Source organism: Massilia norwichensis (assembly GCF_024753245.1).
Taxonomy (GTDB): Bacteria; Pseudomonadota; Gammaproteobacteria; order Burkholderiales; family Burkholderiaceae_D; genus Telluria; species Telluria norwichensis.
In genome coordinates this window covers 1-56,293 of the sequence record NZ_JANUGX010000021.1, presented here as the reverse complement: position 1 = coordinate 56,293, position 56,293 = coordinate 1, and the positions used below count along the sequence as shown (strand labels likewise).

55 protein-coding genes (1 of these 55 cut by a window edge) are annotated in these 56,293 nt (G+C 67.7%); 26 read left to right on the top strand and 29 right to left on the bottom strand.

Annotated features, from left to right (window positions below; all coding sequences use genetic code 11):
• From NX782_RS17150 to cqsA, 14 genes are all read right to left on the bottom strand, one after another.
• Positions 1-2,095, bottom strand: partial view of a DNA polymerase II gene (locus tag NX782_RS17150; RefSeq protein WP_258846691.1) — the 5' portion only. The gene continues 296 nt to the left of window position 1, outside the view; the window shows 2,095 of its 2,391 coding nt (coding positions 1-2,095); it begins with the start codon at positions 2,093-2,095; the stop codon falls past the left edge of the window.
• A 7-nt stretch (positions 2,096-2,102) separates the two neighbouring features.
• Complete coding sequence (locus NX782_RS17145; protein WP_258846690.1) at positions 2,103-2,927, bottom strand: ferritin-like domain-containing protein; 825 nt, start codon at positions 2,925-2,927, stop codon at positions 2,103-2,105.
• 75 nt (positions 2,928-3,002) lie between these two features.
• A complete protein-coding gene (locus NX782_RS17140; RefSeq protein ID WP_258846689.1) occupies positions 3,003-3,491 on the bottom strand; it encodes an HPP family protein in 489 nt (162 codons plus the stop codon).
• A gap of 2 nt (positions 3,492-3,493) precedes the next feature.
• Positions 3,494-3,880 carry a DUF1622 domain-containing protein gene (locus tag NX782_RS17135; protein ID WP_258846688.1) on the bottom strand — a complete coding sequence of 129 codons (387 nt, stop codon included), beginning with the start codon at positions 3,878-3,880 and terminating at the stop codon, positions 3,494-3,496.
• 9 nt (positions 3,881-3,889) lie between these two features.
• Positions 3,890-4,255 (bottom strand): c-type cytochrome, encoded by a 366-nt coding sequence (locus tag NX782_RS17130; protein WP_258846687.1) that lies wholly within the window; start codon positions 4,253-4,255, stop codon positions 3,890-3,892.
• Positions 4,252-5,175: a cytochrome c oxidase assembly protein gene (locus NX782_RS17125; protein WP_258846686.1), complete on the bottom strand. Its 924-nt coding sequence runs from the start codon at positions 5,173-5,175 to the stop codon at positions 4,252-4,254. The genes NX782_RS17130 and NX782_RS17125 overlap by 4 nt, the downstream gene beginning before the upstream one ends.
• The gene (locus NX782_RS17120) at positions 5,148-5,489 is read right to left on the bottom strand and encodes a hypothetical protein (RefSeq protein WP_258846685.1); all 342 of its coding nucleotides are present in this window, start codon (positions 5,487-5,489) and stop codon (positions 5,148-5,150) included. The genes NX782_RS17125 and NX782_RS17120 overlap by 28 nt, the downstream gene beginning before the upstream one ends.
• 134 nt (positions 5,490-5,623) lie before the next feature.
• Complete coding sequence (locus tag NX782_RS17115) at positions 5,624-6,124, bottom strand: cytochrome c oxidase subunit 3 (RefSeq protein ID WP_258846684.1); 501 nt, start codon at positions 6,122-6,124, stop codon at positions 5,624-5,626.
• Positions 6,121-8,022, bottom strand: a complete 1,902-nt coding sequence (gene ctaD, locus NX782_RS17110; RefSeq protein ID WP_258846683.1) for a cytochrome c oxidase subunit I — start codon at positions 8,020-8,022, stop codon at positions 6,121-6,123. The genes NX782_RS17115 and ctaD overlap by 4 nt, the downstream gene beginning before the upstream one ends.
• Positions 8,019-8,987, bottom strand: coding sequence for a cytochrome c oxidase subunit II (locus NX782_RS17105; protein ID WP_258846682.1), 969 nt, complete (start codon positions 8,985-8,987; stop codon positions 8,019-8,021). Before NX782_RS17105 ends, ctaD begins: the two co-directional genes overlap by 4 nt.
• 90 nt (positions 8,988-9,077) lie before the next feature.
• Positions 9,078-10,631, bottom strand: coding sequence for a fatty acyl-CoA reductase (locus NX782_RS17100; RefSeq protein ID WP_258846681.1), 1,554 nt, complete (start codon positions 10,629-10,631; stop codon positions 9,078-9,080).
• A 3-nt stretch (positions 10,632-10,634) separates the two neighbouring features.
• Positions 10,635-11,651: a DUF2156 domain-containing protein gene (locus NX782_RS17095; protein WP_258846680.1), complete on the bottom strand. Its 1,017-nt coding sequence runs from the start codon at positions 11,649-11,651 to the stop codon at positions 10,635-10,637.
• Positions 11,652-11,736: 85 nt separating this feature from the next.
• Entirely contained in the window at positions 11,737-12,384 is a 648-nt protein-coding gene (locus NX782_RS17090; RefSeq protein WP_258846679.1) for a class I SAM-dependent methyltransferase, read from the bottom strand.
• Positions 12,385-12,491: 107 nt separating this feature from the next.
• Positions 12,492-13,733 carry an alpha-hydroxyketone-type quorum-sensing autoinducer synthase gene (gene cqsA, locus NX782_RS17085; protein ID WP_308632995.1) on the bottom strand — a complete coding sequence of 414 codons (1,242 nt, stop codon included), beginning with the start codon at positions 13,731-13,733 and terminating at the stop codon, positions 12,492-12,494.
• 184 nt (positions 13,734-13,917) lie between these two features.
• Here cqsA and NX782_RS17080 point away from each other — a divergent pair, with 184 nt between their 5' ends.
• On the top strand, positions 13,918-15,291 hold the full coding sequence (locus NX782_RS17080) for a sensor histidine kinase (RefSeq protein ID WP_258846678.1): 1,374 nt from the start codon (positions 13,918-13,920) through the stop codon (positions 15,289-15,291).
• A complete protein-coding gene (locus NX782_RS17075; protein ID WP_258846677.1) occupies positions 15,288-16,289 on the top strand; it encodes a response regulator in 1,002 nt (333 codons plus the stop codon). Before NX782_RS17080 ends, NX782_RS17075 begins: the two co-directional genes overlap by 4 nt.
• Before the next feature lie 103 nt (positions 16,290-16,392).
• On the opposite strand, the gene NX782_RS17070 is transcribed toward NX782_RS17075, so the two are convergent.
• A complete protein-coding gene (locus NX782_RS17070; RefSeq protein ID WP_258846676.1) occupies positions 16,393-17,250 on the bottom strand; it encodes a DMT family transporter in 858 nt (285 codons plus the stop codon).
• 172 nt (positions 17,251-17,422) lie between these two features.
• On the opposite strand from NX782_RS17070, the gene zwf reads away from it, so the two are divergent.
• The gene (gene zwf / locus NX782_RS17065) at positions 17,423-18,889 is read left to right on the top strand and encodes a glucose-6-phosphate dehydrogenase (protein WP_258846675.1); all 1,467 of its coding nucleotides are present in this window, start codon (positions 17,423-17,425) and stop codon (positions 18,887-18,889) included.
• A gap of 64 nt (positions 18,890-18,953) precedes the next feature.
• Here the strand turns inward: zwf and NX782_RS17060 are convergent, their stop codons facing one another.
• Positions 18,954-21,188, bottom strand: a complete 2,235-nt coding sequence (locus NX782_RS17060; RefSeq protein WP_258846674.1) for an NADP-dependent malic enzyme — start codon at positions 21,186-21,188, stop codon at positions 18,954-18,956.
• 89 nt (positions 21,189-21,277) lie between these two features.
• The gene (locus NX782_RS17055; protein ID WP_258846673.1) at positions 21,278-21,577 is read right to left on the bottom strand and encodes an antibiotic biosynthesis monooxygenase family protein; all 300 of its coding nucleotides are present in this window, start codon (positions 21,575-21,577) and stop codon (positions 21,278-21,280) included.
• Between the two features lie 78 nt (positions 21,578-21,655).
• Between NX782_RS17055 and NX782_RS17050 the strand changes: the two genes are divergently transcribed.
• On the top strand, positions 21,656-22,279 hold the full coding sequence (locus tag NX782_RS17050; protein ID WP_258846672.1) for a flavin reductase family protein: 624 nt from the start codon (positions 21,656-21,658) through the stop codon (positions 22,277-22,279).
• A 58-nt stretch (positions 22,280-22,337) separates the two neighbouring features.
• Positions 22,338-23,177 (top strand): universal stress protein, encoded by an 840-nt coding sequence (locus tag NX782_RS17045; protein ID WP_258846671.1) that lies wholly within the window; start codon positions 22,338-22,340, stop codon positions 23,175-23,177.
• 9 nt (positions 23,178-23,186) lie between these two features.
• On the opposite strand, the gene NX782_RS17040 is transcribed toward NX782_RS17045, so the two are convergent.
• On the bottom strand, positions 23,187-23,555 hold the full coding sequence (locus NX782_RS17040) for a DUF2784 domain-containing protein (protein ID WP_258846670.1): 369 nt from the start codon (positions 23,553-23,555) through the stop codon (positions 23,187-23,189).
• 141 nt (positions 23,556-23,696) lie between these two features.
• On the opposite strand from NX782_RS17040, the gene NX782_RS17035 reads away from it, so the two are divergent.
• Positions 23,697-24,791: a polyhydroxyalkanoate synthase family protein gene (locus NX782_RS17035; RefSeq protein ID WP_258846669.1), complete on the top strand. Its 1,095-nt coding sequence runs from the start codon at positions 23,697-23,699 to the stop codon at positions 24,789-24,791.
• A 4-nt stretch (positions 24,792-24,795) separates the two neighbouring features.
• On the opposite strand, the gene NX782_RS17030 is transcribed toward NX782_RS17035, so the two are convergent.
• Positions 24,796-25,536 carry a sulfite exporter TauE/SafE family protein gene (locus tag NX782_RS17030; protein ID WP_258846740.1) on the bottom strand — a complete coding sequence of 247 codons (741 nt, stop codon included), beginning with the start codon at positions 25,534-25,536 and terminating at the stop codon, positions 24,796-24,798.
• A 30-nt stretch (positions 25,537-25,566) separates the two neighbouring features.
• Complete coding sequence (gene lldD, locus NX782_RS17025; RefSeq protein ID WP_258846668.1) at positions 25,567-26,700, bottom strand: FMN-dependent L-lactate dehydrogenase LldD; 1,134 nt, start codon at positions 26,698-26,700, stop codon at positions 25,567-25,569.
• Positions 26,701-26,830: 130 nt separating this feature from the next.
• Between lldD and NX782_RS17020 the strand changes: the two genes are divergently transcribed.
• The 6 genes from NX782_RS17020 (at position 26,831) to NX782_RS16995 (ending at position 31,446) form a co-directional block, all read left to right on the top strand.
• On the top strand, positions 26,831-27,511 hold the full coding sequence (locus NX782_RS17020; protein WP_258846667.1) for a trimeric intracellular cation channel family protein: 681 nt from the start codon (positions 26,831-26,833) through the stop codon (positions 27,509-27,511).
• Positions 27,512-27,623: 112 nt separating this feature from the next.
• The gene (locus tag NX782_RS17015; protein ID WP_258846666.1) at positions 27,624-28,169 is read left to right on the top strand and encodes a hypothetical protein; all 546 of its coding nucleotides are present in this window, start codon (positions 27,624-27,626) and stop codon (positions 28,167-28,169) included.
• Between the two features lie 52 nt (positions 28,170-28,221).
• Positions 28,222-29,610, top strand: coding sequence for a nucleobase:cation symporter-2 family protein (locus NX782_RS17010; protein WP_258846665.1), 1,389 nt, complete (start codon positions 28,222-28,224; stop codon positions 29,608-29,610).
• A gap of 118 nt (positions 29,611-29,728) precedes the next feature.
• Positions 29,729-29,989, top strand: a complete 261-nt coding sequence (locus NX782_RS17005) for a hypothetical protein (RefSeq protein ID WP_258846664.1) — start codon at positions 29,729-29,731, stop codon at positions 29,987-29,989.
• Positions 29,990-30,040: 51 nt separating this feature from the next.
• Positions 30,041-30,658, top strand: a complete 618-nt coding sequence (locus NX782_RS17000; RefSeq protein ID WP_258846663.1) for an ABC transporter ATP-binding protein — start codon at positions 30,041-30,043, stop codon at positions 30,656-30,658.
• Positions 30,655-31,446 (top strand): ABC transporter permease, encoded by a 792-nt coding sequence (locus NX782_RS16995; protein WP_258846662.1) that lies wholly within the window; start codon positions 30,655-30,657, stop codon positions 31,444-31,446. The genes NX782_RS17000 and NX782_RS16995 overlap by 4 nt, the downstream gene beginning before the upstream one ends.
• Before the next feature lies 1 nt (position 31,447).
• Here NX782_RS16995 and NX782_RS16990 read toward each other — a convergent pair whose 3' ends face one another.
• The gene (locus NX782_RS16990) at positions 31,448-33,052 is read right to left on the bottom strand and encodes a phytoene desaturase family protein (RefSeq protein ID WP_258846661.1); all 1,605 of its coding nucleotides are present in this window, start codon (positions 33,050-33,052) and stop codon (positions 31,448-31,450) included.
• A 280-nt stretch (positions 33,053-33,332) separates the two neighbouring features.
• Here NX782_RS16990 and NX782_RS16985 point away from each other — a divergent pair, with 280 nt between their 5' ends.
• Entirely contained in the window at positions 33,333-33,512 is a 180-nt protein-coding gene (locus NX782_RS16985) for a hypothetical protein (protein WP_258846660.1), read from the top strand.
• 16 nt (positions 33,513-33,528) lie between these two features.
• A complete protein-coding gene (rnk, locus tag NX782_RS16980) occupies positions 33,529-33,936 on the top strand; it encodes a nucleoside diphosphate kinase regulator (RefSeq protein ID WP_258846659.1) in 408 nt (135 codons plus the stop codon).
• 18 nt (positions 33,937-33,954) lie between these two features.
• Here the strand turns inward: rnk and NX782_RS16975 are convergent, their stop codons facing one another.
• Complete coding sequence (locus tag NX782_RS16975) at positions 33,955-34,875, bottom strand: LysR family transcriptional regulator (RefSeq protein WP_258846658.1); 921 nt, start codon at positions 34,873-34,875, stop codon at positions 33,955-33,957.
• Positions 34,876-34,991: 116 nt separating this feature from the next.
• On the opposite strand from NX782_RS16975, the gene mdcA reads away from it, so the two are divergent.
• The 9 genes from mdcA (at position 34,992) to mdcH (ending at position 42,410) form a co-directional block, all read left to right on the top strand.
• Positions 34,992-36,653, top strand: a complete 1,662-nt coding sequence (gene mdcA, locus NX782_RS16970) for a malonate decarboxylase subunit alpha (protein ID WP_258846657.1) — start codon at positions 34,992-34,994, stop codon at positions 36,651-36,653.
• Complete coding sequence (locus tag NX782_RS16965; protein ID WP_258846656.1) at positions 36,653-37,549, top strand: triphosphoribosyl-dephospho-CoA synthase; 897 nt, start codon at positions 36,653-36,655, stop codon at positions 37,547-37,549. The genes mdcA and NX782_RS16965 overlap by 1 nt, the downstream gene beginning before the upstream one ends.
• 16 nt (positions 37,550-37,565) lie before the next feature.
• Positions 37,566-37,889, top strand: a complete 324-nt coding sequence (locus NX782_RS16960) for a malonate decarboxylase subunit delta (protein WP_258846655.1) — start codon at positions 37,566-37,568, stop codon at positions 37,887-37,889.
• Positions 37,886-38,740, top strand: a complete 855-nt coding sequence (locus tag NX782_RS16955; protein WP_258846654.1) for a biotin-independent malonate decarboxylase subunit beta — start codon at positions 37,886-37,888, stop codon at positions 38,738-38,740. The genes NX782_RS16960 and NX782_RS16955 overlap by 4 nt, the downstream gene beginning before the upstream one ends.
• Positions 38,737-39,558 (top strand): biotin-independent malonate decarboxylase subunit gamma, encoded by an 822-nt coding sequence (gene mdcE, locus NX782_RS16950; RefSeq protein WP_258846653.1) that lies wholly within the window; start codon positions 38,737-38,739, stop codon positions 39,556-39,558. The genes NX782_RS16955 and mdcE overlap by 4 nt, the downstream gene beginning before the upstream one ends.
• A gap of 88 nt (positions 39,559-39,646) precedes the next feature.
• Complete coding sequence (gene madL, locus NX782_RS16945) at positions 39,647-40,060, top strand: malonate transporter subunit MadL (RefSeq protein WP_258846652.1); 414 nt, start codon at positions 39,647-39,649, stop codon at positions 40,058-40,060.
• A gap of 10 nt (positions 40,061-40,070) precedes the next feature.
• Complete coding sequence (gene madM, locus NX782_RS16940; protein ID WP_258846651.1) at positions 40,071-40,835, top strand: malonate transporter subunit MadM; 765 nt, start codon at positions 40,071-40,073, stop codon at positions 40,833-40,835.
• Position 40,836: 1 nt separating this feature from the next.
• Positions 40,837-41,487, top strand: a complete 651-nt coding sequence (locus NX782_RS16935; RefSeq protein ID WP_258846650.1) for a malonate decarboxylase holo-ACP synthase — start codon at positions 40,837-40,839, stop codon at positions 41,485-41,487.
• Entirely contained in the window at positions 41,484-42,410 is a 927-nt protein-coding gene (mdcH, locus tag NX782_RS16930) for a malonate decarboxylase subunit epsilon (RefSeq protein WP_258846649.1), read from the top strand. Before NX782_RS16935 ends, mdcH begins: the two co-directional genes overlap by 4 nt.
• 12 nt (positions 42,411-42,422) lie before the next feature.
• On the opposite strand, the gene NX782_RS16925 is transcribed toward mdcH, so the two are convergent.
• Entirely contained in the window at positions 42,423-43,739 is a 1,317-nt protein-coding gene (locus NX782_RS16925; RefSeq protein WP_258846648.1) for an MFS transporter, read from the bottom strand.
• A 192-nt stretch (positions 43,740-43,931) separates the two neighbouring features.
• Here NX782_RS16925 and NX782_RS16920 point away from each other — a divergent pair, with 192 nt between their 5' ends.
• Positions 43,932-44,618: a hypothetical protein gene (locus NX782_RS16920; protein WP_258846647.1), complete on the top strand. Its 687-nt coding sequence runs from the start codon at positions 43,932-43,934 to the stop codon at positions 44,616-44,618.
• 12 nt (positions 44,619-44,630) lie between these two features.
• Positions 44,631-45,008 carry a hypothetical protein gene (locus tag NX782_RS16915; protein WP_258846646.1) on the top strand — a complete coding sequence of 126 codons (378 nt, stop codon included), beginning with the start codon at positions 44,631-44,633 and terminating at the stop codon, positions 45,006-45,008.
• Between the two features lie 102 nt (positions 45,009-45,110).
• Here the strand turns inward: NX782_RS16915 and NX782_RS16910 are convergent, their stop codons facing one another.
• The 3 genes from NX782_RS16910 to NX782_RS16900 form a co-directional block, all read right to left on the bottom strand.
• Positions 45,111-47,666: a S9 family peptidase gene (locus NX782_RS16910; protein WP_258846645.1), complete on the bottom strand. Its 2,556-nt coding sequence runs from the start codon at positions 47,664-47,666 to the stop codon at positions 45,111-45,113.
• A 61-nt stretch (positions 47,667-47,727) separates the two neighbouring features.
• Positions 47,728-49,443, bottom strand: coding sequence for a carboxylesterase/lipase family protein (locus NX782_RS16905; protein ID WP_258846644.1), 1,716 nt, complete (start codon positions 49,441-49,443; stop codon positions 47,728-47,730).
• 77 nt (positions 49,444-49,520) lie between these two features.
• Positions 49,521-50,822, bottom strand: coding sequence for an MFS transporter (locus tag NX782_RS16900; protein ID WP_258846643.1), 1,302 nt, complete (start codon positions 50,820-50,822; stop codon positions 49,521-49,523).
• Between the two features lie 113 nt (positions 50,823-50,935).
• Here NX782_RS16900 and NX782_RS16895 point away from each other — a divergent pair, with 113 nt between their 5' ends.
• Positions 50,936-51,841: a LysR family transcriptional regulator gene (locus NX782_RS16895; protein WP_258846642.1), complete on the top strand. Its 906-nt coding sequence runs from the start codon at positions 50,936-50,938 to the stop codon at positions 51,839-51,841.
• 1 nt (position 51,842) lies between these two features.
• Here NX782_RS16895 and NX782_RS16890 read toward each other — a convergent pair whose 3' ends face one another.
• The 3 genes from NX782_RS16890 to NX782_RS16880 all read right to left on the bottom strand — a co-directional run bounded on the left by NX782_RS16890 (position 51,843) and on the right by NX782_RS16880 (position 56,194).
• On the bottom strand, positions 51,843-52,838 hold the full coding sequence (locus NX782_RS16890; protein WP_258846641.1) for a glycoside hydrolase family 43 protein: 996 nt from the start codon (positions 52,836-52,838) through the stop codon (positions 51,843-51,845).
• 127 nt (positions 52,839-52,965) lie between these two features.
• Positions 52,966-55,173 (bottom strand): OsmC domain/YcaO domain-containing protein, encoded by a 2,208-nt coding sequence (locus NX782_RS16885; protein ID WP_258846640.1) that lies wholly within the window; start codon positions 55,171-55,173, stop codon positions 52,966-52,968.
• Positions 55,174-55,261: 88 nt separating this feature from the next.
• Positions 55,262-56,194 (bottom strand): bile acid:sodium symporter family protein, encoded by a 933-nt coding sequence (locus tag NX782_RS16880; RefSeq protein WP_258846639.1) that lies wholly within the window; start codon positions 56,192-56,194, stop codon positions 55,262-55,264.
• Between the last annotated feature and the right edge of the window lie 99 nt (positions 56,195-56,293).

The following is a 56,293-nucleotide window of genomic DNA, read 5'->3' as shown; positions in this document are numbered from 1 at the left end:
GGCGCAGGCGCTTGCGGTAGACCAGCTGCTCGTCCAGCTTCCCGGCCAGCGTGCGCGCCACATAGTCGCGCACGTAGTCCTCGTAGGGCTGTTCCTTGAAGATGCGTTCGTACAGGCCCTGCTGGAAGGCCTGCGCCAGCGGGGTCCAGTCGGTGCGCACCGTTTCCAGGCCCTTGTAGACCATCTCGTCGCCACCGTCGGCGCCGGTCGCCATGCCGGCGTAGCGCTTCTTGCTGCCCTCGTCCGAGCCGCGCACGTTCGGCATCAGGAAGCGCCGGAAGTGCACGTCGTATTCCAGTTCCAGCGCGCTCTCGAGCTTGAGCTCATCGCGCAGCGTGTCGCGCCACCAGCCGTTGACGTGGTCGACCAGTTCGCGGCCGATGCGCTGCGCCTCTGCATCCGGGTGCGGCTTGCCCAGCCAGACGAAGGTCGAGTCGGTGTCGCCGTAGATCACCTGGTAGCCACGTTCCTCGATCAGCTCGCGCGTGCGGTGCATGATGCGGTGGCCGCGCATCGTGATCGAGGACGCCAGGCGCGGATCGAAGAAGCGGCAGGCCGGCGTCCCGAGTACGCCGTAGAAGGCGTTCATGATGATCTTCAGCGCCTGCGACAGCGGCGCATTCTTCTCGCGCTTGGCCGCCTCCCTGCCCGCCCACACGCGCGTGACGATGCCCGGCAGGCAGTGCCGGGTGCGCGAGAAGCGCCCGCCGCGAAAGCCCGGCACGGTGGCCTCTTCCGGCTCGGCCAGGCCCTCGACCAGGCCGACCGGATCGATCAGGAAGGTGCGGATGATGGATGGGTACAGGCTTTTGTAGTCGAGCACCAGCACCGAGTCGTACAGGCCGGACTTCGAATCCATCACGAAGCCGCCGGGGCTGTCCTCGGCCGGCACGTCGCCGATGTTGGGTGCGACGAAGCCCTGGCGGTGCATCAGCGGGATGTACGAGTGCTCGAACGCCGCCACCGAGCCGCCGCTGCGGTCGGCCGCCAGACCCGTCACGCTGGCGCGCTCCAGCAGGAAGGCCATCAGGTTGGTCTTCTCGAAGATGCGCGTGACCAGCTCGCAATCCTTCAGGTTGTAGCGCGCCAGCGCCGGCTTGTCCTGGTAGAACATGCGGTCGATCTCGGCCATCCGGTCGTAGGGATTGCCGATCTCCTTGCCTTCGCCGAGCAGGGTCTGCGCCACCGACTCCAGGCTGAATGAGGGGAAGCTCCAGGTCGCCGAGCGCAGCGCCTCGATACCGTCGATGACCAGGCGCCCGGCGATGCCGCCAAAGTAGAACTCGCCGCCGCTGCGCTCGCGCCATTCCATCGGACTGCCGTCGCGCCCCAGGCGCAGCGGCCGCGCCATCGCCTCGGCGTGCTTTTGCAGCACGCGCAGGTCGAAGCCGATCACGCTCCAGCCGATGATGGCGTCGGGGTCGTGGCGCACGAACCATGCCTCGAGGCGGTCGAGCAGCGCCAGGCGGCTGTCGCAGATCTCGTAGTCGAAATCGAGGCTGCCGGCATCGCCGTTCGGCGGACCGAGCATGTAGACCTGGCGCTGGCCGCAGCCTTCCAGCGCGATCGAACGCAGCTCGCCCTGGAAGGTGGTTTCGATGTCCAGCGACACCGTGCGGATGGCCGGGCGGTAGTCGCCGTCGGGCTTTAATTGGCCGTCCAGCAGCAGTTGCGGGTCCTTCTCGTCCGGGGTACCGGGAGGCCGGACCCCCGCAAACAGCACGGAGGCTGTGATGAAGCGCTCCATCAGGTAGCGCTCCGGCGGGCGCACGTCGGCCTCGTAGACGTTCACGCCGTGCTGGCGCAGCTTCTTTTCCAGCGCCAGCAGCTTGCGGTACTGGCGGCAGTACAGGCCCGCTACCGGGCGGTGGCTGAAATCCTTCAGCGCCAGTTCGCGCAATTCGCAGCCCTTCTCGCCGCGCAGCACGAACTCGGCCGCCTCGCGCTGCTCGAGCGGAATAAAGGCGACCGCATGCTGCCCGCCCACGCGCACGCGGCGCGGCCCATGCTCGGTGGCGAGCCAGAATTCCAGCTCGACACCGGACTCGGTGTCTTTCCAGTGCCGGGTCAGCAGGAAGCCGCGCGGGTGGTCCATGCCGGGCCTAGGATGCGAAGGAGACGCTGTCGCCGCGATAGCGCGCCAGCTCGGCCTCGCTGAAGCCGGCGCGGCGGCGCGCCTCCAGGTTGAAGGGGCCCTTCAGCACCGGCGCCTTGTAGCGGATCGCCAGTTCCTCGTAGGTCGACACCGGCTCCAGGCCGCGCTCGGCGCACAGGCTCAGATACCAGCGGTTGCCGATCTCGACGTGGCCGACCTCGTCGCGCAGGATGATGTCGAGGATTTCCGCCGCGGCGTGGTCGCCGGCCTGGGCCAGCTTGGCGCGCAGCGGCGGGATCGCATCCAGCCCGCGCGCCTCCAGCGTGCGCGGCACCAGGGCCATGCGCGCGAGGATGTCGCCGCGGGTCTTCTCGACCATCTCCCACAGGCTGTCGTGGCCGGGAAAATCGCCGTAGCCATGGCCGAGCGCGCCCAGGTGGGCGTCCAGCAGCGAGAAGTGGTAAGCCTCTTCCTTCGCCACGCGCAGCCAATCCAGGTAGTAATCGGGCGGCATGCCGGGGAAGCGCCAGATCGCGTCCAGCGCCAGGTTGATCGCGTTGAATTCGATATGCGCAAGCGCGTGGACCAGCATCGCGCGGCCTTCCGGCGTGACCATCGAACGGCGGCCGACCAGGCGCGGCGGCACCAGTTCCGGCTTGGCGGGACGGCCAGGGATGGTGCCGGCGGGTTCGAACAGCGCGGCGGTATCGACGGCCAGGCTGGCATCGACTTGGGCGCGGGCCAGGGCCGCGACGCCTTCGCATTTACGGCGCGGGTCCGTTTCAAGCAGGTGGATCAGTGCGCCTGCGCGCAGCTCGGACGGAGCGGACATCGTGTGTGAGATGGTGCGTAAAGCACGAAGTGTACCAAAACCGGAGGGCCCCGGCGCCCGCGCGGCAGCCCGCAGTCAGCGCATCCAGCGCGCGATCAGCCACATGCTCAGCTTCTGCAGGCCGATCAGCGCGACGGTGATGCCGAGCGCCAGACCGAACAGCAGCAGGTTGTCGGCATCGCCCGCCTTCAGGCCGAAGCTGAGCGCGGTCGAAACCGAGGGCGGGTGCACGGCGTCGAACACCACCATGCCGAGGATGGCGACGACCATCGCCACCCCGGCCGAGGCATAGCCGGGGCCGAGCGCGGCAAAGGCCAGCATGCCGACGACGGCGGCGCCCATCTGGGCCAGGATCAGGGTGCGGGTCTGGTTGACGGCATGCGAAGGGTCGAGGTAGACCAGGAAGGCGCTCGAGGCCAGCGATGCGAACAGCAGGCGCTGGCTGCTGATGGCTTCGACCAGGGCCAGCACCAGCAGCACGGTGACGGTCGGCGCCAGTACCAGCAACAGTTCGCGGCGCAGGCCGATGCGGCTGCGGCGCGACGGCTTTGCCTGGGCCGCCATGCTCACGCCCGCCCGGCCTGGCCAGGCTCGCGCTTGAGCGCCGGCGCCTCGCTCGCCTGCTCGTCCTTCAGCTCCTTGCCGAGGAAGTAATTGAGCGCGGTCCGGATCACCGCGATGGCGGCCAGCTTGCCGATCCGCTCCCAGGTCGGCGCCACCGAGGTCGAGAGGATGTCGGCGGCCAACTGTAACTCCAGCGCCAGCGTCAGGTAGCGCGCGAAGGCCAGGCGGATCGGCACGAAGCTGCTGTCGCGCCGGGTCAGCAGCTGGCGCAGCAGCGCGACGACCACCACCACCACGCCGGCCGCGATCACCAGGGCGCCGAGCGCCTCCACCAGCAGTCGCAGCCATTCTACGCTGGACCGGACCTGCCCTTCGACCTGATCGAACACGCTTCTCTCCTATTGGTTGTAGAGGTAGGCCGCCATGTCGCGCGCTTCGCGCTCGCTGACGCCCAGCTCGGGCATCGCGGTCTGCGGGTCGACCGCGCGCGGATGCTGGATCCAGCGGATCAGGTTGGGCGCCGTATTCGGCAGCACGCCGGCGACGTAGCTCTGCTCGCGCATCGCAGTCAGCGACGGTCCGACCTTGCTGTCCGCATGGGCGACGCCCTTGATCTCGTGGCAGGCGGCGCAGCCGTAGCGCGCCACCAGCTCGCGCCCCACGCGTGGATTGCCGCCGGTGAGCGGGTCGTCTTCCGGCGGCTGCTTGGCGCAGCCGGCCAGCAGCGCCGCCGCCAGGAGCAGGCATGATGACAGCGTCTTCATCGTCCGGCTCCCGCCGCCGCGTCGGCGGGCGTGCGTCCCAGCCAGCGCGCGCACAGCACCAGGCCGGCCACGACATAGGCCAGGCCGCCCGGAATCCACATGATCAGGCCGCCGAGCTGCTGGTCTTCCAGCGCCGTCGAGCCGAAGGCCTGGGCCTTGCTGCCGTAGTACGGATACCAGATCTGCTCGGACATGGTGAACATCGCCCCCAGCGCGCCGGTGTGCATCATGGTGGTGAACAGGTAGACGATGGCGGCGCCCCGGCCCTGGGTGCCGCCCTCGCGCGCCAGTACCGCCCACCAGAACAGCAGTGCCGAGAACAGGAAGCTGGCGTGCTGCAGCGCGTGCACGCCGTTGCTGGCCAGGCCGGCCTGGAAGGTGGGCGGCACATGCCACATCCACAGCGCGGCAAAGTGCAGCAGCCAGGCGTTCAGGGGCCGCGTCAGCGCGTGCCAGGCCGCGCTCACCGCCGGGTTGCGGGTCGCGGCCCCGGTACGGCGGCGCCAAACCGCAGGCAGGCCCCAGACCCAGATCCCGAGCGGCCGTCCCAGCACCAGCATCGGCGCCGCCACGATCATCAGGAACTCGTGCTGCACCATGTGGGCGGCGAAGGAAAAGCTGCCGCTCGAATCCAGCGGCGAGGCCAGCGCCAGCGCCAGCGCGATCCAGCCGGCGCCGAACCAGGCGGCCTGGCGCACCAGCGACGGGCGCGCATGGCGCGAACGCGGCCATAGCCGGCGCAGGCCCAGCACGTAGAGCAGCAGCGACAGCGCCAGCAGCGCCAGCACCCAGGGCTCGGCGCCCCAGGACAGCGCGTCCGCCGCCGTGTACTGCCCTTCGACGTCGTGGGCATGGGCAGCGCCGGCTGCGGCCAGCGCGACGATGAGCGGGATCAGCTTGCGCATGGCGACAGTACCCATTGCGGAAACCACTGCGCCAGCACGACCAGCGAGGACAGCGCCCCGACCAGCAGCGCCACCAGCGCCAGGAAAGGCGGCCGGGCCGGTGCGGTATCGCTGTCCCCGGCCGCCGGGCCATCGTCGGCGCGGCTGGCGCGCCAGTTGCGCCAGGCGCCCCAGCTCATCCAGAGGCAAAGCGCCAGCGACAGCGCGCTGACCAGGTTCGGCGCCAGCATGCTCTGGCGCGCGCAGGACGGCGTCACCATCGCGTAAGTGATACTCAGATTGGTCAGCGCCAGCGTGGGCTCCGCCAGCAATGCAGGCCAGTTTCCCATCTAGATCCTCGCTCCCCAATACACGACGGCATAGATCGGCAGCCAGCTGAGCACCACGAAGTACCAGTAGGCGGCATTTTCGCTGACGTCGACATAGCGTTTCCCCTCCATCAGGCCGGTGAAGGTCAGCGCCGTCAGGACCCCGGAATCGAAGGCTCCGTGATCAGGTGGGTGGTGTGCAGGGCCATCAGCATCCACACCACCGAGCCGTAGGCATCGGTGTCCCAGCGCGTGTTGAGGGCGCCGAATTCGAGCACGCGCACGGCCAGGAAAGCCACCGAGACCAGCATGCACACGACCATCCAGAACTGCGTCTTCTTCAGGTCGAGCCGCTCGGCGGCCTTTTTCGCATAGTGGTTGGGGATGATGCTGCCTAACATGATCGCGGTGTTCAGGTTGCCCCAGATGAGCTCCGGCGGAAAGCCCGACATCGGCCAGGCACTGGCATGGCTGCGCAGGTAGAAATAGGCCATGATGGTCAGCGCGAACACCGTGCCTTCGATCGCCATCAGGCCCATCGTGCCCCACCACATCGGGCTGCGGTTGCCGAAAGCGAAGGTGGGCAGCGTCGAGATGTCCAGCACCCTGCCCTCGTCCAGCAGGCGGCCGTCGCGCTTCGGGTCCGGCGCGCTCATGGCAGCAGCTCCGAATCGACGCGGCTCTTGATGATCTCGGGCTCGGGCCAGAACCAGAGGGTGGCGGCAATCGCCACCGGCACCGCGCCCCACACCACGGCCCAGGGCGTGAAGATCGAACCGACGAACAGCACGGTGGTCGCCAGTGCTGCCAGGAAGGGCCAGGGCGTCGAGCTGGGCAGCCACAGACGGTGATCCGGTTCGGCGTCGGCCACGGAGGTGACCAGGATCTCGCGGTAATCGTTGGCCAGGCCGGTCACCTGCTGCGGCATGCCAGGCGCCTCCCACAGCGGATAGCGGCCATGCACGACCGGTACCAGGTGGAAGTTGGCCATCGGCGGCGGCGAATTCACGCTCCACTCCAGCGTGCCGGCACCCCAGGGGTCGCAGCCGGCCAGTTCGCCGCGGCGGCGGCTGCGCAGCACGTTGACCACGAACAGCAGCACGCTCACGGCGATCATCGACGCGCCGATGGTGGCGGTCAAGTTCAGCTTGTCCCAGCCCATTTCGTCGGGATAGGTGTACACCCGGCGCGGCATGCCCTGCAGCCCGAGCACGTGCATGGGGAAGAAGGCGATGTTGAAGCCGATGAAGAACAGCCAGAAGTTCCAGCGGCCCAGGCGTTCGGACAGCATGCGCCCGGTGAACTTGGGGAACCAGTAATAGAAGGCGCCGAACAGCGGGAACACGGCGCCGCCCAGCAGCACGTAATGCAGGTGGGCGACCACGAAGTAACTGTCGTGCAGCTGGTAGTCGAGCGGCACCGAGGCCAGCATCAGGCCGGTGAGCCCGCCCGCCACCAGGATCACGAAGAAGGCCAGCACGAACAGCAGCGGCGTCTTGAAGTGGATGCGGCCGGTCCACAGCGTCGCGATCCAGCAGAAGATCTGCACCGAGGTGGGAATCGCGATCATCAGGCTGGCCGCCGTGAAGAAGCTCTTGCCCAGCTCCGGCAGGTTGGTGGCGAACATGTGGTGCACCCACAGGCCGAAGGCGAAGAAGGCGGTGGCGATCAGCGACAGCACCATGGCCGCATAGCCGACCACCGGGCGCCGCGAGAAGGTGGCGATGATGCTGGACATGAAGCCGAGCGGCGGGATGAAGATCATGTAGACCTCGGGGTGGCCGAAGAACCAGAACAGGTGCTGCCACAGCAAGGCGTCGCCGCCCTTCGCCGGGTCGTAGAAGTGGGTATCGACCAGGCGGTCGGTGATCAGGGCGGTACTGGCCAGCATCACCGCCGGCATCGCGAACAGCACCATGAAGGAGGTCACCAGCATGGTCCAGACGAACAGCGGCATGCGGTTCAGCGTCATGCCCGGCGCGCGCATCTTGAGGATCGTGGTGATCAGGATGATCGCCTCCATCAGGCCGGACAATTCGGTGAAGGTGATCATCTGGGCCCAGAAGTCGACCCGCTTGCCCGGCGAGTACTCGGGACCGGACAGCGGCGCGTAGGCGAACCAGCCGGCGTCGGGGCCGATGTCGAGGAAGAAGGCGATGTACAGCATGATGCCGCCCAGCGTGAATATCCAGTAGGCGAAGGCGTTCATGCGCGGGAAGGCCACGCTGCGCGCGCCGATCATCAGCGGGATCAGGTAGCTCGCCACGGCCTGCATCACCGGCACCGCGAACAGGAACATCATGGTCGAGCCGTGCATGGTGAAGACCTGGTTGTACAGGTCGGGGCCGAGCACCCGGCCGTTGGGCAGCGCCAGCTGCAGCCGGATCGCCAGCGCCAGCAGCCCGCCCAGCAGGAAGAAGATGAAGGTGGTGACCATGAAGCGCTTGGCGATGGTCTTGTGGTTGATGGCCGAGAACCAGCCGATGAGGCCGGGCGGGTCGCTCCAGGTCTGCTCCAGCAGGTCGGCGTCGCCGGTGGGCAGGCGGTCGTTCATTTCAAAGTCTCCAGATAGGCAAGCAGGGCCTGCAGGTCGGCCGGCGGCAGGCTGTTGGGCGGCATGTAGACGCCCGGCTTGAGCGCCTGCGGGTCGGCGATCCAGCCGCCCAGGTGGCCGCGGTTATTCGGGAACATGCCGGCGCCGATGGTGCGGCGGCTGGCCAGGTGGCTGAGGTCCGGGCCCCTGCTGCCGCGCGCGGCGGTGCCGGCCACGGTGTGGCAGCTGGCGCAGTTACCGTTCAGGAAAACTTCGCGTCCGCGCAGGGCCAGGGCATCGACCGGCGCGGGCGCGGCGCTGCGCTGGGCGGCGGCCCAGGCCTCGTAGTCCGCGTTCGGCTCGGCTTCCACCAGCAGCGCCATCAGCGCGTGCTGGACGCCGCAGAATTCGGCGCACTGGCCGCGGTAGGTGCCGGGACGGTCGGCGCGCAGGCTGAGGGTCGCGGTGCGGCCCGGGATCATGTCCTTCTTGCCCTGCAGGTTGGGGATCCACAGGGTGTGGATGACGTCGTCGGCGCGCAGGGTGACCAGCACCGGCCGGCCGACCGGGATGTGCAGCTCGTTGGCGGTGGTGAATGCGCGCGCCGGATCGGCGTCGAGGTAGCGCGCCTCCCACCACCACTGGTGGCCGGTCAGCTCGATGTTGACGGCGTCCGCCAGCGGCAGGCGTGCCAGCGCGCGGCTGGTCCAGGCATCGGCCACCAGCAGCGCCACCAGCCCCAGCGCGGATGCCGCGGTGGCCCAGCCGATGATGCGCCAGACGCGCCGTTCGGGCCGCGCCAGCGAGCCCAGGTCCGGCGCCGTGCCGGCATCCGCGCGCGGCGCGATCCAGAGCGCGGTCACGCAAGCCGCCACCACCAGCAGGAACACCAGCGCGCACAGGCCGAGCGTGAAGTTCCACAGGCTGCCGATGTGCTCGGCCTGGATTCCGGCCGGACGTAGCGCATCCTGCAGCGGCCCTTCCACACTCCCATATCTGCTCCAATGCAAAAACGTTAATACATTGGCAGATATATATCGTATTTCACGGCGGAACGCCGCACGGGAGGCCCGCGCTCAGCGCGCGCCTTCGGCTTGCGGCAGGTCGGGCTGGGCGCTTTCCTCGAGCGGCTGCGTGGCGCGCGCCTCCTTGCGTTTCAGCGCATAGCGGTTCAGGCCCGCCATGTGCACCCGGCACAGGTAGTCTTCCCAGTCGATCAGGCGCGCGTCCACCGGATAGGTTTGCTGCTCGGCCGCGTCGAAACGCCGGGCCAGCGCCAGCAGGCCATGATTGTGGAAGCGGTAGCGCGGCTGCGCGTAAAAGGAAAAGGTGATGGCCAGCAGGCGCGTGGTGCGCAGCTTTTCCATCGCCGGCGTCTCGCCCGGCTGTCCGGCCAGGCGGCGCAGGCCGCTCCAGGCCATCGCACCCAGCGCCACGCCGGCCATCGCCAGCCGGAAGCGAAGGTTGCCGACCACCCGGAAGGCGTGCTTGGGCGCCTTGTGGAACAGCTTGTCGTACTGCTGCCAGTTGCGCTGCGACTCGCCCTGCAGCAGGCGGATCAGGTCCCCGACCAGGATCGGGTTGCCGCTGCCGCTGCAGCTCTGGTAGATGCGGTGCGCGGCGGGCGCCTGCAGCGCTTCGGCGGCCGCCATCAGGATGCCGTTGGCGACCAGGTCGGCCGGGATCACGTCGATGATGCCTTCCGGCCGCGCCGGGAAGAAGCTGGTGTGGCCGCGCGCATAGGCCAGGATCACGGCGTCGGCCACCTTGACGCCTTCCAGCCAGCCCGGCACCGGCGCCTGCAGCGTGCTTTCGATGATCGAGGGCCGCACGATGGTCAGCGGGCGCCCCTGCATGCCCTGCAGCGCCAGCTGCTCGCCCATCCACTTGGTGAAGGTATAGGTGTCGTTCCAGCCGTGGCGGTTGGCTTCGCGGATGCCGAGCGCGGTCAGGGCCTGCGTCAGCTGCTCGGCATCGCCGCCCTGGGCTTGCACGCGGGCGCGCAGGCGCGCGATCCTGCCCTGCAGCCGCGCGGCCAGCGCATCGACGGCGTAATGGCCGTCCCTGCCGCGCCTGAGCGCGCGGCGCGCCGGCGGCGCGAGGTTTTCCTCGAGCATGTCGCCGCGCCGATAGCCGTTCACATAGCAGGTCGAGACCTGCACCAGTGGGCAGTTGGCCGCACGGGCCAGCGCCGTCAGGTGGTGCAGGCTGAGGGTGTTGATGGCCAGCGCCTGGTCGAGCGGTTCGCGGAAGTTGACGCTGGCCGCGGCATTGATCACCAGGTCGGTGCGCAGCGCCAGCGCCAGAAAGCGCTCGGCGCCGAGCCCGAAATGCGGCTCGGTGACCTCGCCGGTCACGCATTCGACCTGCTCGTCGAAGAAGCGGTCCAGCCAGGGCCCGCGCTCGGCGCGCAGGCTATCGAAGATCGACGAGCTGGCCACCTGGCGGGTAAAACGCTCGCGCGCATTGCCGTCCTTGCCGCCGCGGATCAGGAGGATCACGCCGGCCAGGTCGGGCACCGTGCGGATCAGTTTTTCGAGGACGACCTTGGCCAGGAAGCCGGTGGCCCCGGTCAGCAGGACCCGCTTGCCGGACAGGGCGGCCGGCACGCTCAATTGAGTATTCGTCATTGCTCAGATGATTCGTGTAAGGCGGAACATGGCCGTCATCGCCAGCGCCGGCATGGCGTTGCGGTGGCAGCAGTAGGTCTTGGCGATGCGGCCCTGGAAGCGCGACTTGGCGAATTCCAGGCCCTTGAAGTTGTACAGGAAGTCCATGCGCTCGCGGATCACCGACATGGTCGCGCGCAGCAGGCGCGACTCCTGCGGCTCGATCTGTCGGTCGACCTGCAGCGGCACCAGGCCCAGGTCGACGCAGGGCACGCCCTCTTCCTTGAACACCGCCAGCGCGTGCGCCATCAGCGCATACCACAGGCCCTGGCGGAAATTGGCGGACGAGCGCGAGATGTTCGGCACGTAGCCGGCCAGGTGGCCGTCGCGGTAGATCGGATCGAAGAAGATGAAGCCGACCGCCTCGCCATCGAGCATCGCATAGAAGTAGCGCGTGCCTTCGCGGTAGTCGATCAGCATCGGCCGGATCAGGAAGCGGATTTCGTTGTTCTTGCAGCGCCGGGTGCGGATCCAGGCTTCGGAGATGCGCTTGACGTCGTGGTCGAAGCCGCCCTCGCGGATCTCGATGCCCTGGGCACGGGCGCCGTTGACGGCGGTGCGGATGATCTGCTTGCGCGCGCCGCGCAGGCTCCACTCGGCCAGCTCGATCTTCGACTCGCTGCCGAACTGGGTGCCGTAGTAGCCGTGCCTGCCGTGCAGGTGGTCGACGGTGGCTTTGCTGACCTGGACGAAGACGGCGCGCGGGTAGCGCTCCAGGAAGCGGTCCAGCATCAAGGCGCGCTGCTGCGGTGCGCAGACCGGATCGGCCAGCGCGAACTGCATGCCCCAGTAATGGGCGTAGGCGATGTAGCCGACGCCGGGCAGCTCGAAATACGCCATGTCCGGCTGCATGGTCGAGAAGGACATCGGGTGGCTGCCGTACTGCTTCAGCCAGGCGACGCGGCGTGCGAGGTCGGCATGGATGGCAGCGTCGGGCTGGGCCGCGGACGGCCGGGTGAGCGCGAGAGCGGAATCGGTCATGGAGGCTCCGGTTGGATGTCGGGCAGCCGCTGCCCGCCGCGGCGAGCGGCAGGGCTTTACGGCGCGGGAATGCGCAGACGCGGCATCAAGCCGGTTTCTCGCCCAGCACGGACCAGTAACAGTTCAGCAGCAGCAGCTTGTAGTGCTTCTGCTCGTGGATGCGCAGCCCGAGCTGCTTCATCCGCTCCGGATAATTGTAGATATTGTGGAAGGCGTTCCCGGCGAACAGCCAGAAGAAGCCGACCGCGCCATACCAGTACAGGGTCTTCACCAGGCGGCTCAGGACGTTCCCGGTCGGGAAGGCGAAGTCGCCGACCACCACCCGTGCGCCCGGCTTGCCGAGCTTGATCAGGTGCTGCAGCACCTTGACCATCATGTCTTCGTGGAAGACATTGAGGAAGAAGTTGGCCACGACCATGTCGTAGCGCTCGACTTCCTCGACCTTCATGATGTCGCTGTGGACCTGGCGGATCCGGACGGTGACGCCCTCCTTCACCAGGTTGACCTGGAACTTCTTGAGCATCGTCTCCGACAGGTCGACCACGGTGACCTCGGCGCCGCGCTGGGCGGCGTACACCGCGTCCCGGCCATGCCCGACGCCGGCAAACAAGACCTTGTCGCCGGGCTGCAGCTTGTCCAGCATCGCGATCTTGCACTTGTGGATGGACTTGCCGCTGTAGAAGGCGCTGAGCCAGTCGTAGATCGGCCCTACCAGCCTGTATTTGTCTCCCATGCCTGTCTCCCTTATATTTTTTATAAGGGTAAGCGAAAGCGTCAAACGGCCACGTTTTAGTCGCTGGCTTTAGGAGCCAAGATTCTGGCTTTGTGAGTCAGGCGCAATCAATGCACGCGCCGATGGCGCAGCGTCGAGGTCCAGTTTTCGAGGTCGACCTCCTCGCGCATGTCGGCGCAGGCGTCCAGCAGTTTGGCGATCTCGCGCTTGCTCAAACCGGCGTTCAGCGTCAGCCGCACCAGGGCGCGGTTCTTCGGCGTGGCCGGGGCGCAGAACACGGCGCCCTGGATGCCGCGGTTCTCCAGCGCCTTGCGCAGCACCAGGGTTTTCGGTTCGGTGCCGACTTCGAGGGCGACGATCTGCTCGCTGCCCTCGTCGACGCAGTAACCGAGCCGTCCGAGGCCGGCGCGCACCTCCTGGGTAATGCGGCGCAGCGCGGCGCGGCGGGCATCGGCTGCCTCGACGAAATCGATGGCGGCGTCGAACCAGGCCAGTTCGTGGTTCAACAGGCAGGAGCTGAAGATGGCCGGCCGCGACTCCGACAGGAAGTAACCCTTGAAGCGGCTCGAACAGGTGATGATGCCGGCGCGGCCCGCAAACGCCTTGGCCAGCGAGGCGGTGCGGAAGTGCACGCGCTCTTCCAGGCCGGCTTCGATGACCAGGCCGGCGCCGCGCGGGCCGTGGGTGCCCAGCGAGTGCGATTCGTCGACCACCAGCACGCTGCCGGTCCGCTCGGCCAGCGCCACCACCTCGTGCAGCGGCGCCAGGCTGCCGTCGGTGCTGTACAGGGCGTCGACCACGATCACGCCGGCGCCGTGCTTGTTCAGCTGGCGCTGCAGGTGATCCATGTTGTTATGCAGGAAGGGCACGACCTTGCCACCCCCAAGCTGCACCCCGTCCCACAGCGAGGCGTGGGCCATGATGTCGAGGTAGACCGGGACGCCCGGCCCGGCGATGCTCTGCAGCAGCCCGACGTTGGCAGCCCAGCCGGACTGCGCCAGCACCGTCTCCTGGGCGCCCATGAAGTCGGCGAATTTGTCTTCGAGCCGGTGCTGGCGGCTCCCCGCCTGCAGGTAGACCGCCGACATCAGCGACTGGCTGTCGGTGCCTTGCAGCGCCCGGACCTGGGCGTCGAGCAGGCTGGGCTCGTTCGCCAGGCACAGGTAATCGTTCCCGGCCAGCATCACCGCACCCGGCCCCTGCCGTTTCCATACATGCACGTGCTCGCCGCCCATCAGCTGTTCGATGCGGTCGACATGATGGGCATCCATGCGCTTCGTGACGAAGGCCGGCATGTGCAGGGTCGTGGAACGGACATGGGTTTGGGTCGTGGTGTTGATCATGGACATGTTTTCCTCCAGAAAAGAATTCATTGTGTCTCCGCACAAGGCGTCAGCTCGCCAGATCGACACACCATTGACCGATATCAACCTGGAATGAGCGATTTCCTTCAAGCTCAATCAGTAATTGAGTGAGATCAATTTCGATTTGACAAGATTCAAAAACAAACGGTCGATGACCGGGAGCTACCGAGTGAAGAGTCTGCTGTACAGGAGTGTCGCGAGCATCAGCGCGCCGATCAGGGCGCGTTATCGCCTGAGCCGGCCAGCCTTGCTGGCGTGGCTGCTGCGCCAGGAGCAGCAGCAGGAATATGCCGTCATGCGTCTGCACTTCCTCGCCTGGCTCGGCTGCATCGGCATGCCCTTGTACTACCTGATCTGGACCACTTGGTTCCCCCAAAAGTTCGAGACCCTGGACCTCCGTGTGATCGGTTTTGTGCTGTGTCTGCCTGCCCTGTTGGTGCCGCACAAAATTAAGGGAAATTGGCTGCGCGTCTACGAGTTCATCAGCGTGACCTACGTCATGCCCTTCTTCTTCAGCTTCATGTTCCTGATGAACCACGGCTCGGCGGTGTGGGGCGAATCGCTGCTGGTGGCGCTGATCGCGCTGTTTCACTTCGACTGGCTGTTCGCGCTCGCCTCCTGCGCGGTCGGCGCCTTGGCCGCCTGCCTGCTGTACGTGACCGCCGGCGACCCGGACGCGCTGCGCTCGGGCCTGAGCGCCTTCCCGCTGGCGCTGGAGCAGATGCCGATCTACATCTTCACGATCGTGATCGTGTCGGTGACCAAGGTCGGGCGCCGGGTGCTGGCGCGCGAGAAGCTGTCCGGCATGGCCTCGGCGCTGGCGATGGTCTCGCACGAGTTGCGCACGCCGCTGATCAGCATCGCCGCCAATGTGCGCGGCATCGCGCGCGCGCAGGCCGGCGAGGACCGCGGCGTCGAGGAAGCGCTGGCGCGCATCCAGTTCGAGGTACGCCACATGAACCAGATGATCGACCTGTTCCTGCTGTCGTCCTCGGCGATGAACCGGCAGCTGGCGCCGACCGAGCGGGTGGCGATGGCGGCCGTGGTGGCGGCGGTGATCGAGCGCTATCCCTTCATCGACGCCGCCCAGCGCCGCCAGGTGGACGTGGTGGTGCGCCAGGACTTCGCCTTCCTCGGGCGCGAGGAACTGGCCGCGGTGGTGCTGCTCAACCTGCTGCGCAACGCCCTGAAGGCGGTGGCGCGCGCCGGCAGGGGCAAGGTGCGCATCATCGTCGACGGTGCCCGCAGGCGTCCGCGCCTGCTGCTGATGGACAGCGGCTGCGGCATCGGCGCCAAACAGCTGCCCTACATCTTCGAGCGCTTCTATTCGTACCCGCCGCATACCGGCGCCGGCATCGGCCTGGCGCTGTGCAAGGATATCGTGCACGCCTGGCACGGCAAGATCCGCTGCCGCTCGCGCGAGCAGGTCTACACCGTGTTCGCGCTGGAATTCCCGCGCGAGCGCCGCGCCACCGTGCGCGGCGGCGCGACACCGGCCGCACAGCTTTCACACCGCGCCCTTGAAGACCGAGGCAAACCATGACTCTCCCGATCTACCAGCACCCGACCATGACCGTCCTGGTCGACGACAGCCCGAGCTTCCTGCACAGCCTGCGCTACCAGCTCGGCCCGGGCTTCCCCAGCATCGGCTTTTCCGATGCCGGCGCCGCGATCGCCTGGCTGCGCGAACATGGCGCCGCCCCCGCGGCCCTGGCCAGCCTGCTCTCGCCCAGCGTCGACACCTACACGCTCGCGCCCCAGCCCTACAACATCGCGCTGCACGTCGAGCAGGTCTGCGGCATCCGCACCCGGCCGCAGCGCTTCATGACGCCCTCGGTGCTGGTGGTCGACTACTCGATGCCGGGCATGAACGGGATCGAATTCTGCGAGGCGGTGCACGATCTGCCCTGCCGCAAGATCCTGCTGACCGGCGTGGCCGACGAGCGGGTCGCGATCGACGCCTTCAACCGCGGCCTGATCGACCGCTACGTGCGCAAGAGCGACGCCCATGCGCTGGACCGGCTGGAGGCCGAGCTGACCCAGCTCCAGGAGGGCTACTTCCTGGCGCAGTCGGAATCGCTGCGCCTGCTGCTCGCGCTGCACGACTTCAGCTTCGTCAACGACCCCGCCATCTGGGGCCTGGTGCGCGAACTCGGTGCGCGCCACAAGATCGTCGAACACTACCTGTACAAGGCGCCGCCCGGCTTCCTGATGTACGACCGCGATGCCCGCCCCTGGCTGCTGGCCGTCGAAACCGAGCAAAGCATGCAGGCGCACTTCGAGATCGCGCTCGACGGCGGCGCCCCGGCCTCGCTGCTGGAAGCGCTCGAGCAGCGCCGCGTGGTGCCCAACTTCAGCGACGGCGACGGCATGTATTCGAAGGTAGCGCACAAGGAGTGGCACCGCTTCACTTCGCCTACCCTGACCTGCCATGGCCGCGAGCTGTATTACTGGGCCATGTTCGCGCTCGATCCGGATGCGCTGGAGGGGCGGGTCGATTCGTTTGCGGAGTTTCTGCGGCGGTATGCGGGAACTGCCTGAGTGACCGGCCACCGGGCGGCCTTGCCGCTGGTGGCCGGCTTTCGTTTTTCCAGCCCACTCTCGTCGGTTAGTTGCATATAATTGCAAGACCGACGGCCCGGCATCAGCGCGGCTTGCCTGCTGCCCGGCTCCCGAGCACCAGCCCGATCCCGCCCAGAATCGCCAGCGCCGACAGACCCAGGCGCAGGCTGAACGCCTCGCCCAGCAGCAGCACCCCGCCGAGCGCCGCGATCAGCGGCACCGACAGTTGCACCACCGCGGCCCGCAACGCGTTCAAATGGCGCAAGGCCGCGTACCAGACGACATAACCGAGCCCCGAGGTGACGGCGCCGGAGGCGATCGCCAGCCCCACCCCGACCGCGTCCGCATGCGAACGCAGCACGAACACCAGCGCCAGCAGCACCCCGAGCGGCGCCGCGCGCACGAAACTGGCGGCGGTGGCGCCCAGCGGATCGCCCGCCCCGCGCCCGCGCAGCGAATAGCCGCCCCAGGCCACGCCGGCGCCCGCCATCAGCAGCGCGCCGAACAGCGAAGGCGCGGCGGCACCGGGCAACAGCAGCACCGCCAAGCCGCCGGCCGCCAGCACCAGGCCGAGCCAGCCGCCGGGCGCGAAGCGTTCGCCGGCCAGCAGCCCCGCCCCCAGCATGGTCAGCTGCACGGCGCCGAACAGGATCAGCGCGCCGGTCCCGGCGGGCAGCGACACGTAGGCAAACGAGAACAGGGCGACATAGGCGAACAGCAGCGCGGCGGAGCGCCAGTCGCCGCCTTGCCATACCGGCTGGCGCCGCGCGCGCATCACGACGGCCAGCACCAGCGCCCCGGCGAGCAGGCGCACGGCGCCGAAGCTGGCCGGGTCGATGCGGTCCTGCTGCAGCGCGAGGCGGCACAGCAGCGAATTGGCGGCGAAGGCCAGCATCGCCACCGCGGTCAGGGCGGCTGTCCTTCCAATCGATTGGGGCATGAGGATTCCCTAAATGGCGTCCAGATTGTAAGCTATGCAACCACCAACGCAAACGCTAACCGATGCGCTGCCGGCCAAAAGCCTTCCCTGTGCGAGCGCATCCGCTGTCCTTCTGCTACCGTATCGGGGTTGCCGGCCCAGCGCCTTCTTCAACTATTGGAATGAACACGACATGACCCTCTCGACAGAATCGGATAACGCCCTTCCCCTCGACATGACCATCTTCGGTGGCATGGGCGACCTGGCGATGCGTAAACTCCTGCCGGCCCTGTACATGGCCTACCTGCACGGCAACCTGCCGGGCTCGACCCGCATCATCTCGACCGGCCGCCAGGACTACGACCGCAACGCCTACCTGGCCCACGTGGAAGCGCATTCGCGTTCCTTCATCGCTGCCGAGAACTTCAACGACAAGACCTGGGACGGCTTCCTGCAGCTGCTCGAATACGTCCGCCTCGACGTCCAGCAGGCGCCCGACTTCGGCGCCCTCGCCGCCGCTTCGCGCGAGGGCGCGCAGCGCGTGTTCTACCTGTCGACGGCGCCTTCGCTGTTTACCACCATCTGCGAAAAGCTGGCCAGCGCCGGCCTGGTCGACAAGAACGCCCGCGTGGTGCTGGAAAAGCCGCTCGGCACCGACCTCGCCTCGGCGATCGAAATCAACGAGGCCGTCGGCAAGCATTTCGAGGAATCCCAGATCTACCGCATCGACCACTACCTGGGCAAGGAGACCGTGCAGAACCTGATGGTGCTGCGCTTCGGGAACTCGATCCTGGAACCGCTGTGGCGCGCGCCGAACATCTCCAGCGTGCAGATCACGGTGGCCGAGGAAGTCGGCGTCGGCAGCCGCGCCGGCTTCTACGATGGCGCCGGCGCCATGCGCGACATGGTGCAGAACCACCTGCTGCAGTTGCTGTGCATCGTCGCCATGGAGCCGCCGACCTCGCTCAATGCCGACGCCGTGCGCGACGAAAAGCTCAAGGTACTGCGCTCGCTGCGCCGCTTCGGCCTGGCCGACATCGCGCGCGACACCGTGCGCGGCCAGTACAGCCACGGCGTCAGCGGCAACCAGGAAGTGCCCGGCTACCACGAAGAAAAGAACGTCCCGCCGGACAGCAAGACCGAGACCTTCGTTGCGCTGCGCACCTTCATCGATACCTGGCGCTGGTCCAAGGTGCCGTTCTACCTGCGCACCGGCAAACGCATGCAGCGCCGCTCGTCGAAGATCGTGATCGAGTTCACCAACCCGCCGTTCCCGCTGTTCCCGGATGCGCCGGGCGGGGTCGCGAATCGCCTGGTGATCGAGCTGCAGCCCGAGGAAGCGATCAAGCTGCAGCTGATGGCCAAGGAGCCGGGCAGCGGCATGCACATGCAGCAGGTGGCGCTGAACCTGGACCTGCAGTCGGCCTTCCAGCAGCGCCGCGCCGAAGCCTACGAGCGCCTGCTGATCGACGTCGTGCGCGGCCGCCTGACCCACTTCATGCGCCGCGACGAGCTGGAAGCGGCCTGGGAATGGGCCGACCCGATCATCGAGGGCTGGAGCACGCTGGGCGAGAAGCCGCATGCCTATGCGGCGGGGTCGTGGGGACCGGCGGAGTCGTTCGCGCTGCTGGCGCGCGACGGTTATCACTGGGTGGAGTGAGCGGCTGGCGCCTTGCGCGCCAGCATCGAGGCGGCGGGAGCGGATCCCGCCGCCTTGCAAGCCATCAGTCGGCGGCGTCCTTCACGTCCGCCACTGCCAGCGCCGTCATGTTGACGATCCGGCGCACGGTGGCGCTCGGGCTCAGGATGTGCACCGACTTCGCCGCCCCCAGCAGGATCGGGCCGACCGTGACGCCCTTGCCCGACGAGACCTTCAACACGTTGAACAGGATGTTGGCGGCGTCCAGCGAAGGCATCACCAGCAGGTTGGCGCTGCCTTCGAAGTTGGCCTGGCCGGACGGCAGGTAGATCGCGCGGATGTTCTCGTCGAGCGCGGCATCGCCGTGCACCTCGCCGATCACTTCCATCTCCGGCGCTTCGCGCGCCAGGATCTCGCGCGCCTCGCGCACGCGCTGCGCCGACGGCCGCGAGGACGAACCGAAGATCGAATGCGAGAGCAGCGCGACCTTCGGATCGAGGCCGAAATGGCGCAGCTCTTCGGAGGCCATGCGCGCGATCGCCGCCAGTTCGCTGGCGCTCGGCTGGTCGTTGACATAGGTGTCGGTGATGAACAGGGTGCCCTTGTCGAGCACCAGCGCGTTCATCGCCGCCATCACCTGCGCGCCTGGCGCCAGGCCGATGTCGCGCTGCACGTGGGCCAGGTGGCTGTCGTAGCTGCCCTTCATGCCGCAGATCAGGGCATCGACTTCGCCCGCCGCCAGCAGCCTGGTGCCGCGCTCGGTGGTATCGCCTTCGCACTCGACCAGGGTGTAGTCGGTGCCGCGCTGCATGCGCAGGCCGGCTTCGAGGATCGCCTGTTCGATCTCGGCGCCGCGGCCGATCAGCACCGGCTGCGCCAGGCGCTCGTCGACCACGGTCTGCACCGCGCGCAGCACGCGCGCGTCGAAGCCTTCGGCGTAGGCCACGCGGCGCGGCTTGGCGCGCGCCTTGGCGAACACCGGGCGCATGAAGAAGCTGGTGTGGTAGATCATCGCCGCCAGCCGCTCGCGGTAGGCGTCCATGTCGGTGATCGGGCGCGCCGCCACGCCGGAGCTGGCCGCGGCGGCTGCCACCGCCGGTGCGATCGCCGCCATCAGGCGCGGATCGAAGGGTTTCGGGATGATGTAGTCGGGACCGAAGCGCAGGTCCTGGCCGGCGTAGGCGGCGGCCACCGCGTCGTTGGCCTCGGCTTCGGCCAGCTCGGCGATCGCGCTGACGCAGGCCAGCTTCATCGCCTCGGTGATGCGGGTCGCGCCGCAATCGAGGGCACCGCGGAAGATGTAGGGGAAGCACAGCACGTTGTTGACCTGGTTCGGGTAATCCGAACGGCCGGTGGCGACGATGCAGTCGGGGCGCGCGGCCTTCGCCACTTCGGGACGGATTTCCGGTTCCGGGTTGGCCAGCGCCAGGATCACCGGACGGTCGGCCATGGTCTTGACCATCTCGCCGGTCAGCACGCCGGCGGTCGAGCAGCCGAGGAAGACGTCGGCGCCGCGCACGATGTCGGCCAGGGTACGGTCGGCCGTGTCCTGGGCATAACGCGCCTTGTTGGCTTCCATGTTGGCCTCGCGGCCCTGCCAGATCACGCCCTTGGAATCGGTCACGAAGATGTTCTCGCGGCGCACGCCCAGGCTCACCATCATGTCGAGGCAGGCGATGGCCGCGGCGCCGGCGCCGGAGGCGGCCAGCTTGACGCTGCCGATGTCCTTGCCGACCACCTTCAGCGCGTTCAGCAGCGCCGCGCTGGAGATGATGGCGGTGCCGTGCTGGTCGTCGTGGAAGACCGGGATGTTCATGCGCTCGGAGAGCTTCTTCTCGATGTAGAAGCACTCCGGCGCCTTGATGTCCTCGAGGTTGATGCCGCCGACGGTCGGCTCCAGCATCGCGATCGCCTCGATCAGTTTATCGGGATCGTTCTCGGCCAGCTCGAGGTCGAACACGTCGACGCCGGCGAATTTTTTAAACAGGCAGCCCTTGCCTTCCATGACCGGCTTCGAGGCCAGCGGCCCGATATTGCCCAGGCCAAGGACGGCGGTGCCGTTGGAAATCACGGCGACCAGGTTGCCGCGCGAGGTGTACTCGGCGGCCATGGCAGGGTCGGCTGCGATCTCCTCGCAGGCATAGGCCACGCCCGGCGAATAGGCCAGCGACAGGTCGCGCTGGTTCGACAGGGGCTTGGTGGCCACGACCTCGATCTTGCCGCGTACGGGGCTGCGGTGATAGTCGAGGGCGTCGGCGCGCAGTTGCGCGTCCTTGCCCGGTTCCTGGATGCCGCTATCGAGGCTGCTTTCGGTACTCATTGGAGATCTCCTCGCTTGATGCTTGATGCTTGATGCTTGATACTTGATGATTGAACTATGGTCGCAGACGCGCGCGCGCGGCGCACGGCTCAGAAACCTTCGAGCACGGTGCTCAGGTGGGTGACGTTGGGCGCGCCGTCGAAGCAGTCCCCGACCAGACGGCGCCAGGCCTGGAAGTCTTCGCTGCCGCGGAAGTGGACGTTGTGGTCTTCCAGCGTGTCCCACTGGACCAGCAGGCGGTAGGCGCGCGGGTTCTCGATGCCGCGCTGCAAGCGCATGCCGGTGCAACCGCGGGCCCGCTTGAACAGCGGCACCGCTTCGCGCACACCCGCTTCGAACTGCTCTTCCATACCTGCCTTGACCATGATTTCTGCCGTTTCCAGGATCATGTTGTTTCCTTTCTTGATGATCTGACCCGCGATTATGCCCCGGATGCGGTATCGTTGCAGACCCAGCATGGAGAACGCATGAGCACAAGCTTCCATTTCTACGAGCCGCGCCAGGGCCACGGCCTGCCGCACGACCCCTTCAACGCCATCGTCGGGCCGCGTCCGATCGGCTGGATTTCGTCGCGCGACAAGGCCGGCATCCTCAACCTGGCGCCCTACAGTTTCTTCAACGCCTTCAACTACGTGCCGCCCATCGTCGGCTTCGCCAGCATCGGCTGGAAGGATTCGGTGCGCAATATCGAGGAGACGGGCGAGTTCTGCTGGAACCTCGCCACCCGCCCGCTGGCCGGGCAGATGAACCAGACCTGCGCCGCGGTTCCGCCGGAGACCGACGAGTTCGCGCTCAGCGGTCTCACGCCCGCGCCTTCGCGCACGGTGGGCGTGCCGCGCGTATTGGAAAGCCCGGTCTCGATGGAATGCCGCCTGAGCCAGCTGATCCAGCTGCAGGGCGCCGATGGCGGCAAGGTCCCGACCTGGCTGGTGCTGGGCGAAGTCGTCGGCGTGCACATCGATCGCGCGCTGCTGAAGGACGGCGTCTACGACACCGCGGCAGCCCAGCCCATCCTGCGCGGCGGTGGGCCGGCCGACTACTTCACGATCGGTCCCGAGCAGCTGTTCCGGATGTTCCGTCCGCAGCTTTGACAGCACCCGCATGCAGGCCTAAAGTGGAGATAGCCGCCCCACTTCGGGAGAAGCCAGCATGTACAGGGTCATCGTTGTCCATGTCGACGGCAGCGCACGCCAGGCAAGCCGCCTGCGCGCAGCCGCCCTGCTCGCCGTCAAGTACGGCGCCCACCTGGTCGGCAGCGCCGCCACCGGGATCTCCTGGATGGATTACAGCCTGCTGACCGGCTCGATGGCGGCGCCGGTCATCGGCGACGATTTCCAGGCGCTGCGCGAAGCCGCCGCCGCCCACCTGGAAAGCTTCGAACTGGCTGCCTCCCGGCTGGGCGTGGCCTCGGTCGACGCCCGCCTGGTCGAAGACGACCCGCGCTATGCGCTGTTGCTGCAGTCGCGCTATGCCGACCTGGTGGTGCTGAGCCAGGACGCCCCCGACCAGGCCGGCCTGCCGCTGCGGGTGCGCGGCCTGCCCGAGCACGTGGCGCTGCGCGGCGCGCGGCCGGTGCTGGTGGTCCCGGGCACCTACCAGGGCGAGCCGATTCCGGGCACGGCGGTGGTCGGCTGGGACGGCGGCACCCAGGCGCTGCGCGCGATCGCGGCCGCCCTGCCCTTGCTGGAACATGCGGCCGCGGTCAAGCTGGCGGTAATCAATCCCGATGCGCTATCCGACCTGCACGGCGAGCAGCCGGGCGCCGACATGGCGCTCTACCTGGCGCGCCATGGCTTGCAGGTCGAGGTGGTGGTCGAGCGCACCCGCGCCACCACCGCCGCCACCTTGTGCTCACTGGCGCGCAGCTGCGGCGCCGGACTGATGGTGGCCGGCGCCTTCGGCCACAGCCGCTACCGCGAGTGGATGCTGGGCGGCACCACGCGCGAACTGCTGGAGCGGGCGCCGTTGCCGCTGTTGATCGCGCACTGAGCACGCCGGCTAGCCCGGCGCCCGGCCGCGGCGCCGGATCCAGGCATACAGCAGCGCATTGATCGCCAATACGCCCACGCCCAGCCCGATCTGCAGTTCGCGCGTCAGACCGGCTGGGTAGATCAGCGGCAACAGGTAATGATCGACGAAGCCGCCCTCGTAGCCCGCCTGCCCGGCCAGGCGCCGGAAGTACAGCTCGGCCCAGGTCAGCGGACAGACCGCGCCGCTGGCTTCGACCAGAAAACCCCAGCTGGCGGCCGCCAGGTGCGCCGGCAACCAGCGCCGCCGTTTTGCGACCAGCAGCGCACCGAACACGACGAAGAGAATGAAGCCGAGGTGCAGCAGCAGCACCGCATCGGCCAGCAGGCGATAAGGCATGCGTGCATGCTACCTCGGCCCGCGCCGCGCCGGCCAGGCTTTTGGATGCGCCTCAAACGCCAGCCCGGTTCGCCGGGTGCGGCTATCGTGCGCGGCCCGACCTGGCGTACAGTGCTGTCTTTACGCACGAACGAGACCGCCATGCATGCAATGAACTGGAGCGCCTTCGGCACCCTCGGTGCCATGGCCCTGAAGCAGATGGACCGCAGCCGCCAGGCGCGCGGCCAGATGATGGAGCGCGCCGGCTACGGCCCGCGTCCCACCCCATCCTCCACGGTGCACCGCGAGCCCGGCCTGCACCTGCGCCGCTACGGCGCGCAGGCCGCCGAAGGCCCGTCCGTGCTGCTGGTGCCGGCGCCGATCAAGCGCGCCTACATCTGGGACCTGGCGCCGGAGCGCAGCGTGGTGCGGCGCTGGACCGAGCGCGGCTACCGCGTCTACCTGGCGGAATGGGAGCCTTTGCCGGACGCCGGCGCCGGGCAGGCATTCGGCCTCGCCGACTACGCCGACCGCCTGCTCGGCGCCTGCCGCCAGGCCATGGATGCCGACGGCAGCAGCGGCCACCCCGTGCTCGCCGGCCATTCGCTGGGCGGCGTGCTGGCCGCGATCCACAGCTGCCTGCATCCGGACCAGGTGCGTGCCACCCTCCTGCTGGAAGCGCCGCTGCACTTCGGCCCGGACGCCTGCTGCTTCCACAAGCTGGTGCAGGCCACGCCCGATGCGCACCAGGTCGCCGGCACCTTCGGCCAGGTGCCGGGCGCCTTCCTCAATACCATGAGCGCGCTGGCCGAGCCCCAGGCCTTCCAGTGGGAGCGCTGGATGGACCGCTGGCTGTCGCTGGGCGACCCGCAGGCGCTGGCCACCCACATGCAGGTCGAGCGCTGGACCCACGACGAATTCGCACTGCCGGGCCAGCTGTTCGGCGACATCGTCGAGTGCTTGTACCGGGGCGATCGACTCATGCGCGGCGAGCTCGAGATCGGCGGCCGGCGCATCGGCCCGCAGGACCTGCGCACGCCGCTGCTGAGCGTGGTCGATCCGCGCAGCAAGCTGATCCCGCCGGCGGCAGTGCTGCCCTTCCACGAAGCGGCGGCCAGCCCGCGCAAGCAGGTGCTGCACTACGAGGGCGACATCGGCGTCAACCTGCAGCATGTGGGCGTGCTGGTCGGGCGCAGCGCCCATGCGCGGCTGTGGCCGGCGGTGTTCGACTGGCTGGACGGCCGCGTGGAAAGCTGAGGCTTCAAAGCGGGCGCAGGAACAGGCCCACGGTCAGCGCCACGCCGATGCAGACGATCGCCACGCGCAGCGCCTTCTCGTTGACCCGGTGCAGAGCCCAGGTGCCGGCCAGGCCGCCGAGAATGGCGCCGACCGCCAGCACGCCGGCCTGCAGCCAGTGCAGCTCCGGCGAGGTGATGAACAAGGCCACCGCCGAGGCGTTCATCACACCGGCCAGCACGTTCTTGGTGCCGCCGGCGTTACGCGCCGACAGTCCGGCCATGGTCAGCGCCGCCATCATGAGGATGCCGATGCCGCCGCCGAAATAGCCGCCGTAGACCGCGATCAGGAATTGCGCGGTGCCGGTGGCGAAGGGTCCCAGCTGCGCCGCCTGTTCGCTCGATGCCTTGCGGAAGAAACTGCCCCAGGTGAAGACCAGGGTGGCGAACAGCACCAGCCAGGGCACCAGGCGCGCGAACACCTTCGGCGAGGTGTGCAGCAGGAGCAGGCCGCCGGCCGCGCCGCCCAGGATGCTGAGGATGAACAGCGTGCGAAAACGCAGCCCGGCCGCTCCGGTCACCAGCTTGCGGCCGGCGTAGCCCGCGGTGATCTGGCCCGGAAACAGGGCCACGGTGGAGGTGATGTTGGCCGCCAGCGGCGACATGCCGGACAGGATCAGCGCCGGCAGCGTGACGAAGGAGCCGCCGCCGGCCAGGGTGTTCTGGATGCCGGCCCACAGGCCGGCGAGGAAGATCAGGAGCAGCAGCATCGTGCGGGTCCGAGCGACCTGGCCGATTCAACGCGCCAGCAGATGCGGCCTGATCTCGCCGATCGTCCTGGCCCCGGTCAGCACCATGTTGGTCCGCAAATCCTTCTCCATGATCGCCAGCAGCCGCTCGACCCCGGCCTGGCCCGCGGTCGCCAGCGCATAGATGAAGGCCCGGCCGATCAGCACGCCGTCCGCGCCCAGCGCCAGCATGCGGAACACGTCGGTGCCGGTGCGCACGCCGCCGTCGGCGAAGATCGTCATCCTGCCCTTGACCGCCTCGGCGATAGCCGGCAGCACGCTGGCCGAGGAAGGCGCGCCGTCCAGCTGGCGTCCGCCGTGATTCGAGACGACGATGCCGTCGGCGCCGAAGTTCAGGGCGTCGCGCGCGTCCTCGACGTCGAGGATGCCCTTCAGGACCAGCTTGCCCTTCCACTCGTCGCGGATCCACTGCAGGTCCTGCCAGCTGATGCCGGGGTCGAAGTTCGAGCCCAGCCAGCCGATATAGTCTTCGAGTCCGGTGGCATGGCCGCGGTAGGCGGAGATGTTGCCGAGGTCGTGGGGCCGGCCGAACAGGCCGACGTCCCAGGCCCAGCGCGGGTGCGCCATCGCCTGCAGGATGCGGCGGCGCGGGCCGGCCGCGCCGCTCATGCCGCTGTGCAGGTCGCGATAGCGGTTGCCGGGCACCGGCATGTCGACCGTGAACACCAGCGTGGTGGCGCCCAGCTCGCTCGCGCGGCGCATCACGTCGCGCATGAAGCCGCGGTCCTTCAGCACGTAGAGCTGGAACCAGATCGGTTTGCTGGCCTTGGCCGAGACCTCGGCCAGCGAACAGACCGACACCGTCGACTGGATGAAGGGGATGTTCGCGCGGCAGGCCGCCTGCGCCGCCTGGACTTCGCCGCGGCGCGCGTACATGCCGGCCAGGCCGATCGGCGCCAGCGCGATCGGCAGCGCGTGCGGCTGGCCGAACCAGTGGGTCGAGATGTCCAGGGATTCTGAACCGCGCAGCACGCGCTGGCGCAGCTTGATGCCCTGCAGGTCGTCGACGTTGGCGCGCAGGGTCTGCTCGGCACCGGCGCCGCCGTCGAGATAGTGGAACAGGAAGGGCGGCAGCCGGCGGCGCGCGGCTTCGCGGAAATCGGTGGCGGAAGAGATGATCATGGGTTCGGCCGTTCTTGTCTTATTGTCCAGTGTACGACGAAATCCGGCCGTGTGCGCATGCAGGCCGCTTGATTTCCGGGCAGCGATGCTATAGTGTGCCGCCCCTTCTCAACAATAGTAAAGACAGCAGATGTTCCCGGCAGTTTCCCTCGACGTGGCGGCGGCCCTCAAGACGCTCGTCCTGACCCTCGACCTGGTCGGCACCTTCGTGTTCGCGCTCAGCGGCGCCACCGCCGGCGTCAAGCGCCGGCTCGACATCTTCGGCGTGCTGGTGCTCTCGTTCGTGGCCGCCAATTCCGGCGGCATCGTGCGCGACCTGCTGATCGGGGCGACGCCGCCGGCGGCGATCAGCGACTGGCGCTACCTGCTGGTGTCGGTGATGGCCGGCCTGCTGATCTTCTTCCGGTATCCGAAGGTGCGTCACCTGAAGAATCCGGTACTGGTGTTCGACGGCGCCGGCCTGGCGCTGTTCTGCGTGGCCGGCGCGCAGAAGGCGCTGGTGTTCGGCCTGGCGCCCTGGGCGGCCGCCCTGCTGGGCATGCTGACCGGCGTCGGCGGCGGCGTGGCGCGCGACGTGCTGCTGTCCCAGGTGCCGGCCGTGCTGCGCGCCGAGGTGTATGCGGTGGCGGCCCTGGCGGGCGCCGCGGTGGTGGTGATGGGCCACGTGCTGGGCCTGCCCTCGGGGCCGATGGCCGCCGCCGGCGCCGTCCTGTGCTTCGGGCTGCGCATGGCGGCGATCCGCTGCGACTGGCACCTGCCGGTGGCCCGCACCCCGGAAGAACCGGAGCAGGAAGCGCGCGACGGAAGATGAGCCCGGTTTGAGCGGGCTCAGCGGCTCCCCCGAAACGCAGGCGCATCCTGAAGGCTTGCGTCAACACCGGGAGCAGCCGACGAAACCAGCAGCGATACCCACGTATCCCTCGGTGGCCAGGCAATCGCCGGCCAACCTCGCCTTCAATGCCCTGCTGTTCTGCGCGCTCGGCTGGGCCATCCTCGCGTACTGGATCGTCGCCAGCCATGCCGGCGCCATGCCGCACCTGATCAACACCCTGGCCTGCGCGCCCGTCATGGCGTGCGCGCTACGCCGCTTCCACGCCGCCTGCCCGCGCCGTCTGCGTGGCGGCATGCGGCCGCCGGGCACGCACCGCGCCGGCAGGCTGGCCCTGGCCCTGCTGTTCGCCAGCGGCGCGGCCTTCGGCGCGGCACTGGCCAGCGGTTCGGTCCTGATCGTCGCCGTGCTGGCCCTGGCCTGCTGCTGCATGCCCTGGACCAGGTGCCGGGCCCACCGCCAGCACCTGCTGCTGTCCTTTGCCGCGCTGGCGGCGGGCGGCGCACTGGCCCTGGCTGCCAGCGCCCGGCCGCTGACGATCATGGTGGCCCTGCCCGCGGCCTGGTGTCTGTGGACCATGGCGGCGCTGCTGTGCATAGCCCTGTGCGGCAGCGAACTGCGGAAGAACCGGCGACGCTGAGTACGCGGCGCCGGCAACTCCCTGTAGAATCCGGATTTTGCCCGCGCCCGCCATGAATACACGCCCCCCGCTGTCCGCCGCAGAAAACACCGTCCCGGACCTGGTCCTCGGCCTCGAAGACCGGCCCCGCGCCTGGGTCGGCATCCTCGCCGCCCTGCAGCACCTGCTGGCGATCATCGTCCCCATCGTCACCCCGGGCCTGCTGATCTGCCAGTCGCTGGGCGTGTCGGCGCGCGATACCAACCTGATCGTCTCGATGTCGCTGGTGGTGTCGGGCATCGCCACCTTCGTCCAGTGCCGCCGCTTCGGCCCCTTCGGCGCCGGGCTCCTGATCGTGCAGGGCACCAGCTTCAACTTTGTCGGCCCGCTGATCGCCGGCGGCACCCTGATGGTCAAGCAGGGCACGCCGGTCGAAGCGGTGATGGCGGCGATCTTCGGCGTGGTGGTGGCCGGCTCGTTCATCGAGATGGGCGTGTCGCGCATCCTGCCCTTCATCCGGCGCATGATCACACCGCTGGTCACCGGCATCGTGGTGCTGATGATCGGCCTCACGCTGATCAAGGTCGGCCTGATCAGCATGGGCGGCGGCTTCGCGGCGATGTCGAACGGGACCTTCGCCAACGGCGAGAACCTGCTGCTGTCCGGGACCGTGCTGGCGATCATCGTGCTGCTGAACCGGATTCCGGTGGTGTGGATGCGCAGCGGCGCCATCATCATCGCGCTGGCGGTCGGCTACCTGCTGGCCGGTCTGCTGGGGCGCCTGGACTTCAGCGGCATGCGCGACGCCGCCTGGGTCCAGGTGCCGCAGCCGCTGCACTTCGGCCTGAGCTTCTCGTGGTCGCTGTTCATCCCGATGATCGTGATCTACCTGGTCACCTCGCTCGAAGCGATCGGCGACGTCACCGCGACCAGCAAGGTCTCGCGCGAGCCGGTCGAGGGCGAAGTCTGGATGCGCCGCATCAAGGGCGGCGTGCTGGTCAACGGCGCCAACTCGCTGCTGGCCGGCCTGCTGAACACCTTCCCCAGCTCGATCTTCGCCCAGAACAATGGCGTGATCCAGCTGACCGGCATCGCCAGCCGCCATGTCGGCATGTGGATTGCCCTGTTCCTGGTCGTGCTCGGCCTGTTCCCGAGCGTGGCCGGCGTGATCCAGGCGGTGCCCGAACCGGTGCTGGGCGGCGCCGTCATGGTGATGTTCGGCGCGGTGGCGGCGGCCGGCATCAACATCCTGGCCAGCATCACGCTGGACCGGCGCGCGCTCCTGATCATCGCGGTCTCGCTGGCGCTGGGCCTGGGCGTGTCGCAGGTGCCGGAATTCCTGGCCCACATGCCGGCGGCGCTGCGCCATGTGCTGGAATCGGGCGTCGCAACCGGCGGCATCTGCGCCGTGCTGATGAACTGGTTCCTGCCGCCCGCGCACCTGGAGGCCGGCCGCGCCTGAACGAGGCCGGGGCGCCGCCCGCTTGCGAACGGGCGCGCGCCACCGAACAGAAGACGGCCCCAGCGCATGCTACAAGAACGGAAACGGGCCTGTGCCCCGATCGTTCAAGGAGAACAGCATGCTGAAACTCGGGAATATGGATGCCGCACGGGTCGAGCGCCTGGGCGCGCTGGCCGCGCATGTGGTCGAACATGCGCTGGCCTCGGGATTGAGCTGGGACGAGGCCATCCTCGGCTTCGGCATCGCCGCCAAGGCGCTGGCGGCCAAGGCGGCCGACCAGGGCGTCGGCCGCATGGACCAGTGCGCGGCGTTGGCCGAGCGCCGCCTGAAGGCCGGCATGGACCAGAGCGCGGACGTGCTGCGCGCCTTCCTGCGCTAATTGGCAATAATGTAACAATTGCAGCCGGTTCGTGTCGACCAAGGAGAAACAATGCCGTCCACTTCCGCCGCGCTGCTGTCCGCGCGCGGCCTGCGCTCGCCCTTCGGCGGGCCCTTCGACTTCGATGTGCAGGCCGGCGAATGCGTCGCGATCCAGGGCCCGTCCGGCGCCGGCAAGAGCGTGCTGCTGCGCATGCTTGCCGATCTCGACCCGCACGAGGGCGAGGCCTCCCTCGAGGGCCGTTCGAACAAGGCGATGCCGGCGCCCGCCTGGCGTTCGCAGGTGGTCTACCAGGCCGCCGAGCCGGCCTGGTGGGAAGCCACCGCCGCCGAACATTTCGAGGATGCCCAGCGCGCTTTCGTCGAGCGAACCATGTCCGCGCTCGGCCTCGCCGCCGCGCTGCTGGACAGCGAGATCGACCGCCTGTCCACCGGCGAGCGCCAACGCCTGGCCCTGGTGCGCTCGCTGGCCGCCCAGCCGCGCGTGCTGCTGCTCGACGAGCCGACCGCCGCCCTCGACCCGGAGGCGGTGGCGCGTGCCGAAGCGCTGCTGAGGTCCTGCCTGGCGCAGGGCATGGCGATACTGATCGTGACCCATTCGGCCGAGCAGGCCGGACGCCTCGCGCAGCGCATCTTCCACCTCGACCGGGGAAGGCTGACCACCATATGAATGCGATCCACCTGGGAAGCTGGGACCTGCTGGCAGCCGCGTTGCTGATCCTGCTCGACGCCGCACTGTCGCTGGCGCTGCGCCTGGGCGTGCACCGCCAGATCCTGATCGCCGCAGTGCGGATGGTGGTGCAGCTGGCGATCGTCGGCATGGTGCTGCGCAGCGTGTTCGCGGCCGGCTCGCCGCTGGCGACTGCCGCCGTGGTCCTTTTCATGATCGGCGCCGCCGCCCGCGAAGTCGCGACCCGGCCGCGGCAGCGCCTGAAGCGCCACATGAATTACCAGATCAGCGCCGCGGTGGTGGCCTGCGCCGGCTTCGCCACCGTGCTGCTGGCCCTGACCACGGCGGTACGGCCCGACCCCTGGTATGCGCCGCGCTATGCGATTCCGCTGATGGGCATCGTGCTGGGCAGCGTGCTGAACGCCGCTTCGCTGGCGCTGGACGGCATCCTGGACGGCGTGGTGCGCGAGCGCGGCCGCATCGAGGCGCGGCTGGCGCTGGGCACGCCCTTCCGCGAGGCGATCGGCCCGTTGGTACGGAATGCCACGCGGCGCGGCATGATCCCGGTGGCGAACCAGATGTCGGCCGCCGGGATCATCACCCTGCCCGGCATCATGACCGGCCAGCTGCTGGCCGGGATGGACCCGGTGGAAGCGGTCAAGTACCAGATCCTGCTGATGTTCCTGCTGGCCGGCGCCAGCGGCCTGGCGTCGGTGGGAGCGGCGCTGCTGGCAGTGCGTGCGCTGAGCGACGAGCGCCAGCGCCTGCGGGTCGATCGCCTGCGCTGAGTCAGTGCAGGCTGCGGTGCCCGAGATCGCGCAGCACCTCGCGCGCCGCATTGTGACCCGGCGCCCCGGTCACGCCGCCCCCCGGATGCGCGCCGGCACCGCAGGTATAGAGCCCCTTCAAGGGGCCGCGGTAGTCGGCGTGGCCCAGCATGGGGCGCGCCGCGAACAATTGGTCGAGTCCAAGCGCGCCGTGGAAGATATCGCCGCCGATCAGGCCGAAAGTGCGTTCGAGGTCGAGGGGGCTCATGATCTGGCGCCCGATCACGGCGCGCTCGAAGTTGGGGGCGTAGCGCGTCACGGTGGCGATCATGAGGTCGGCCACCTGCTCGCGGTGCTGGTCCCAGCTGGCGCCGTCCGGCAGCTGGGGCGCCACGTGCTGGCAGAACAGGCTGGCCACGTGCTGGCCGGGCGGCGCCAGACCGGGGTCCAGCGTCGATGGGATCAGGACTTCGACGATGGGCTCGCGCGCCCAGCCGAGCGCGCGCGCGTCGTGGTAGGCGCGTTCCATGTACTGCAGGCTGGGCGCGATGATGATGCCGCTGCCATGGTGCTCGGCCGTCTCCCGGCCGGGCAGGCAGCTGAAGTCCGGCAGCTCGGACAGCGCCACGTTCATGCGGAAGGTACCGGAGCCGCAGCGCCAGGCCTGCATGCGCCGCAGGAAATCGGCCGGCAGCGCGGCGGCATCGACCAGCCGGGTGTAGAGCAGACGCGGGTTCAGGTTGGACACGACCACGCGCGCATCGAGGCGCTCGCCGCTGGCGGTCACCACGCCGGTGGCGCGGCCCTTGTCGAGCAGGATCTCGTCGACCGCGCAGCCGGTGCGGATCTCGACGCCGCGCGCCTGCGCCGCCTTCGCCATCGCCTGGGTGATCGCGCCCATGCCGCCGATGGCGTGGCCCCAGGCGCCCTTCTTTCCGTTCACTTCGCCGAACACGTGGTGCAGCAGCACGTAGGCCGAGCCCGGCGTGTAGGGACTGGCGTAGTTACCGACCACGCTGTCGAAGCCGTAGGCGGCCTTGATCGGCGCGCTCTCGAACCAGCCATCCAGCACGTCGCCGGCCGACTTGGTGAACAGGTCGAGCAGCGCGCGCTGGCTGTCCAGCGGCAGCTTGCGCACGCGGTTGCCGAGTTTACCGGCCTTGAGCAGCTCCGGCAGCGCCTCCAGCCAGCCGCCCTGCACGCGGTTCGGTGGCGTCTGCAGCACCAGTTCGCGCAGCAGGTCGGCAGCGACGTCGAGGTGCCGGGCATAATCGTCGAGGCGCTCGGCGTCGCGCTGCGAGAACTTCGCCACTTCGGCTTTGGTTTTGCCGGCCCCGAGCTTCAGGTAGCGCGTGTCGTCCAGCGGCAGGAAGTTCGAGAGCGGACGTTCGACCACGCGCAGTCCGTGAGCGGGCAAGTCCATCTCGCGGATCACCTTGGGGTTCAGCAGCGACACCGTGTACGAGGCCACCGAGTTGCGGAATCCCGGGTGGAATTCCTCGGTGACGGCGGCGCCGCCGACCACCGCGCGCTGTTCCAGCACCGTCACCTTGAGCCCGGCCCTGGCCAGGTAAAAGGCGCACACCAGGCCATTGTGGCCGCCGCCAACGACGATCGCATCGCGCATTCGTACCCTCCGTTTCGTGTCAGGTCTTGAAAAAGCGGTAATCTGGGCTAATATACAAGCTGCCCCATCGATGGCAACCGATAAATGACATCCCTTCACGCATTCCTCACCTCCGGCGGTTTGGCCTTCGCCATTCCGCGACATCTCGCCCGGCTTCATTAAGCTCGGCGCTGGTCGTTTACGCCGGTCGCCGAGCTCCACCCCAGCATGTCTTCGCCGCCCCGGCACATGGGCGGTCATTTCAATGTTGTCCTGTCCGGACTTGAATGGGAGTACCTATATGAAAATGCATCGCAAAACGCGGTTCGTGGGAGAACGCACGCCTGCGCAACGGCGCCCGCTCGCCTACCCCGCGCTGCACCGCCTGCTCGCGCGCCGCCAACGGCTGCGCAAGTGGATCGCCATGGCGCTAGCCATGTTCACGTCGGCCGGCCTGCTGCTGGCCGGTCTCGAGTTTTAAAAATCAGGGAGAGCAAATGAACCCGAACATCATGATGTCCAAGACCGATTTCAACCGCATCGACCAGCTGCTGGAAAGGCTCGCCACCAGCCGCGTGCCGGGCAAGGAAGCCTTGTCGGACGAACTGTTGCGGGCGCAGATCGTCGAGCCCTGGGAAGTGCCTCCGACCGTCGTGACCATGCATTCGACGGTCCGCTTCCGCCTCGACGGCGATGCCACGCCGCTGTGCCGGACCCTGGTCTATCCGAAGGATGTCGGCCAGGCGCCGGATGCCCTGTCGGTGCTGTCGCCGGTCGGCAGTGCCCTGCTCGGCCTGTCGGAAGGCGACCGCATGCAGTGGCTGCACCCGGACGGCAGGGAAATCGGGGTCGAGGTGCTGGAGGTGGTCTACCAGCCGGAACGGGCCGGCGATTACCACCTGTGAGCGGGCGGCGCGGGACGCTCAGCCCGGCAGCACGTCGGTGCGCGTCCCGTACATCCTGCACTCGGCCGCCAGCGCCAGCACGTTCGGGTCGCGCTCACGCGAGCGCGAGACCAGCAGCGTGATGGTCTGGCGCGACGCGTAGCGGGCGTCGAGCGGGATCAGGTCGACGCGGCTGCTGAAGCCGGCCACGCGGCCCGGCAGCAGGCTGTAGCCCATGCCGCCGCCGACCAGGTTAATCAGCGAGAAAATGTCGCCGACCCGCATCACGGTCTCGGGCACGTAGCCGGCCTGCTGGAAGGCGTGGTCGAAGCTGTCCGAGGTGACGAAGCCGCCGCCCAGGGTGATGAACTTCTCGTCGCGCAGCTCGCGCAAATCGACGTGCTCGCGGCCGGCATAGGGCGAACCCTGCGGCGCCGCCAGGCGCACTTCATCCTCGAATAAAGGCACCGCCAGCAGCTGCGGGTCCTCGATCGCGGCCTGCAGACCGATCACGATCGCATCCAGCCGCCCTTCCGCCAGGCTGCGCAGCAGTTCCTGGTTCGAACCCAGGGTCAGATCGATCTGCAGCTCCGGCCGGCGCAGCTTCAGGCCCATCAGCAGCTGCGGGATGCAGCGCAGCGTCAGCGAATACAGCGAACCGATCTTCATGCGCGCGCCGGCCACGCCGGCCATTTCGCGCGCCTTGCGCACACCCTCTTCGGTTTCCTCGACCGCGCGCTGGGCGTGTTTGGCGAACACGTAGGCCGCCGGCAGCGGCGCCAGGTTGCGGCCCTCGCGCCGGAACAGCGGACAGTGCAGGCCTTCCTCGAGCGTATGCAGGGCCCGATGGACGCTGACCGTGCTCTGGCCCAGCTCTTCCGCCACCTTGCCCAGGCTTTGCAGGCGCATGAAGGCCAGGAACACTTCCAGCTTCTTGAGCGTGATTTCTTCGTCGATCATGACGCCTAGCTTACTCCAATCGTTAACTTCAGAGTAAACATCCAGCAGTCGCGTTGATTGAAAGGCCACCCCATGCTGCCTATGCTGGCAGCAAACGCTCATACAAAGGAGACAACATGGGAAGCACTTCTCCCCAGCCGCGCAGGTGGGACACGCGGCGCCAGGAAAAGCAGCGCCGGCTCGCACAGGTGGCGCACCTGGCCGACGGCCCGGTACTGGACAGCAGCCGCCTGGTCGAGTCCCTGGAAAAGCTGGTGGTCAGCGGCGACCGCGTGGTCCTCGAAGGGAACAACCAGAAGCAGGCCGACTTCCTGGCGCGCAGCCTGGTGCAGGTCGACCCGGACCGGGTCAACAAGCTGCACATGATCATGCCCAGCGTCAGCCTGCCCGAACACCTCGACCTGTTCGAGCGCGGCATCGCCAGCAAGCTCGACTTCGCCTTCGCCGGTCCGCAGAGCCTGCGCATCTCGCAGTTCCTGCAGGAAGGCACGCTGCAGGTCGGCGCCCTGCACACCTACATCGAACTCTACGGCCGGCTGTACGTCGACCTCGCGCCGAACGTGGTGATGGTGGCCGGCTACAAGGCCGACCGCGCCGGCAACCTCTACACCGGCCCCAGTACCGAGGACACGCCGGCCCTGGTGGAGGCCGCCGCCTTCCGCGACGGGATCGTGATCGCCCAGGTCAACGAGATCGTCGATGATGCGAAGGACCTGCCGCGCGTCGACGTGCCCGGCTCCTGGATCGACTTCGTGGTCCAGTCGGACAAGCCCTTCTACATCGAGCCGCTGTTCACGCGCGACCCGCGCCTGATCAAGCCGGTGCACATCCTGATGGCGATGATGGCGATCCGCGGCGTCTACGAGCGCCACCAGGTGCAGTCGCTGAACCACGGCATCGGCTTTAACACCGCGGCGATCGAACTGCTGCTGCCGACCTACGGCGAGCAGCTGGGCCTGAAGGGCAATATCTGCCGCAACTGGACCCTGAACCCGCACCCGACCCTGATCCCGGCGATCGAGTCCGGCTGGGTCGAGAGCGTGCACTGCTTCGGCGCCGAACTCGGCATGGAGGCCTATACCGCGGCCCGGCCCGACATTTTCTTCACCGGCCGCGACGGTTCGATGCGCTCGAACCGCGCCTTCTGCCAGCTGGCCGGCCAGTACGCGGTCGATTTGTTCATCGGCTCGACCCTGCAGATGGACGGCCTCGGCAACTCATCCACCGTCACCCACGGCCGCCTGACCGGCTTCGGCGGCGCGCCCAACATGGGCCACGATCCGCACGGCCGCCGCCATGCGACCCCGGCCTGGCTCGACCTGGTGGAAACCGACGACCCGCTGGCGCGCGGCAAGAAGCTGGTGGTGCAGATGGTCGAAACATTCCAGGACGGCAGCGCGCCGACCATCGTCGAGTCGCTCGATGCGGTGGAGGTCGGCAAGGCGTCCGGCATGCCGCTGGCACCGGTGATGATCTACGGCGACGACGTGACCCACGTGCTGACCGAGGAAGGCATCGCCTACCTGTACAAGGCGCGCTCGCTGGAAGAGCGCAAGGCGATGCTGGCGGCGGTGGCCGGTGTGACCCCGATCGGCCTGCGCCACGACCCGAAGAAAACGAAGGAAATGCGCGAGCAGGGTCTGATCGCCCTGCCCGAGGACATGGGCGTGCAGCGCGCCCAGGCCACGCGTTCGCTGCTGGCGGCCAAGAGCATCGCCGAGCTGGTCGACTGGTCCGGCGGCCTGTACGATCCGCCGGCCAAGTTCAGGAGCTGGTAATGACGGCATTGAATCCACTGCGCCAGAGCGCAGCTAGCGGTCTTTGCGACGGGTTGGCCAAGCGTTTGGCCGACCTGGCCGTCGAAGCCCTGATCGACGAAGCCATGCTGACCCCGAAACCCGGCCTGGTCGACATGCGCGGCAGCGGCGCCCACACCGATCTGACCTGGATGCTGATGTGCCGCTCGGCCTGCGCGCTGCGCCCAGCCTTCCTGCAGATGGCGCAGGCCGGCAGCGCGATCGGCGATGCCACGCTGCTGCGCCGCCGGATCGGCGCCATCGGCCGCGAAGCGGAAGCGGCGATGATGGCCGCCACCGGCGGCGTCAACACCCACCGCGGCGCGATCTGGGCGCTGGGCTTGCTGGTGACGGCCGCCGCCCGCCACATGCAGCGCGGCGACAGTGCGGACGCGGAAGCGATCGCCTTGGGTGCCGGCCTGCTGGCGCGCCTCGAAGACCCCGGCGCCCCTGCGCGCACCGGCAACAAGGGCGAACTGGCCTGCCGCGAACACGGCGTCGGCGGTGCGCGCGGCCAGGCCCGGGCCGGCTTCCCGGCCGTGGTCGAACAGGCCTTGCCGATGCTGCGCCTGGCCCGCGCCCGCGGCGATGGCGAAGCCCAGGCCCGCGTCAACGCCCTGCTGGCCGTGATGGCCGGCCTGGACGACACCTGCCTTCTGGCGCGCGGCGGCCGCAAGGCCCTGGCCAGCACCCAGGCCGGCGCCCGGCGCGTGCTGGCGCTGGGCGGCATCGCCTCGCCGAACGGACGCGCGGCGCTGACCAGGCTGGAGACGCGCATGCGGCAACTGCACGTGTCGCCGGGCGGCGCGGCGGACCTGCTGGCGGCGGCGCTGCTGCTGGACCGCATCGAACGATCCGCCGACAAAGAACAGAGCTAGAGGAGACGACAGCATCATGGAAAAAATGGAATTCGCGTTCGACGCCGGCCAGCCGGCCAGCGGACGCACGGTGGCCGGCGTGGTGGCCTCGGGCGACCTGGAGGTCCTGCTGGAGCCGGGCCAGCCCGGGCGCACCACGGTGGCGGTGCAGACCTCGGTGGATGGCTACGGCGCGACCTGGACTTCGCTGCTGGAACGCGTGCTGGGTCCGGGCAGCCTGCCGGCCGCGCGCATCGAGATCAACGACAACGGCGCGACGCCGGGCGTGGTGCGGATGCGCATCGAACAGGCGTTCGAAGAGGCCGCGCAAGAAAGCAATGCGGGAGGGAATACGCCATGAGCACGCATATCGAACAACTGCTGCAGCGCGACAGCTTCATCGAACGCGGCGCGCGCAGCCGCGCCAGGGCCCTGCTGGATGCGGGCACGATGCGCGAGCTGGCCGGGCCCTTCGAGCGCCTGCACTCGCCCTGGCTGGCGCTGCAGCAGCTGGTGACTTCGGCCGACGATGGCGTGGTGGTCGCCAAGGGTCTGCTGGACGGCCATCCGACCGTGGTGCTGGCCATCGAAGGCGCCTACCAGGGCGGTAGCATGGGCGAGATCGGCTGCGCCAAGATCGCCGGCAGCCTGGAACTGGCGGCGCGCGACAACCGGCGCGGGATCCCGACCCGGGCCGTGATCCTGTTCGAGACCGGCGGCGTGCGCCTGCAGGAAGCGAACCTGGGCCTGGCCGGCATCGCCGAGATCCAGGCGGCGGTGGTCGACCTGCGGCGCTACCAGCCGGTGATCGGCGTCAGCGCCGGCACGGTCGGCTGCTACGGCGGCATGTCGATCGTGGCCGGCCTGTGCAGCTACCTGGTGCTGACCCGCGAAGCCCGGCTCGGCCTGAACGGGCCGCTGGTGATCGAGCAGGAAGCCGGCGTCGCCGAATTCGACGCGAAGAAGCGCGGGCTGATCTGGGGACTGACCGGCGGCGAGCAGCGCGCCGCGACCGGCCTGGCCGACGCCTGCGTGCAGGACGACACGGCGGAAGTGAAGGCCACCGTGGCGCGTCTGTTCGCCCAGGGTCTGCCGAAGCAGCACCGCAGCGAACGCGCCGACGATTTCCTGGCGCGCCTGGCGCGCGTCGATACGGCCGGCCAGCCCGCCCCGGAAGACGTGCGCAACATCTACCAGCAGGGAGACGCATGATGGAACAACAGAACACCACCCGCGGCGCCATGTGGCTGCGCCTGCTCGCCGGCGGCGCGCCTTCTGCGCACGACTGGGCCGCCGTGCAGGTGCGCGACGCCGAACTGGCCGGCGAGCCGGCACGCTACATCGCCGTCGTGCCCGATCCCGCCAACCGCTTTCCGCGCGCCCGCAATGGCGAAGTCGGCCTGGTCGAAGGCTGGCAGCTGGCCAAGGCCGTGCAGGAAGTCGTCGCCATGGACCGCGAGGCTGCCGTCAAGCGCCCCATCGTCGCCGTGATCGACGTGCCCAGCCAGGCCTACGGGCGGCGCGAGGAAGCCTACGGCATCCACCAGGCGCTGGCCGGCGCCGCCGGCGCCTATGCCCAGGCGCGCCTGGCCGGGCACCCGGTGATCGGCCTGGTCGTCGGCCTGGCGATGTCGGGCGCCTTCCTGGCCCACGGCTACCAGGCGAATCGCCTGATCGCGCTGGACGACCCGGGCGTGATGGTGCATGCGATGGGCAAGGCCTCGGCGGCGCGCGTGACCCTGCGCTCGGTCGAGGCGCTGGAAAAGCTGGCCGCGACCGTGCCGCCGATGGCCTACGATATCCAGAACTATGCCTCGCTCGGCCTGCTGTGGCGGGTGCTGCAGCTGGCCGACCTGGCCCAGCCCGGCGAACAGGATATCGCCCTGGTGCGCGGCGCATTGGAAGCGGCGCTGGCCGACATCCTGGACGACCGCGAACGGGATCTTTCCGGACGCCTGCATGGAAAACACCGCCAGGCCTCGCGCCGCGTACGCGAACTGCTGCAGACGCAATGGGAGGCCGCCGACTGAGGACCACCACGCATGCTTCCGCGGGACGCCACCCATAAAACAAACAGGCGCCCGCTCACTTTTCTTGGACGAAGTAGAGGAGACAGACATGATTATCTATGGAACCGCGTTACTGGCCGTGTGCCACCTGCTCGGCATCTTCCTGGGCGACCTGCTCGGGCAACTTCTGGGCGCAAAAACCAATGTCGGCGGGGTCGGCATCGCCATGATCCTGTTGATCTGCGCCCGCCTTTGGATGCACAAGCGCGGCCTGATGCCCGAGCTGACCGAGACCGGCGTCAGCTTCTGGGGTGCGATGTACATCCCGGTGGTGGTGGCGATGGCCGCCCAGCAGAACGTGGTGTCGGCGCTCAGCGGCGGCCCGGTGGCGCTGGTGGCCGCCTTTGGCAGCGTTCTGGTCTGCGCCTGCTGCGTGGCCCTGATCAACCGCCGCGAACGTCCGGTTGAAGCCAGCGAGGACGAAGCCGAGACCGAAGCCCGTATTGCCGCGCACCGCGCCTGAGGAGACGATCATGTTGGAACTGTTGGAAAAAACCGCGAAACATAACGGCCTGGTGACGGCCTTCGCCCTGGTCGGCCTGGTGATGCTGGTGTCGATGTGGCTGTCCAAGCGCCTGACCTTCGGCCGCGTGCACGGCTCGGCCATCGCCATCCTGATCGGCCTCGGCCTGGCCTACTGGGGCGGGATCCAGACCCACGGCACCAAGGGCGTGGCGGACGTCTCGCTGTTCGCCGGCGTCGGCCTGATGGGAGGCGCCATGCTGCGCGACTTCGCCATCGTCGCCACCGCCTTCGAAGTGAAGGTGACCGAAGCGCGCAAGGCCGGGATGGTCGGCGTGGTCGCGCTGCTGCTCGGGACCCTGCTGCCCTTCATCGTCGGCGCCTGCGTGGCCTGGAGCTTCGGCTACCGCGATGCCGTCAGCATCACCACCATCGGCGCCGGCGCCGTGACCTATATCGTCGGCCCGGTCACCGGCGCGGCGATCGGCGCCAGCTCGGATGTCATGGCACTCTCGATCGCCACCGGCCTGGTGAAGGCGATCATGGTGATGGTCGGCACCCCGATGGCGGCGCGCTTCCTGCACCTGCACACGCCGCGCTCGGCGATGGTGTTCGGCGGCCTGGCCGGCACCGTCAGCGGGGTCTCGGCCGGCCTGGCCGCGACCGACCGCCGCCTGGTGCCCTACGGCGCCCTGGTCGCGACCTTCCACACCGGCCTCGGTTGCCTGCTCGGGCCCTCGCTGCTGTTCTTCGCCACGCGCGCGCTGGTGGCCTGAGATGGCAAGCCCGCATCCGCATGACCTGCTGTTCCTGCGCCGCGCCGAGGCTTTCGAGGCCTGCGCCTGCAATGCGCGGCCGGGCTGGCTGGAGACGGCCTGGCTGGCTCAGGCGCCGGTGGTCGTACGGCGCGCGCTGGCCGGCGACGGCCGCGTGCCGATCGGTGTACGCGGGCTGGAACGGAACCAGCGCTGTGCCGGCAGTATCCCCGTGGGCGAGGTCGCACGGCGCATCACGCCGCAAGACCTGGCGCGCGCGGTGCGGCAGGCCCCGGAGCGCCTCGAAGCCGATGCGGCGGCCCTGCCCTGCATCGCCGCCCTGCTGGCGCTGGCGCCGCGCCTGCAGGATCTGGGCTTGGCCTGGGGCCCGGCCGGCGGCGTCGGCTTCTGGCTGGCCAGCAGGCTACCGGTGCTGCGTCCGACCAGCGACCTGGACCTGCTGGTGCGCGCGCCGCAGCCGCTTGCGCCGGCCCAGCTGGCGGCGCTGTGCGCGCTGCAGGCATACGCGGGCTGCTGCGTCGACATCCAGATCGATACCGGCGCCGGCGGTTTCGCGCTGATGGAATTTGCGCGCGGCGGCAAGGTGATGCTCAAGACCGACGCCGGCCCGGTGCTGGTGAACGATCCGTGGCAGCGCCGGGAAGCGGCATGAGCGTCCTGTTCACCTTTCCCGGCCAGGGCGCGCAGAAGCCTGGGATGCTGCACGCGCTGGCCGACCATCCGGAAACCGCGCGCACGCTGGCAGAGGCATCCGCCGCGCTCGGCCGCGATGTGCTCACACTGGACACGGAAACCGCGCTGCGCTCCACGGTGGCGGTGCAGCTCTGCCTGCTGGTCGCCGGCGTGGCGATGGCGCGCGTGCTGGCGGCGCACGGAGCGCAAGCGCAGATGGTGGCCGGGCTGTCGATCGGCGCCTGGCCGGCGGCGGTGACGGCCGGCGTGCTGGCCTTCGACGACGCGCTCCGCCTGGTCGAACTGCGCGGGCGCCTGATGGAAGACGCCTACCCGTCCGGCTACGGCATGACGGCGATCGGCGGCCTGACCCGCCAGCAGCTCGCAGCGCTGGTGGCGCAGGTGCATGGCCCCGGCCACGAAGTCTACCTGGCCAACCTGAACGCGCCGCGCCAGATCGTGATCGCCGGCGCCGAAGCGGCAATGGCGGCGGTGGCCGCGCTGGCGCTGGACCACGGCGCCCAGCGTGCCGAGCGCCTGGCGGTGCCGGTGCCTTCGCATTGCGAACTGCTGGAGACGCAGGCGCGGACACTCGCCTGCGCGATGGACCAGGTGGCGCTGGCGCGGCCGCGCATCGCTTTCATCAGCAGCAGCCTGGCGCGCGCGCTGTTCGACGGCCGGCGCATCGGCGCCGATCTGGCGGCGAACATGGCGCGGCCGGTGCTCTGGGCCGACACCGTGCGGCATGCCTGGGAACGCGGCGCGCGGCTGGCAATCGAGATGCCGAGCGGCTCGGTGCTGACCAAGCTGACCGCGCCCGAATTCCCGGATGGGGTGGCGCTCAGCTGCGAGGGCGCGCGGCTGGACAGTGTGGTGCAGGCCGTGCGCGAAGCGGGCGCATAAAGCCGAGACGGTTCAGTCGAGCACGCGGTTACGCGACTCCACGTCCACACACAGGATCGCCACCGCGCCGAGCGCCAGGAAAGCCGCCAGCATCCCCAGCGCCAGCGTGAAGTGCGCCGCCATCACCGGCGCGATGACGGCCGGCGCCAGCAGGCCGCCGAAGCGCGCCACCGCCCCCGCCATGCCCATGCCGCTGGCGCGCAGCCCGGTCGGGTAGACCTCGGGCGTGAAGGCATACAGCGCGCCCCAGGTGCCCAGCAGCGCAAAACTCATCAGCAGGGTCGAGCCGACCACCAGCGCGGTGGCATTGCCGAAGCTGTAGCACAGGCAGCCGGCGGCGCTCAGCAGCAGGAAGCCGACCAGCGTCGGTTTGCGCCCCCAGCGCTCGACGCCGTAGGCCGACAGCGCAAAACCCGGCAGCTGCACCAGCGCCAGCACGATCAGGAATTCCTGGCCGCGCATGAAGCCGAAACCCTCCGCGCTCAGCTTGACCGGCAGGTAGACGAACACGCCGTAGTAGGCCATCGAGATCAGCGCCCAGGCCAGGAACAGCGCCAGGCTGCGGCGCCGCAGCGCTTGCGCGAACAGCGCCGCCAGCGACGCTTTCGGCGCATGCTCGGGCTGCAGCGCCGGGATCGTCACGCTGCGGCCGTTGACCCTGGCAATCCGCTCCAGCACCGCGCGCGCCTGTTCCGGCATGCCGCTGCGGTTCAGGTACATCGGCGACTCCGGGATCGACAGGCGCAGCACCACGCCGACCAGGGCCGGAATGCCGGTCACGAAAAAGATCATGCGCCAGGCATCGTTCTCCCAGCGCAGCGCCGCCAGCGCCAGCACCGCCAGCAGGATGGTGCCGACCGCCCAGAAGGATTCGAGCAGCACCAGCCAGCGTCCGCGCCGGTCGCTGGGCAGGAATTCGGCCATCATCGTGTAATCGACCGGCAGCGTGCCGCCGACGCCGATGCCGGTCAAAAAGCGCAAGGCCAGCAGCCAGCCGAAGTCGGGCGCGAAGCTGGAGGCGACGCCGAAGCAGGCGTCGACCAGCACCGCGGCCATCAGCACCGGGCGGCGCCCGATGCGGTCCGCCAGGCGGCCGAACACGAAGGCGCCGATCAGCATGCCGATGAAGAAGAAGGTGCCGGTCTCCAGCGCGCGCGGCATGGCGACGTCGAAGGTTTTCGCGATGCTCGGGGCGGTGAAGCCGATCGCCAGGACCTGCATGGCGTCGGCCATCCAGACCAGGCCGAAGATGACGAACAGGCGGTACTGGAATTTGCCGACGCCTGCGGTTTGGATGCCCTGCTCCACTGTTGCCGGTATGGTGTCCATCTGCTTTCCTTCACGCTGCTGTTTGTCAGGGGCTCGCAAAGCCGAGCGTGCCAAAAAACGTTCTCGAGAACAGTGCAGTAGAGAACAAAAAGAAGACGTTTTGTTTAGCAAGCCGCCAGATGATGCCAATTCTCATGCATCTACCATGGTCTCTGCTACACTCCAAAATTACGTTCAGCAACATGGCATCCAATGATTCAGTTGACCTTCCACTCTGCGGCTCAGGAAGATGTTGAGCTCGCTTCCCGGTATTGGGCGATGAACGCCGCCGGGAAGTTCGAGAACGAGATTGCCGATCTGCTGACTCGTAACCACATTGCGAGCAAGGCACTTCTCGAAAAACGGGTCCGGTCACTGGCCGATGCCTACGATACGAACCAGGTATGCCTTCAGTGCGGTGGGTATGAAAAGATCAGGCGCCGGTCGGACGCACAGCGTGCTGCGGCCCCAATGCACCGGCCCTGTCTGGCATGCATGAATCGGATGAAAGTAAAGCGGTCAAAAACAGCATCGAAAGGGATGCTTGAGCAGCGGCCGGTCTCCATCCGCTATGACGACCTCGGTGACGACACGGTAATGCTCCTACTGGCACTGGAAGCCTCGTCAGGTTCGCCCGGCCTTCAGATACCATGTGCTGTAGACGACTACCGCAAACTGGCGCCGGGTCCAGCGAGCTACTTCTTCAACAAATTGCGTCAGGCCAATGCGATCGTCGAGTCATCGCAAACGAAGGGCGCTTTCCTGCTTGCGCCGGATATCCACCTCGGCGCTGGCACCAATGCCGTGAACCATTTGCGAGGCCGTGAGCTGAACGATAGCCGCGCGCTGTACCGGCTTTGGCTCGACCTTGCGACGGTCGACTGCATGGCGTATTTCTGACACCGCTGCCGCGTGCACAAGTTCACGCTGGCTGAAACCACGGAATTCGAAGTGCGCCGCATTCTATCGAACTGGCTTCAACGTCTTAGCGTCAAACATGTCTGGTTTATTACTTACTGCGTTTTGAAAGACATGTCGCCAGAAAGCGGCCTGCGTCTTCGAGCCGCGCATATACCCGATCTTTTGTATAAACGCCTGGAAGATACCGCGGATGACCAAGGGGTCGGTCGCATGTGGAATCGCAGCGTCGGCCCTCAGGGTGGTGGAACACTGTGGCGCCTCTTCGCACAGCGCTACGACATCGATGAAGGCACCCCGGGGTCCGAAGCCAGCCTGCGGCTTGCAGGGCAACTACCCCTCGTCGACGATGGGGAACCCGACTGCAAGTAAGGCTACGCAAAGGCTGCTTCCTGGAATGCCGCACCTGCCGCTAACGGCAGGCTGTGGCAGCGCGGCGATGGACGGGCCGAAGCCAATCCATCGCCGTTCCGCTCAGCGACCGGCCGTCTGCACCCCCACCGGCGGCGCATTCTTCACATACTTGTCGAACCAGCGCAGCATCTCGTACACCAGCTGCTCGTTCGATTCGCGCGCCGCGTACCAGTGCGGCTCGTGCGGCAGCATCACCAGGCGGGTGGTGCCGCCGTTGCCGCGGATCGCTTCGTACAGCTTCACCGACTGCAGCGGCGTGGTGCCCGGGTTGGCGTCGTCGCCGCCGTGCACGATCAGCAGCGGCGTTTTCAGCTTGTCGGCGTAGAAGAAGGTCGAGGCCTTGGTGTAGACGTCCGGCGCTTCCCATACCGAGCGGCGCTCGTTCTGGAAGCCGAACGGGGTCAGCGACTTGTTGTAGGAGCCGCTGGTGGCCGCGCCGGCGCGGAACAGGTTCGAGTGGGCCAGCAGGTTGGCCGTCATCAGCGCGCCGTGGCTATGCCCGGTCACGCCGATGCGGTCGGGGTCGGCCACGCCCAGGCGCACGGCTTCGTCGACGGCCGCCTTGGCGTTCGCCACCAGCTGCTCGGTGTAGGTGTCGTAGGCCTTGCGCGGGTCGCCGACGATCGGGAAGGCGGCGCTGTCGATGATGGCATAGCCCGACAACAGCAGCAGGCGGTACTGGCGCAGGCGCGTGAAGGTGGCCTGCGAACCGGTGGTCTGCCCTGCCTTGGAGGCGTCCGCGTAATCGAGCGGATAGGCGTTCAGGATGGTCGGCAGGCGCGTGCCTTCCTTGTAGCCCGGCGGCGTGTAGAGCGTGAACGAGAGCTCGATGCCGTCCGCGCGCTTGTACTTCACCAGGCGCTTCTTGATCTGGCGGACTTCCGGGGTCGGGTCCGTCAGGTGGGTCAGCGCGCTGCTCGTCGATGCGTACAGCGGCTCGCCGGCGGCGGCGCTGGTGGCGGCAGCGCCGAGGGTGCGCACGATCGCGTTCGGGGTTTCGGTGGCCGACTGGTACCAGGTCATCAGGCGCTTGGTGTCGTTGCCGGCGAAGCCCAGGAACTGCTCGTAGGAGGCCTTGTCGCTCCTGAACAGGCGCTCGGCCTTCTGCGTCTTCAGGTCGAATCTATCCAGGAACGGACGGTCGCCGTCGGGCGAGGAACCGGCGCCGGACAGGTAGATCGTTTCGCCATCGAGCTTGATGACCGGGAAGCCGTTGGCCAGCTGGCGGCGCACCGGACGGCCGGGGTCGGCATACTTCTCGTCGCTCGACATGTCCCAGACCAGACGGCGCGAGTTTTGCGCATCGTCGACGTTGATCTGCCAGGTGCGCACCCACTTGCGGTTGACGTCGTAGTCGCTCAGCAGGGCGACGTCCGCCTTTTCGCTCCAGTTCAGGCCCGCATAGCGCTGCTGGGTGCGGACGATCTCGACGGGCGCCGCATTGAACGGGGCCTTCAGCATCATCAGCTTGTCGCGCTCGGCGGCTTGCACGTTCGGGTTGCCGCCATCGAGGGCTTCGGCCCAGACCAGGGTTGCCGCATCAAGCGGACGCCAGCTGAAGCTGCGCGGACCGGTCGGCACGCCGCGGTTCGGCACGCGGTCGGCCAGCGGCAGCGCGGCGATCTCGCGCACGACGGGGTTACTGTCCTTGGCGCCCTTGCCCGCCTGTTTCGTCAGGTCCCAGATGTCGACCTGCTTGGGGAAGCGGTCGAAGGTGGTGACGTAGGAGTACGGCGTGCGGATCTCGGTGACGACCGCGTGACGGCCGTCCGGCGCGACGTCGATCTCTTCATACATGCCGGGACGGCCGACGTTCGTGATCTTGCCGCTGGCGGCATCGACCAGCGCCAGCTGCGAGCTGCCGTAGTAGTTGAACAGTTCTTCGTCGTGGCGGTTGCGCAGGGTGTCGCGGTTTTCGTAGGTGCTGCTCTGGCCCGTCGCGCCCAGCGATTCCTGGATGCCCGGGCCTTCCGAGCCCGGCGCCTCTGCCGGGGGTGCCTTGCGCGCGGTCGTCAGTTTGACCAGCAGGGTCTTCTGGTCCGGCATCCACTGCATCTGGTCGCCGAACATCTGGTTCAGGCGCACGCCCGGCAGGCGGCGCACGGCACCGGTCTTCGCATCGCCGACCCACAGTTCGACCGCATCGTTGGTGACGTTCTCGAAGGCGAAGCGCTGGCCGTCGGCGCTCCAGACCGGGCGCCGCGGGCAGGCGTTGGCCGGCAGCTTCACGTGGATCTGCTTCGCATCCGCGACCTGCACCAGGTCGATCGCGCTGACGCAGGGCGGGATGCCGTAGCCGCCCGGCGTATCGTGCTGGCTCTGGTTGCCCGGCTCGATGCGCACGCCGGCCAGGCGCAGGAAAGGCGTGGCGACCTTGGCGATCGACGGGTACTCCTCCATCGTGACCAGCATCAGGCGGTCGCGGGTCGGGCTCAGCGAAGGCATTGGTGGCGACGGTGCGCGCATCACGTCGAGGATTTCCTTCGGCGGCTGGTTGTAGGGGCTGGCCGTGCCGCTGGCCGGGGTCGCCGCGGCATTGGGTGCGGCAACGGCCGACGTCACGCCGGCGATGAGCGTGGCGCCAACCAGGCCGGCCATCAAATGTTTTCCCTGCATGGAGATTCTCCGTCTTTGATCAGAACGATGACATTGCCATAAAAATATCCATACGGCAATCTCAGAATATCACCACGCTCCAGGGCGCTGCGCACTTGTGCTCGGTTTCGAAGCTGGCGAAGGGCTGCACGCCGCCGCCGGAGGCCACGTCCAGGCCGAGCACCTTGTCCGGACCGGTGAAGGCCGGCCAGGTGGTCGCTACCCCACTGCCCTTGTTCGGATCGCCGGTGCGGGCAAAGTTGGTCCAGTAGCGCGACATCGCCGCCTGCAGCTGGCGCTGCTCATCGTTGGCGAGCGGGTGCAGGTTGTAGAGGTATTGCAGGTCGTAGGAGTGGGCGGCGCCCTGCGGGAAGCTCAGGTAATACTTGCCGTTCTCGACGCCGACCGAAGGGATGGCGGTCTGGTCGCGGAACTCGTACATCCAGACCGGCGTGCCCTGCGCCGCCACGCGTTGCACCGTGCGCAGGGCCGGGCAGGAAAAGCCGAGGTCGGTCGCCAGCGTCGAGACGGCAAGGCTCGGCTGCAGCGCCGGATTGGCGCCGTAGTTCGACAAGGGGTAGAAATTCGCGACCAGGGCGTCGACGTTGGCGGCGCCGCCGATCAGGGACGCGATGGTCGGCGCATAGGCCGCTGCCGGCAGCGCAAAGCTGGTATTGGCAGGGTCGCGGTTGGGCGGCGATGCCGCGTCGCGGCGCCCTGCTTCGCCGATGGCGACGTAGAGCGCGTATTCGTCCTGGTTGGTGCCGTCGATAAGGGGGACCTTCGTGTTCTCGCCGGCGGCGAAGCTCGCCTTCACGGATTTCGGCAGCACCTTGCCGTCCACCGAGGGCACCGGATTCGACAGCGCCGCGGCCAGGGCACCGGCGAGCTGGTTGCGCACCACCGCGTCCGGCAGGCTGCGCAGGCGGGCCGCCGTCACGTTGGCGGCATCGCAGGCGATCCCGGTCGCGCCGGCCGCTTTCGCCGCCTTGATCGCATTGTCGACGATGCTGGTGCTGACGGCGCCCATCTGCGCCGCCGACAGCTGGCGGTCGTTGCCGTAATTGCCGCTCTGGACGATGGCCTTGGCGAACAGGCCTTTCGAGCCCGGCGACGCCAAATGGGTCATGACGCTGAAACCGCCGGCGGATTCGCCGAAGATGGTCACGTTGTTCCTGTCGCCGGCGAAGTGGACGATGTTCTCCTGCACCCAGCGCAGGGCCGCCTGCTGGTCCATGATGCCGTAGTTGCCGGCGGCGCCGTCCTGGTTCAGCGCCGGATGGGCCAGGAAGCCCATCGCGCCGAGCCGGTAGCCGACGTTCACCACGATCACGCCCTTGCCGACCAGCGGCGACGGGTCGGCGTACTGGACGGTGCCGCCGGTGACGAAATTCCCGCCGTGGAAATTGACCATGACCGGGAACGGGCCCTCGCCCAGCGGTGCGTGCACGTCGAGGTAGAGGCAGTCCTCGCTGTCGCCGGGCAGGCGGAACGGGCTGTTGCTGGTCTGCAGGCAGGGCGCGGCGGAGGCGGTCTTTTGCAGCCGCCCGTTCCACTTCGGCGCCGGCGCCGGCGGCGCCCAGCGCAGGTCGCCGACCGGCGGTGCGGCAAAGGGGATCGCAAAATAGCTGCGCATACCGAGGCGGTCGACCGCGCCGACTTCGCCGTTGGCGGTGGCCGCGATCACCGGGGCGCTGGTGGGCTCGCTCGGCGGCTCCGAGTTGGCGCAGGCGGCGAGCAGGATGGCGAGGCTGGGTGCGAGAACGGCGGTGGCGTGTTGCAGGTGCTTGGCTTTCACGGGTGCGGCTCCTTGTTCAATATCGGCCCGACCTTAGCACACCTGCCCTACGCACTCGCTCACCAAAAATCACCTGTTCAACTGCTGACCGAAGGCCGGCCGCGCCATGGCGCGGCGCTCCAGGGACGATAGAGCAGGAGCGCCGCCACCAGGCCGCAGGCCGCCGCTGCCGCCATCCAGTAACCGGGGGCCGCCTTGTCGCCGGTGAACTGTATCAGCCAGGTGGACACCACCGGCGTGAAGCCGCCGAAGATCGCCGTCGCCAGGCTGTAGGCCAGCGAAAAGCCGACGGTACGCACTTCCGGCGGCATGATCTCGGTCAGCGCGACCACGGTGGCGCCGTTGTAGCTGGCATAGATAAAGGACAGCCACAACTCGGCCACCAGCATGTTGGCGAAGCTGGCATGGTGCACCAGCCAGGACAGCACCGGATGGGCGGTCAGGATCGGCAGCACGGTGAACACGACCAGCAGCGGCCAGCGCCCGATGCGGTCCGACAGCGCGCCCATCACGGGCAGCCAGATGAAGTTCGACAGGCCGATGCAGAAGGTGACCAGCAGGCTCTCGGCAGCGTTCAGGTGCAGCACGCTCTTGCCGAAGGTGGGGGCGTACACGGTGATCAGGTAGAAGGACACGGTGGTCATCACCACCAGCATCATGCCCAGCAGGACCAGGCGCCAGTTGTCGGCGATGGAGCGCAGCACTTCGCCGAAGGATGGGTGGTGCTTGCGCGCCTTGAACGCTTCGGTTTCCTGCAGCGAGCTGCGGATGACGAACACCACCGGAATGATGCTGCAGCCGATGAAGAAGGGAATGCGCCAGCCCCAGTCGCCGATGACGGCCGGCGACAGCCATTGGTTCAGCAGGAAGCCGATCAGGGCCGCCACCATGATCGCCGCCTGCTGGCTGGCCGACTGCCAGCTCACGTAAAAGCCCTTGCGGCCCGGCGCTGCCATCTCGGCCAGGTAGACCGATACGCCGCCGAGTTCGACGCCGGCCGAAAAGCCCTGCAGCAGGCGGCCGATCAGCACCAGCAGCGGCGCGAAGATGCCGATGCTGGCGTAGCCCGGCACGAAGGCGATCAGGACCGTACCGAAGGCCATGATCGCCAGCGTCAGGATCAGGCCCTTGCGGCGGCCGATCCGGTCGATATAACTGCCGAGGATGACCGCGCCCAGCGGCCGCATCAGGAAACCGGCGCCGAAGGTCACGAAGGTCATCATCAGGGACGCGTATTCGTTACCCGACGGGAAGAAGGTGGCTGCGATATAGGTGGCGTAGAAGCCGTACAGGAAAAAGTCGAACATCTCGAGGAAGTTGCCGCTGATAACGCGCAGCACGGTCGAGAATTGGGAAGGGACCGGACGGGCCTGATGCATGGTGTGCTCCTCTACTGCATTGGTCGAATGACATTGGTCTTATCGGGCCATGATCCTCGGTGTGTGATAATAAGTAAATTGCATAATTGTGATTAATCGATGCATGAACCGGATTGATCTGGAATTCAGCGATCTGCAAGCCTTTGTCGGCCGTTGCCGAACGGCTCAGCTTCAGGGCCGCCGCGGCGCAACTATTCATCTCCCAGCCCGCGCTCAGCCGCCGTATCGACAAGGTCGAAGGCGTGCTCAAGGTGCGTCTGCTGGAACGCAACAGCCGGCGCGTGACGGTGACCGAGGCCGGGCGGCAGTTCCTGGAACATGCCCGCGCCTCGATCGCCGAAATGCAGGTGGCGCTCGGCACGATCTCGGCCGCGGCAGCCCATCGCAGTACGGTGGTGACGGTGGCTTGCGTGCCCTCGGTGGCGAACCACGTGCTGCCGGACGCGCTGCAGGTGTTTTCCGCGCAGTTCCCGGACGTGCGCCTGCGCGTGCTGGACGAGAGCGGGACCCAGGTCGTGCAGTCCGTGCTGCGTTCGGAGGCGGATTTCGGCGTCAACTTCATCGGCGTGCAGGATGCCGACCTCGATTTCAAGGCCATCTATACCGAGCCTTACGTGCTTGCGCTACAGCGCGGCCATCCGCTGGCGGGGCAGCGGACCGTCAGCTGGAGCGCGTTGCGCGGCAGCCGTTTGATCGCCGTCTCGGCGCGCAGCAGCAACCGCATCCTGCTCGACAATGCCCTCGCCCGGCTGGAGGAGCGTCCGGTCGTGTTCTGCGAGGTGAACCATGTGACGGCGGCCCTGGCGCTGGCCGATGCCGGCGTCGGCGTGACGGCGGTACCGGCGCTGGCGTATTCGGCGCTGCGTTATCCCTCGCTGGTGACGGTGCCGCTGGTCGAGCCCGAGGTCAAGCGCACCCTCGGCCTGATCGCGCGTAAAGGGACCGTGCTGTCGGCGCCAGCCCAGGCCTTGTACGAACTCCTGGCAAGCGCGGCGGCGAAGGGATTCGCGTTCCGCTGAATCAGGGCTGCTTGTCGGCCACGGGAACGCCGAAGTCGGGCGTGCCGTCCGACCGCCACGCGATCGCTTGCGCGCGCGTGTGGCGGTTCGGGTCGCGCAGCGGGTCGCCCACGATGTCGCGGTAGTTGCGTGCGTGGTAGAGCAGGATATCGGTCTTGCCGTCGGGTGTGGTCGTGAACGCATTGTGGCCCGGGCCGTACTGGCCGTTTGCCGCACTGCTCGCAAATACGGGCGTTGGCGATTTGGCCCATGCAGCCGCATCGAGCAGATTGGCGCCCTCCTTCGCCGTCAGCATACCCGTCGCGTAGTTCGCATCGGTGGCGCTGGCGGAATAGGTCATGAAGACGCGGCCGTGTTTGACCATGACGGCCGGCGCTTCGTTGACGTCGAATTTGACCTTCTCCCACGCATATGTCGGCGTGGTCAAGAGGACGGCCGGACCGGCGATCGACAGCGGCGAGTCCATCTTCGCGATGTAGACCGCCGTCATGTGTCTGGTCGCGGCTGGCGGACGCTGCGCCCATGCCAGATAGCGCTGTCCTTTCACTTCGAAGCTGGTCGCGTCCAGCGCGAAGGATTCCCAGCCCGTCTTGAGCTGTCCGCGCTCGGTCCATTCCCCTTCGAGCGGATTGGCGCCGGCGTTCTCGAGCACATACAGCCGCACATCGAAAGGCGCGTCGGCGCGGCCCGCGGTGAAGTACAGATACCATTTGCCGTCGACACGGTGCAGCTCGGGCGCCCAGATATTCGCACTCATCGGGCCTTCCTGATGCCGGCGCCACACCACCTTGGCTTCGGCTTGGCCGAGCTCGCCGAGCGTGCGCGCACGCCGCAGTTCGATGCGGTCGTATTCCGGCACGGTGGCCGTGAAGTAGTAATAGCCGTCCGCGGCCAGCGTGACCTGGGGATCGGCGCGCTGGCTGACGAGGGGATTGACGAGATCCGGCGCCGCATGGGCAGCGGCGACGGAAACGGCGGACAGCAGGGAAAGCGTCACTCGGAGGGCGATCGTCACGTGATGTGCAAGCGTGGTTGAACCAGCCCCCATGATAAGAACCTGGGACGAATTCAACCAATCACTTTTTCACGACGATCGATACCGAAAATGGCCGTCGCGAAGACGCCTATTTTTTCGCAGCGAAGCTGGCGCGCGCCTTGTGCAGCTTCCGGTAGCTGTCCATCAGGCGATGATGGCGGTCCAGGCCTTCCAGCTGCATGCTGGTCGGGGTCAGGCCATGGAAGCGCACGCTGCCGTCGACCGAACCCAGCACCGCATCCATGCGCGGGTTGCCGTACATGCGGCGGAAATTGACGACGTAATCGTCCAGTTCCATCTCGTCGTCGAGCACGACTTCCAGCACCGCTTCCAGCGCACGATAGAACAGGCGGCGCTCGACGGTGTTGTCGTTGTACTGCAGGAAGGCGCCAACCAGTTCCTGCGCTTCCTCGAAACGCTGCAGCGCCAGGTTGATGAGCAGGCGCAGTTCCAGCACGGTCAGCTGGCCCCAGTCGGTGTTCTCGTCGAACTCGATGCCGATCAGGGTGGCGATGTCCGAGTACTCGTCCAGCTCGTTGTTTTCCAGGCGATCCAGCAGCGCAGCGAGCGCATCGTCGTCCAGGCGGTGCAGGTTCAGGATGTCTTCGCGGAACAGCAGCGACTTATTCGTGTTGTCCCAGACCAGGTCTTCGACCGGGTAGATTTCCGAGTAGCCCGGCACCAGGATGCGGCAGGCGGTGGCGCCCAGTTGGTCGTACACCGCGATATAGACTTCCTTGCCCATCTCTTCGAGGATGCCGAGCAGGCTTGCCGCTTCGTCGGCGTTGGCGTTGGCGTTCTCGCCCTCGGCGGTGAAATCCCACTCGACGAAATCGTAGTCCGCCTTGGCGCTGAAGAAGCGCCACGACACCACGCCGCTCGAATCGATGAAGTGCTCGACGAAGTTATAGGGTTCGGTGACCGCTTCGCTGGCGAAGGTCGGCGGCGGCAAGTCGTTCAAGCCTTCGAAGCTGCGGCCCTGCAGCAGTTCGGTCAGGCTGCGTTCCAGCGCGACCTCGAAGCTCGGGTGCGCGCCGAAGGAAGCGAAGACGCCGCCGGTGCGCGGGTTCATCAGGGTCACGCACATCACCGGATACTGGCCGCCCAGCGAGGCGTCCTTCACCAGCACCGGGAAGCCCTGCTCTTCCAGGCCCTGGATGCCGGCCACGATGCCTGGATATTTCGCCAGCACTTCTTGCGGCACGTCGGGCAAGGCGATCTCGCCTTCCAGGATTTCGCGCTTGACGGCGCGCTCGAAGATCTCGGACAGGCACTGCACCTGCGCTTCGGCCAGCGTGTTACCGGCGCTCATGCCATTGCTGGCGTAGAGGTTTTCGATCAGGTTGGACGGGAAATACACGGTCGCGCCATCCGACTGGCGCACGTAAGGCAGGGACACGATGCCGCGCGCCGCATTGCCGGAATTGGTGTCGACCAGGTGCGAGGCGCGCAATTCGAGGTCCGGATCGTAGATGCCCAGGCAGTACTCGTCGAGAATCCCGGCGGGCAGCGTATCGTTGGGGCCGGGCTTGAACCAGCGTTCGTCCGGGTAGTGCACGAAGTCCGCATTGGCGAACTCCTCGCCCCAATAGGCGCCGGCATAGAAATGGTTATTGCTGATGCGCTCGATGTACTCGCCCAGCGCGGAGGCCAGCGCGCTTTCCTTGGTCGCGCCCTTGCCGTTGGTGAAGCACATCGGCGAATGCGCGTCGCGGATATGCAGCGACCACACGTTCGGGACGATATTGCGCCACGAAGCGATTTCGATCTTGATACCCAGGTCGGCCAGCAGGCCCGACATGTTGGCGATGGTCTGCTCCAGCGGCAGGTCCTTGCCGGGGATATAGGTCGCGGCATCGCTGTCCGGCTGCAGGGTCAGCAGCGCCTGCGCATCGGCGTCCAGGCTCTCGACTTCTTCGATCACGAATTCCGGACCCTGCTGCACGACTTTTTTCACGGTGCAGCGCTCGATCGAACGCAGGATGCCCTGGCGGTCCTTTTCCGAAATGTCGGCCGGCAGCTCGACCTGGATCTTGAAGATCTGCTTGTAGCGGTTTTCCGGGTCGACGATATTGTTTTGCGAAAGGCGGATGTTCTCGGTCGGGATGTCGCGGGTGTTGCAGTACAACTTCACGAAATAGGCTGCGCACAGGGCCGACGAGGCCAGGAAGTAGTCGAAGGGACCCGGCGCCGAGCCGTCGCCCTTGTAGCGGATCGGCTGGTCGGCGATGACGGTGAAGTCATCGAATTTCGCCTCGAGGCGCAGCTTGTCGAGGAAGTTGACTTTGATTTCCATGGGGGATGTCCAGAATGATGCTCAAGATGGTGTAGCCGCACATTATCCGTGGTTTCAGGCCTGGAGCATAGGCTGGCGGCGGACCGGTTTATTCGCTTTCGGTGCGGCGCGCAAACCAGGTCGCCAGCACGGAACCGGACAGGTTGTGCCAGACGCTGAACAATGCGCTCGGCACCGCTGCCAGCGGACTGAAATGCGCGGCCGCCAGGGCGGCGCCGAGACCGGAATTCTGCATGCCCGTTTCCAGTGTCACGGCCTTGCGCTTGGCAAGGTTCATGCCGAAGGCGCGCGCGAACAGGTAGCCGAGTGCGAATCCGAACAGGTTGTGCAGCACGACGGTGGTCAGGATCAGCAAGCCATTCGTCATCAGTTTCGCCTGATTCAGCGCGACGATGATCGCAATGATGAAGACAATCACGGCGGTCGACACCAGCGGCAAGGCCTTGACGCTGGCGGCGGCCTGCCTGCGGAACAGGGTCTTGGCAAGGAGCCCCAGGGCGATCGGAAGAATCACCACCTGCACGATATCCATGAACAGGGATTCGGTGCGTATGCTCATCCATTTTCCGGCCAGCAGAGACACGAGCGCCGGCGTCGCCAGCGGTGCAATCAGCGTCGACACCGATGCGATCGAAACGCCGAGCGCGACATCGCCCTTGGCAAGGAATGTCATGACGTTGGATGCGGTTCCGCTGGGGCAGCAGCCGACCAGGATCACGCCGATGGCGATATCGGGCGGCAGATCGAGGCCGATCGCCAGCGCGTACGCGATCCCGGGCATGATGAGGTAATGCCCTACTACACCGATCGCCACATCCCGTGGTTGCCGGAAGACTTCCCTGAAGTCCGCCGTGGACAGGGTCAGCCCCATGCCGAACATGACGACGCCGAGCAGCGGCGAAATCCAGGATTTATAAGCGAGGAACAGCTGCGGCGCGAAAAAGCCGAAACAGGCCATCAGGATGACCCACAAGGAAAATGTCTTCCCTACTGCTGCGCTGGCTTTTTCCAGTAATTTCACGCGTCCTGCCTCCGATAACAATGTTTTACTGCAGCCAGGCATTGTAGCGGGGCGAGCTGGGCAGCGCCGGAAATGACCTCAGAAAGCAAAAAGCCCGCT

Coding starts and splice junctions, on each gene's coding strand:
- NX782_RS17020 (WP_258846667.1), top strand. CDS start 26,831: ATGTTCCCGGCAGTTTCCCTCGACGTGGCGGCGGCCCTCAAGACGCTC.
- NX782_RS16885 (WP_258846640.1), bottom strand. CDS start 55,173: ATGGAAATCAAAGTCAACTTCCTCGACAAGCTGCGCCTCGAGGCGAAA.
- NX782_RS16995 (WP_258846662.1), top strand. CDS start 30,655: ATGAATGCGATCCACCTGGGAAGCTGGGACCTGCTGGCAGCCGCGTTG.
- NX782_RS17095 (WP_258846680.1), bottom strand. CDS start 11,651: ATGACCGATTCCGCTCTCGCGCTCACCCGGCCGTCCGCGGCCCAGCCC.
- NX782_RS16955 (WP_258846654.1), top strand. CDS start 37,886: ATGAGCACGCATATCGAACAACTGCTGCAGCGCGACAGCTTCATCGAA.
- NX782_RS16985 (WP_258846660.1), top strand. CDS start 33,333: ATGAAAATGCATCGCAAAACGCGGTTCGTGGGAGAACGCACGCCTGCG.
- NX782_RS17120 (WP_258846685.1), bottom strand. CDS start 5,489: ATGGGAAACTGGCCTGCATTGCTGGCGGAGCCCACGCTGGCGCTGACC.
- NX782_RS17115 (WP_258846684.1), bottom strand. CDS start 6,124: ATGAGCGCGCCGGACCCGAAGCGCGACGGCCGCCTGCTGGACGAGGGC.
- mdcE (WP_258846653.1), top strand. CDS start 38,737: ATGATGGAACAACAGAACACCACCCGCGGCGCCATGTGGCTGCGCCTG.
- NX782_RS17070 (WP_258846676.1), bottom strand. CDS start 17,250: ATGCCCCAATCGATTGGAAGGACAGCCGCCCTGACCGCGGTGGCGATG.
- NX782_RS16900 (WP_258846643.1), bottom strand. CDS start 50,822: ATGCATCAGGCCCGTCCGGTCCCTTCCCAATTCTCGACCGTGCTGCGC.
- NX782_RS17010 (WP_258846665.1), top strand. CDS start 28,222: ATGAATACACGCCCCCCGCTGTCCGCCGCAGAAAACACCGTCCCGGAC.
- NX782_RS17040 (WP_258846670.1), bottom strand. CDS start 23,555: ATGCCTTATCGCCTGCTGGCCGATGCGGTGCTGCTGCTGCACCTCGGC.
- NX782_RS17050 (WP_258846672.1), top strand. CDS start 21,656: ATGAGCACAAGCTTCCATTTCTACGAGCCGCGCCAGGGCCACGGCCTG.
- NX782_RS16960 (WP_258846655.1), top strand. CDS start 37,566: ATGGAAAAAATGGAATTCGCGTTCGACGCCGGCCAGCCGGCCAGCGGA.
- NX782_RS17060 (WP_258846674.1), bottom strand. CDS start 21,188: ATGAGTACCGAAAGCAGCCTCGATAGCGGCATCCAGGAACCGGGCAAG.
- NX782_RS17075 (WP_258846677.1), top strand. CDS start 15,288: ATGACTCTCCCGATCTACCAGCACCCGACCATGACCGTCCTGGTCGAC.
- lldD (WP_258846668.1), bottom strand. CDS start 26,700: ATGATCATCTCTTCCGCCACCGATTTCCGCGAAGCCGCGCGCCGCCGG.
- NX782_RS16925 (WP_258846648.1), bottom strand. CDS start 43,739: ATGGACACCATACCGGCAACAGTGGAGCAGGGCATCCAAACCGCAGGC.
- NX782_RS16965 (WP_258846656.1), top strand. CDS start 36,653: ATGACGGCATTGAATCCACTGCGCCAGAGCGCAGCTAGCGGTCTTTGC.
- NX782_RS17000 (WP_258846663.1), top strand. CDS start 30,041: ATGCCGTCCACTTCCGCCGCGCTGCTGTCCGCGCGCGGCCTGCGCTCG.
- NX782_RS17005 (WP_258846664.1), top strand. CDS start 29,729: ATGCTGAAACTCGGGAATATGGATGCCGCACGGGTCGAGCGCCTGGGC.
- NX782_RS16975 (WP_258846658.1), bottom strand. CDS start 34,875: ATGATCGACGAAGAAATCACGCTCAAGAAGCTGGAAGTGTTCCTGGCC.
- ctaD (WP_258846683.1), bottom strand. CDS start 8,022: ATGAACGACCGCCTGCCCACCGGCGACGCCGACCTGCTGGAGCAGACC.
- mdcA (WP_258846657.1), top strand. CDS start 34,992: ATGGGAAGCACTTCTCCCCAGCCGCGCAGGTGGGACACGCGGCGCCAG.
- NX782_RS16935 (WP_258846650.1), top strand. CDS start 40,837: ATGGCAAGCCCGCATCCGCATGACCTGCTGTTCCTGCGCCGCGCCGAG.
- mdcH (WP_258846649.1), top strand. CDS start 41,484: ATGAGCGTCCTGTTCACCTTTCCCGGCCAGGGCGCGCAGAAGCCTGGG.
- NX782_RS17130 (WP_258846687.1), bottom strand. CDS start 4,255: ATGAAGACGCTGTCATCATGCCTGCTCCTGGCGGCGGCGCTGCTGGCC.
- NX782_RS17035 (WP_258846669.1), top strand. CDS start 23,697: ATGCATGCAATGAACTGGAGCGCCTTCGGCACCCTCGGTGCCATGGCC.
- NX782_RS17045 (WP_258846671.1), top strand. CDS start 22,338: ATGTACAGGGTCATCGTTGTCCATGTCGACGGCAGCGCACGCCAGGCA.
- NX782_RS16910 (WP_258846645.1), bottom strand. CDS start 47,666: ATGCAGGGAAAACATTTGATGGCCGGCCTGGTTGGCGCCACGCTCATC.
- NX782_RS17140 (WP_258846689.1), bottom strand. CDS start 3,491: ATGGCGGCCCAGGCAAAGCCGTCGCGCCGCAGCCGCATCGGCCTGCGC.
- NX782_RS17145 (WP_258846690.1), bottom strand. CDS start 2,927: ATGTCCGCTCCGTCCGAGCTGCGCGCAGGCGCACTGATCCACCTGCTT.
- NX782_RS16990 (WP_258846661.1), bottom strand. CDS start 33,052: ATGCGCGATGCGATCGTCGTTGGCGGCGGCCACAATGGCCTGGTGTGC.
- NX782_RS16920 (WP_258846647.1), top strand. CDS start 43,932: ATGATTCAGTTGACCTTCCACTCTGCGGCTCAGGAAGATGTTGAGCTC.
- cqsA (WP_308632995.1), bottom strand. CDS start 13,733: ATGTCCATGATCAACACCACGACCCAAACCCATGTCCGTTCCACGACC.
- rnk (WP_258846659.1), top strand. CDS start 33,529: ATGAACCCGAACATCATGATGTCCAAGACCGATTTCAACCGCATCGAC.
- zwf (WP_258846675.1), top strand. CDS start 17,423: ATGACCCTCTCGACAGAATCGGATAACGCCCTTCCCCTCGACATGACC.
- madM (WP_258846651.1), top strand. CDS start 40,071: ATGTTGGAACTGTTGGAAAAAACCGCGAAACATAACGGCCTGGTGACG.
- madL (WP_258846652.1), top strand. CDS start 39,647: ATGATTATCTATGGAACCGCGTTACTGGCCGTGTGCCACCTGCTCGGC.
- NX782_RS17100 (WP_258846681.1), bottom strand. CDS start 10,631: ATGACGAATACTCAATTGAGCGTGCCGGCCGCCCTGTCCGGCAAGCGG.
- NX782_RS17055 (WP_258846673.1), bottom strand. CDS start 21,577: ATGATCCTGGAAACGGCAGAAATCATGGTCAAGGCAGGTATGGAAGAG.
- NX782_RS17090 (WP_258846679.1), bottom strand. CDS start 12,384: ATGGGAGACAAATACAGGCTGGTAGGGCCGATCTACGACTGGCTCAGC.
- NX782_RS17125 (WP_258846686.1), bottom strand. CDS start 5,175: ATGGGTACTGTCGCCATGCGCAAGCTGATCCCGCTCATCGTCGCGCTG.